General features: G+C 70.7%; 52 protein-coding genes, 1 tRNA gene and 1 pseudogene (1 of these 54 cut by a window edge). 24 read left to right on the forward strand and 30 right to left on the reverse strand.

Annotated elements, in window-relative coordinates:
* Nucleotides 1-496: 496 nt before the first annotated feature.
* Both ACFXMF_RS19240 and dnaE read left to right on the forward strand, forming a co-directional pair.
* A complete protein-coding gene (locus ACFXMF_RS19240) occupies nucleotides 497-793 on the forward strand; it encodes a DUF2277 domain-containing protein (protein ID WP_360312028.1) in 297 nt (98 codons plus the stop codon).
* A 277-nt stretch (nucleotides 794-1,070) separates the two neighbouring features.
* Nucleotides 1,071-4,619, forward strand: coding sequence for a DNA polymerase III subunit alpha (dnaE, locus tag ACFXMF_RS19245; protein ID WP_360312030.1), 3,549 nt, complete (start codon nucleotides 1,071-1,073; stop codon nucleotides 4,617-4,619).
* 132 nt (nucleotides 4,620-4,751) lie between these two features.
* On the opposite strand, the gene ACFXMF_RS19250 is transcribed toward dnaE, so the two are convergent.
* Nucleotides 4,752-5,153, reverse strand: a complete 402-nt coding sequence (locus ACFXMF_RS19250) for a helix-turn-helix domain-containing protein (protein ID WP_360312032.1) — start codon at nucleotides 5,151-5,153, stop codon at nucleotides 4,752-4,754.
* Between the two features lie 194 nt (nucleotides 5,154-5,347).
* On the opposite strand from ACFXMF_RS19250, the gene ACFXMF_RS19255 reads away from it, so the two are divergent.
* Complete coding sequence (locus tag ACFXMF_RS19255; RefSeq protein WP_379989869.1) at nucleotides 5,348-6,208, forward strand: SDR family oxidoreductase; 861 nt, start codon at nucleotides 5,348-5,350, stop codon at nucleotides 6,206-6,208.
* Nucleotides 6,209-6,331: 123 nt separating this feature from the next.
* On the opposite strand, the gene ACFXMF_RS19260 is transcribed toward ACFXMF_RS19255, so the two are convergent.
* Entirely contained in the window at nucleotides 6,332-7,168 is an 837-nt protein-coding gene (locus ACFXMF_RS19260; protein ID WP_380018161.1) for a helix-turn-helix domain-containing protein, read from the reverse strand.
* 231 nt (nucleotides 7,169-7,399) lie between these two features.
* Between ACFXMF_RS19260 and ACFXMF_RS19265 the strand changes: the two genes are divergently transcribed.
* Entirely contained in the window at nucleotides 7,400-7,828 is a 429-nt protein-coding gene (locus ACFXMF_RS19265) for an SRPBCC family protein (protein WP_379990084.1), read from the forward strand.
* 21 nt (nucleotides 7,829-7,849) lie between these two features.
* Here ACFXMF_RS19265 and ACFXMF_RS19270 read toward each other — a convergent pair whose 3' ends face one another.
* Both ACFXMF_RS19270 and ACFXMF_RS19275 read right to left on the reverse strand, forming a co-directional pair.
* Nucleotides 7,850-9,034, reverse strand: a complete 1,185-nt coding sequence (locus ACFXMF_RS19270) for a macrolide family glycosyltransferase (RefSeq protein WP_379990083.1) — start codon at nucleotides 9,032-9,034, stop codon at nucleotides 7,850-7,852.
* A 219-nt stretch (nucleotides 9,035-9,253) separates the two neighbouring features.
* Nucleotides 9,254-9,751: an NUDIX hydrolase gene (locus ACFXMF_RS19275; RefSeq protein ID WP_379990082.1), complete on the reverse strand. Its 498-nt coding sequence runs from the start codon at nucleotides 9,749-9,751 to the stop codon at nucleotides 9,254-9,256.
* A gap of 609 nt (nucleotides 9,752-10,360) precedes the next feature.
* On the opposite strand from ACFXMF_RS19275, the gene ACFXMF_RS19280 reads away from it, so the two are divergent.
* Together ACFXMF_RS19280 and ACFXMF_RS19285 are read left to right on the forward strand one after the other, a co-directional pair.
* Nucleotides 10,361-11,740 (forward strand): UDP-glucose dehydrogenase family protein, encoded by a 1,380-nt coding sequence (locus ACFXMF_RS19280; protein ID WP_379990081.1) that lies wholly within the window; start codon nucleotides 10,361-10,363, stop codon nucleotides 11,738-11,740.
* A gap of 221 nt (nucleotides 11,741-11,961) precedes the next feature.
* On the forward strand, nucleotides 11,962-13,128 hold the full coding sequence (locus ACFXMF_RS19285) for a damage-control phosphatase ARMT1 family protein (RefSeq protein WP_360312046.1): 1,167 nt from the start codon (nucleotides 11,962-11,964) through the stop codon (nucleotides 13,126-13,128).
* A gap of 167 nt (nucleotides 13,129-13,295) precedes the next feature.
* On the opposite strand, the gene ACFXMF_RS19290 is transcribed toward ACFXMF_RS19285, so the two are convergent.
* A complete protein-coding gene (locus tag ACFXMF_RS19290; RefSeq protein WP_379990080.1) occupies nucleotides 13,296-13,910 on the reverse strand; it encodes a class IV adenylate cyclase in 615 nt (204 codons plus the stop codon).
* Nucleotides 13,911-14,193: 283 nt separating this feature from the next.
* Here ACFXMF_RS19290 and ACFXMF_RS19295 point away from each other — a divergent pair, with 283 nt between their 5' ends.
* A complete protein-coding gene (locus ACFXMF_RS19295; RefSeq protein WP_379990086.1) occupies nucleotides 14,194-15,699 on the forward strand; it encodes an ATP-binding protein in 1,506 nt (501 codons plus the stop codon).
* A gap of 531 nt (nucleotides 15,700-16,230) precedes the next feature.
* Here ACFXMF_RS19295 and ACFXMF_RS19300 read toward each other — a convergent pair.
* Entirely contained in the window at nucleotides 16,231-17,082 is an 852-nt protein-coding gene (locus ACFXMF_RS19300; protein WP_360312048.1) for an NAD(P)H-binding protein, read from the reverse strand.
* Between the two features lie 1,428 nt (nucleotides 17,083-18,510).
* On the opposite strand from ACFXMF_RS19300, the gene ACFXMF_RS19305 reads away from it, so the two are divergent.
* From ACFXMF_RS19305 to ACFXMF_RS19315, 3 genes are all read left to right on the forward strand, one after another.
* Nucleotides 18,511-18,648 (forward strand): hypothetical protein, encoded by a 138-nt coding sequence (locus tag ACFXMF_RS19305; RefSeq protein ID WP_379990079.1) that lies wholly within the window; start codon nucleotides 18,511-18,513, stop codon nucleotides 18,646-18,648.
* Entirely contained in the window at nucleotides 18,645-19,856 is a 1,212-nt protein-coding gene (locus ACFXMF_RS19310; protein ID WP_379990078.1) for a hypothetical protein, read from the forward strand. Before ACFXMF_RS19305 ends, ACFXMF_RS19310 begins: the two co-directional genes overlap by 4 nt.
* A 397-nt stretch (nucleotides 19,857-20,253) precedes the next feature.
* Nucleotides 20,254-21,984: an FtsK/SpoIIIE domain-containing protein gene (locus tag ACFXMF_RS19315; protein WP_379990077.1), complete on the forward strand. Its 1,731-nt coding sequence runs from the start codon at nucleotides 20,254-20,256 to the stop codon at nucleotides 21,982-21,984.
* A gap of 117 nt (nucleotides 21,985-22,101) precedes the next feature.
* Here ACFXMF_RS19315 and ACFXMF_RS19320 read toward each other — a convergent pair whose 3' ends face one another.
* Nucleotides 22,102-22,872: a GntR family transcriptional regulator gene (locus ACFXMF_RS19320; RefSeq protein WP_379990076.1), complete on the reverse strand. Its 771-nt coding sequence runs from the start codon at nucleotides 22,870-22,872 to the stop codon at nucleotides 22,102-22,104.
* Nucleotides 22,873-23,000: 128 nt separating this feature from the next.
* Here ACFXMF_RS19320 and ACFXMF_RS19325 point away from each other — a divergent pair, with 128 nt between their 5' ends.
* The 4 genes from ACFXMF_RS19325 to ACFXMF_RS19340 all read left to right on the forward strand — a co-directional run bounded on the left by ACFXMF_RS19325 (nucleotide 23,001) and on the right by ACFXMF_RS19340 (nucleotide 24,362).
* Nucleotides 23,001-23,393: an ATP-binding protein gene (locus ACFXMF_RS19325; protein WP_379990075.1), complete on the forward strand. Its 393-nt coding sequence runs from the start codon at nucleotides 23,001-23,003 to the stop codon at nucleotides 23,391-23,393.
* Nucleotides 23,390-23,707, forward strand: coding sequence for a hypothetical protein (locus ACFXMF_RS19330; RefSeq protein WP_379990074.1), 318 nt, complete (start codon nucleotides 23,390-23,392; stop codon nucleotides 23,705-23,707). The genes ACFXMF_RS19325 and ACFXMF_RS19330 overlap by 4 nt, the downstream gene beginning before the upstream one ends.
* Nucleotides 23,708-23,715: 8 nt before the next feature.
* Nucleotides 23,716-24,033, forward strand: a complete 318-nt coding sequence (locus ACFXMF_RS19335; RefSeq protein ID WP_379990072.1) for a helix-turn-helix domain-containing protein — start codon at nucleotides 23,716-23,718, stop codon at nucleotides 24,031-24,033.
* Between the two features lie 116 nt (nucleotides 24,034-24,149).
* Nucleotides 24,150-24,362 (forward strand): hypothetical protein, encoded by a 213-nt coding sequence (locus ACFXMF_RS19340; RefSeq protein WP_379990070.1) that lies wholly within the window; start codon nucleotides 24,150-24,152, stop codon nucleotides 24,360-24,362.
* 223 nt (nucleotides 24,363-24,585) lie between these two features.
* Here the strand turns inward: ACFXMF_RS19340 and ACFXMF_RS19345 are convergent, their stop codons facing one another.
* From ACFXMF_RS19345 to ACFXMF_RS19385, 9 genes are all read right to left on the reverse strand, one after another.
* Nucleotides 24,586-25,374, reverse strand: a complete 789-nt coding sequence (locus ACFXMF_RS19345) for a hypothetical protein (protein ID WP_379990069.1) — start codon at nucleotides 25,372-25,374, stop codon at nucleotides 24,586-24,588.
* Nucleotides 25,375-25,389: 15 nt separating this feature from the next.
* A complete protein-coding gene (locus ACFXMF_RS19350; RefSeq protein WP_379990068.1) occupies nucleotides 25,390-26,007 on the reverse strand; it encodes a hypothetical protein in 618 nt (205 codons plus the stop codon).
* 17 nt (nucleotides 26,008-26,024) lie between these two features.
* On the reverse strand, nucleotides 26,025-26,426 hold the full coding sequence (locus ACFXMF_RS19355) for a helix-turn-helix domain-containing protein (RefSeq protein ID WP_379990067.1): 402 nt from the start codon (nucleotides 26,424-26,426) through the stop codon (nucleotides 26,025-26,027).
* Between the two features lie 210 nt (nucleotides 26,427-26,636).
* Nucleotides 26,637-26,864, reverse strand: coding sequence for a hypothetical protein (locus ACFXMF_RS19360; RefSeq protein ID WP_379990066.1), 228 nt, complete (start codon nucleotides 26,862-26,864; stop codon nucleotides 26,637-26,639).
* 182 nt (nucleotides 26,865-27,046) lie between these two features.
* Nucleotides 27,047-28,354: a DUF3987 domain-containing protein gene (locus tag ACFXMF_RS19365; protein ID WP_379990065.1), complete on the reverse strand. Its 1,308-nt coding sequence runs from the start codon at nucleotides 28,352-28,354 to the stop codon at nucleotides 27,047-27,049.
* Nucleotides 28,351-29,232, reverse strand: coding sequence for a bifunctional DNA primase/polymerase (locus ACFXMF_RS19370; RefSeq protein WP_380020694.1), 882 nt, complete (start codon nucleotides 29,230-29,232; stop codon nucleotides 28,351-28,353). Before ACFXMF_RS19370 ends, ACFXMF_RS19365 begins: the two co-directional genes overlap by 4 nt.
* Nucleotides 29,229-29,522, reverse strand: coding sequence for a hypothetical protein (locus ACFXMF_RS19375; protein WP_380020696.1), 294 nt, complete (start codon nucleotides 29,520-29,522; stop codon nucleotides 29,229-29,231). The genes ACFXMF_RS19370 and ACFXMF_RS19375 overlap by 4 nt, the downstream gene beginning before the upstream one ends.
* Complete coding sequence (locus ACFXMF_RS19380) at nucleotides 29,519-30,061, reverse strand: hypothetical protein (protein WP_379988774.1); 543 nt, start codon at nucleotides 30,059-30,061, stop codon at nucleotides 29,519-29,521. Before ACFXMF_RS19380 ends, ACFXMF_RS19375 begins: the two co-directional genes overlap by 4 nt.
* Before the next feature lie 128 nt (nucleotides 30,062-30,189).
* Nucleotides 30,190-30,411, reverse strand: coding sequence for a hypothetical protein (locus tag ACFXMF_RS19385; protein ID WP_379988773.1), 222 nt, complete (start codon nucleotides 30,409-30,411; stop codon nucleotides 30,190-30,192).
* A gap of 135 nt (nucleotides 30,412-30,546) precedes the next feature.
* Between ACFXMF_RS19385 and ACFXMF_RS19390 the strand changes: the two genes are divergently transcribed.
* Nucleotides 30,547-31,323: a helix-turn-helix domain-containing protein gene (locus ACFXMF_RS19390; RefSeq protein ID WP_379988771.1), complete on the forward strand. Its 777-nt coding sequence runs from the start codon at nucleotides 30,547-30,549 to the stop codon at nucleotides 31,321-31,323.
* Between the two features lie 679 nt (nucleotides 31,324-32,002).
* Here ACFXMF_RS19390 and ACFXMF_RS19395 read toward each other — a convergent pair.
* Entirely contained in the window at nucleotides 32,003-32,239 is a 237-nt protein-coding gene (locus ACFXMF_RS19395; protein WP_379988769.1) for a hypothetical protein, read from the reverse strand.
* On the opposite strand from ACFXMF_RS19395, the pseudogene ACFXMF_RS19400 reads away from it, so the two are divergent.
* Nucleotides 32,211-32,705 (forward strand): annotated as a pseudogene (locus ACFXMF_RS19400) (tyrosine-type recombinase/integrase); the annotation flags it as partial. The gene ACFXMF_RS19395 and the pseudogene ACFXMF_RS19400 overlap by 29 nt on opposite strands.
* Nucleotides 32,706-32,962: 257 nt before the next feature.
* On the opposite strand, the gene ACFXMF_RS19405 reads toward ACFXMF_RS19400, so the two are convergent.
* The 5 genes from ACFXMF_RS19405 to ACFXMF_RS19425 form a co-directional block, all read right to left on the reverse strand.
* Nucleotides 32,963-33,035, reverse strand: a tRNA-Lys gene (locus tag ACFXMF_RS19405).
* 633 nt (nucleotides 33,036-33,668) lie between these two features.
* The gene (locus ACFXMF_RS19410; protein WP_379988768.1) at nucleotides 33,669-34,871 is read right to left on the reverse strand and encodes an ABC transporter permease; all 1,203 of its coding nucleotides are present in this window, start codon (nucleotides 34,869-34,871) and stop codon (nucleotides 33,669-33,671) included.
* Nucleotides 34,868-35,632 (reverse strand): ABC transporter ATP-binding protein, encoded by a 765-nt coding sequence (locus tag ACFXMF_RS19415; protein ID WP_360312052.1) that lies wholly within the window; start codon nucleotides 35,630-35,632, stop codon nucleotides 34,868-34,870. Before ACFXMF_RS19415 ends, ACFXMF_RS19410 begins: the two co-directional genes overlap by 4 nt.
* Nucleotides 35,629-36,714 (reverse strand): peptidoglycan-binding protein, encoded by a 1,086-nt coding sequence (locus tag ACFXMF_RS19420; protein ID WP_379988767.1) that lies wholly within the window; start codon nucleotides 36,712-36,714, stop codon nucleotides 35,629-35,631. The genes ACFXMF_RS19415 and ACFXMF_RS19420 overlap by 4 nt, the downstream gene beginning before the upstream one ends.
* The gene (locus ACFXMF_RS19425) at nucleotides 36,714-37,277 is read right to left on the reverse strand and encodes a hypothetical protein (protein ID WP_360312056.1); all 564 of its coding nucleotides are present in this window, start codon (nucleotides 37,275-37,277) and stop codon (nucleotides 36,714-36,716) included. The genes ACFXMF_RS19420 and ACFXMF_RS19425 overlap by 1 nt, the downstream gene beginning before the upstream one ends.
* Before the next feature lie 117 nt (nucleotides 37,278-37,394).
* On the opposite strand from ACFXMF_RS19425, the gene ACFXMF_RS19430 reads away from it, so the two are divergent.
* Together ACFXMF_RS19430 and ACFXMF_RS19435 are read left to right on the forward strand one after the other, a co-directional pair.
* Nucleotides 37,395-38,069 carry a response regulator transcription factor gene (locus tag ACFXMF_RS19430; RefSeq protein ID WP_379988766.1) on the forward strand — a complete coding sequence of 225 codons (675 nt, stop codon included), beginning with the start codon at nucleotides 37,395-37,397 and terminating at the stop codon, nucleotides 38,067-38,069.
* Nucleotides 38,066-39,274 (forward strand): sensor histidine kinase, encoded by a 1,209-nt coding sequence (locus ACFXMF_RS19435; protein ID WP_379988764.1) that lies wholly within the window; start codon nucleotides 38,066-38,068, stop codon nucleotides 39,272-39,274. Before ACFXMF_RS19430 ends, ACFXMF_RS19435 begins: the two co-directional genes overlap by 4 nt.
* Nucleotides 39,275-39,474: 200 nt before the next feature.
* On the opposite strand, the gene ACFXMF_RS19440 is transcribed toward ACFXMF_RS19435, so the two are convergent.
* Nucleotides 39,475-39,903, reverse strand: coding sequence for a hypothetical protein (locus ACFXMF_RS19440; protein ID WP_379988763.1), 429 nt, complete (start codon nucleotides 39,901-39,903; stop codon nucleotides 39,475-39,477).
* A gap of 357 nt (nucleotides 39,904-40,260) precedes the next feature.
* On the reverse strand, nucleotides 40,261-40,437 hold the full coding sequence (locus ACFXMF_RS19445) for a hypothetical protein (protein WP_360312064.1): 177 nt from the start codon (nucleotides 40,435-40,437) through the stop codon (nucleotides 40,261-40,263).
* A 322-nt stretch (nucleotides 40,438-40,759) separates the two neighbouring features.
* Between ACFXMF_RS19445 and ACFXMF_RS19450 the strand changes: the two genes are divergently transcribed.
* Nucleotides 40,760-42,349, forward strand: coding sequence for an MFS transporter (locus tag ACFXMF_RS19450; RefSeq protein WP_379988762.1), 1,590 nt, complete (start codon nucleotides 40,760-40,762; stop codon nucleotides 42,347-42,349).
* Nucleotides 42,346-42,972 (forward strand): TetR family transcriptional regulator, encoded by a 627-nt coding sequence (locus ACFXMF_RS19455; RefSeq protein ID WP_360312068.1) that lies wholly within the window; start codon nucleotides 42,346-42,348, stop codon nucleotides 42,970-42,972. The genes ACFXMF_RS19450 and ACFXMF_RS19455 overlap by 4 nt, the downstream gene beginning before the upstream one ends.
* Before the next feature lie 259 nt (nucleotides 42,973-43,231).
* Here the strand turns inward: ACFXMF_RS19455 and ACFXMF_RS19460 are convergent, their stop codons facing one another.
* Nucleotides 43,232-43,675, reverse strand: coding sequence for a helix-turn-helix domain-containing protein (locus tag ACFXMF_RS19460; protein ID WP_360312070.1), 444 nt, complete (start codon nucleotides 43,673-43,675; stop codon nucleotides 43,232-43,234).
* Between the two features lie 238 nt (nucleotides 43,676-43,913).
* Between ACFXMF_RS19460 and ACFXMF_RS19465 the strand changes: the two genes are divergently transcribed.
* Nucleotides 43,914-45,281, forward strand: a complete 1,368-nt coding sequence (locus ACFXMF_RS19465; RefSeq protein ID WP_379988775.1) for an MFS transporter — start codon at nucleotides 43,914-43,916, stop codon at nucleotides 45,279-45,281.
* Nucleotides 45,282-45,351: 70 nt separating this feature from the next.
* On the opposite strand, the gene ACFXMF_RS19470 is transcribed toward ACFXMF_RS19465, so the two are convergent.
* Nucleotides 45,352-46,995: an MFS transporter gene (locus ACFXMF_RS19470; RefSeq protein ID WP_360312072.1), complete on the reverse strand. Its 1,644-nt coding sequence runs from the start codon at nucleotides 46,993-46,995 to the stop codon at nucleotides 45,352-45,354.
* A 193-nt stretch (nucleotides 46,996-47,188) separates the two neighbouring features.
* On the opposite strand from ACFXMF_RS19470, the gene ACFXMF_RS19475 reads away from it, so the two are divergent.
* Nucleotides 47,189-47,680, forward strand: coding sequence for a MarR family transcriptional regulator (locus ACFXMF_RS19475; protein WP_360312074.1), 492 nt, complete (start codon nucleotides 47,189-47,191; stop codon nucleotides 47,678-47,680).
* A gap of 7 nt (nucleotides 47,681-47,687) precedes the next feature.
* Here the strand turns inward: ACFXMF_RS19475 and ACFXMF_RS19480 are convergent, their stop codons facing one another.
* The gene (locus ACFXMF_RS19480; RefSeq protein WP_379988761.1) at nucleotides 47,688-48,989 is read right to left on the reverse strand and encodes an MFS transporter; all 1,302 of its coding nucleotides are present in this window, start codon (nucleotides 48,987-48,989) and stop codon (nucleotides 47,688-47,690) included.
* A 184-nt stretch (nucleotides 48,990-49,173) separates the two neighbouring features.
* Between ACFXMF_RS19480 and ACFXMF_RS19485 the strand changes: the two genes are divergently transcribed.
* On the forward strand, nucleotides 49,174-49,767 hold the full coding sequence (locus tag ACFXMF_RS19485; RefSeq protein ID WP_379988760.1) for a CGNR zinc finger domain-containing protein: 594 nt from the start codon (nucleotides 49,174-49,176) through the stop codon (nucleotides 49,765-49,767).
* Between the two features lie 106 nt (nucleotides 49,768-49,873).
* Here ACFXMF_RS19485 and ACFXMF_RS19490 read toward each other — a convergent pair whose 3' ends face one another.
* Both ACFXMF_RS19490 and ACFXMF_RS19495 read right to left on the reverse strand, forming a co-directional pair.
* A complete protein-coding gene (locus tag ACFXMF_RS19490) occupies nucleotides 49,874-51,403 on the reverse strand; it encodes an MFS transporter (RefSeq protein ID WP_379988759.1) in 1,530 nt (509 codons plus the stop codon).
* Between the two features lie 169 nt (nucleotides 51,404-51,572).
* Nucleotides 51,573-51,950, reverse strand: coding sequence for a nuclear transport factor 2 family protein (locus tag ACFXMF_RS19495; protein ID WP_379988758.1), 378 nt, complete (start codon nucleotides 51,948-51,950; stop codon nucleotides 51,573-51,575).
* 263 nt (nucleotides 51,951-52,213) lie between these two features.
* On the opposite strand from ACFXMF_RS19495, the gene ACFXMF_RS19500 reads away from it, so the two are divergent.
* The gene (locus ACFXMF_RS19500) at nucleotides 52,214-54,976 is read left to right on the forward strand and encodes an AAA family ATPase (RefSeq protein ID WP_379988756.1); all 2,763 of its coding nucleotides are present in this window, start codon (nucleotides 52,214-52,216) and stop codon (nucleotides 54,974-54,976) included.
* A 60-nt stretch (nucleotides 54,977-55,036) separates the two neighbouring features.
* Here the strand turns inward: ACFXMF_RS19500 and ACFXMF_RS19505 are convergent, their stop codons facing one another.
* Nucleotides 55,037-55,600, reverse strand: the 3' portion of a protein-coding gene (locus ACFXMF_RS19505) for a hypothetical protein (RefSeq protein ID WP_360312086.1). It continues 222 nt past the right edge of the window; only the last 564 of its 786 coding nucleotides appear in the window; its start codon lies beyond the right edge, outside the window; the stop codon is at nucleotides 55,037-55,039.

Below are 55,600 nucleotides of genomic sequence, written 5' to 3' on the forward strand. Positions count from 1 at the left end.
ACCCCCGACGGGCCCGACCCAGCAACCCACCGCACCCCGAACCGCCAAAGCAGCCACCTCCAGCCCGTCCGGCGCTTGAGGACAAACAGGCCGCAGACCGGCCAACCCCCGACGGGCCCGACCCAGCAACCCACCACAACCCGAACCGCCAAAGCAGCCACCTCCAGCCCGTCCGGCGCTTGAGGACAAGCAGGCCGCAGGCCGGCCTCCCGACAGGCCCGACCCGGCAACTCACCCCAACCCAACCCGCGAACCCACCCAAACCCAGCCCGTCCGGCGCTTGAGGACAGGCAGGCCGGCCAACCCCCGACGGGCCCGCACGGCAACCCACCGCAACCCAACCCACCAACCCGAATCCAGCCCGTCCGGCGTTTGAGGACAAGCGCCGCAGGCCAGGCCATCCACTCGGCCCGTCCGGCGCGAGGACCGGCAGGGCGGCCAACCCCGCCACCGCCGCCCCCGGCGAATGTCACCGGCCCCGCCTAGCCTGAAAGGTATGTGCCGCAACATCACGACGCTCCGCGGACTCGACCCCGCCGCCACCGACGTGGAGATCGAAGCCGCCGCCCGCCAATACGTCCGCAAAGTAGGTGGCGTGCAGACCACGTCACCCCGCACCGAGGAGGCCGTCGAACGCGCCGTGGCCGCCATCGCCGAGGCCACGAAAACCCTGCTCGCCGAACTCCCCGAGCGTCGCCAACCACCCCCCACCCTCCCCCCGCTGCGCCGCCGCGAAGCCGCCGCCCGAGCCGCCGCCGAGACCCCTGCCGAGGCCCCCGCCCACACGCACTGACGGCCCCGCGACCGGCCCGACGCGACGCCCCGCCCCGCACCCCTCACAACCCGCGCGGCGCTCCGCAAAAGCCGCGCAACAGCCCCACCAAATCCCGCCGAACCCCCACGAAAACCCCGTCGCAGGCCACTGTGGGGCCACTCGGATACAGCTCGGAAACGACTCGGAAAAGCCTTCGCCGGCGGCTGCGGACACCTGCCTCGGACACCCGGTTGCCGGCCTCCGCCGCGTTATGGTGGATGGTCCCCGCCGCCCCCTCCGAGGAGCCTCACACACCGTGTCTGACTCGTTCGTTCACCTGCATGTCCACACCGAATACTCGATGCTGGACGGAGCGGCGAAGAACGACAAGCTGTTCGCCGAGGTGGCCCGTCAGGGCATGCCCGCGGTGGCGATGAGCGACCACGGCAACATGTTCGGCGCCTACGAGTTCCAGGGCACGTCCAAGAAACACGGCGTCAAGCCGATCATCGGCATCGAGGCGTACGTCGCCCCCAGCACCCGGCACGCCCGCCGCCCCGAGTTCTGGGCCCCCGGCGGCAAGCGCGCGCCGAGCGAGGACGGCGAGGGCGGCAAGGACGTCTCCGGTGGCGGCCGGTACACCCACATGACGATGTGGGCGGAGAACGCGCAGGGCCTGCGCAACCTGTTCCGCCTCTCCAGCCTCGCGTCCATCGAGGGCTACTACATGAAGCCCCGGATGGACCGCGAGCTGATCGCCCTGCACCACGAGGGCATCATCGCCACCACCGGCTGCCCCTCCGGCGAGGTGCAGACCCGGCTGCGCCTGGGTCAGTACGACGAGGCGATCAAGGCCGCCTCCGCGTACCAGGACATCTTCGGCAAGGAGAACTACTTCCTGGAACTGATGGACCACGGCCTCGACATCGAGCGCACGGTGCGTCAGGACCTGCTGCGGATCGCCAAGGAGCTGAGCATCCCGCTCCTGGCCACCAACGACTCGCACTACGTCACCGAGGACCAGGCCGACGCGCACGACTCGCTGCTGTGCGTGGGCGTGGGCAAGAACAAGGCCGACCCGAACCGGTTCAAGTTCGCCGGCACCGGCTACTACATCAAGACCTCGGACGAGATGCGCCGGCTGTTCGGCGAACTGCCCGAGTCGTGCGACAACACCCTCGCGATCGCCGAACGCATCCAGCCCTACGACGAGGTGTTCGCCGAGGTCAACCGGATGCCGCAGTTCGACGTCCCGGAAGGCGAGACGCAGGCGACGTACCTGCGCAAGAAGATCGCCACGGGCCTGAAGCACCGCTTCGGCGACGACCCGAGCCAGGAGGTACTGGACCGGATCGAGTTGGAGATGGGCGTGATCACGCCCATGGGCTTCGACTCCTACTTCCTCGTGGTCGCCGACATCTGCCAGTACGCCCGGGACAACGGCATCCCGGTCGGACCCGGTCGAGGCTCGGCGGCCGGTTCGATGGTGGCCTACCTCACCGGCATCACCGGCCTGAATCCGCTCGACTACGACCTGCTGTTCGAGCGCTTCCTCAACCCCGAGCGGATCAACCCGCCGGACGTCGACATCGACTTCGACGACCGCCAGCGCGACCAGATGGTGCGCTACGTCACCGAGAAGTACGGCTCGGCCTACACCGCCCAGGTCAACACCTTCGGCACGATCAAGGCCAAGGCCGCGATCAAGGACTCCAGCCGGATCCTGGGCTTCCCGTTCGCCACCGGCGACCGGATCACCAAGGCGTACCCGCCGGACATCATGGGCAAGTCGATGCCGCTGGCGGGCATGTTCGACAAGGATCACGCGCGCTACACCGAGGCCGGCGAGATCCGCGCGCTGTACGAGTCCGACCCCGAAGTGAAGATGGTGATCGACACCGCGCGCGGTATCGAGGGCCTGACCCGCGGCACCGGCGTGCACGCCGCCGCGGTGATCCTGTCCTCGACCCCGCTGATCGACCTGATCCCGCTGCACCGGCGGGACAAGGACGGCGTGATCATCACCGGCTTCGACTACCCGTCGTGTGAATCGATGGGCCTGGTCAAGATGGACTTCCTGGGTCTGCGAAACCTGGGCATCATCGATCACGCCATCAAGATCATCAAGGCCAACCGCGGCGTCGACGTCGACATCGAGAAGATTCCGCTCGACGACCCGACCACGTTCGAACTGCTCTCCCGCGGCGACACGTTGGGCGTGTTCCAGCTCGATGGCGGCCCGATGCGCGCACTGCTCAAGCTGATGAAGCCGACCGAGTTCGAGGACATCTCCGCCGTCTCCGCGCTGTACCGGCCCGGCCCGATGGGCATGAACTCGCACATCAACTACGCGCTCCGCAAGAACGGCCAGCAGGAGATCACGCCGATCCACCCGGAGTTGGAGAAGCCGCTCACCGAAGTCCTGGGCCCCACCTACGGCCTGATCGTGTATCAGGAGCAGGTGCAGCGTGCCGCGCAGGTGTTGGCCGGCTACAGCCTGGGCCAGGCCGACCTGCTCCGCCGCGCGATGGGCAAGAAGAAGAAGGAAGTCCTGGAGAAGGAGTTCATCCCGTTCCAGGAGGGTTGCCGCGAACGCGGCTACGGCGACGAGGCGATCCAGGCGGTGTGGGACGTGCTGGTCCCCTTCGCCGGCTACGCGTTCAACAAGTCGCACTCCGCCGCATACGGCCTGGTCTCCTACCAGACGGCCTATCTCAAGGCGAACTTCCCCGCCGAGTACATGGCCGCCCTGCTCACCTCGGTGGGCGACGAAAAAGACAAGATGGGCATGTACCTGGCCGACGCCAGGTCGGCCGGCATCCGGGTGCTCTCGCCCGACGTCAACGAATCCGTCGCCGACTTCACCGCCGTCGGCTCCGACGTACGGTTCGGCCTGCGGGCGATCCGCAACGTGGGCGACAACGTCATCAACGACATCGTCGAAGCACGCACCGGCAAGGGCAAGTTCAGCTCCTTCGCCGACTTCCTGACCAAGATCGGTCTGCCCGCCTGCAACAAGCGCGCGGTCGAATCACTGGTCAAGGCCGGGTCGTTCGACGCCCTCGGGCACACCCGCCGCGCCCTGGTCGACGTGCACGAGCAGGCCCTGGACGCGGTGGTGGGCCTGAAGAAGCAGGAGGCGGCGGGTCAGTACGACCTGTTCGGCGGCGGCGACGAAACCGCTGCGGAACCGGCCGTCGGCCTCGACTTCACCCTCACCGACCAGGAGTGGCCGCGCAAGCTCAAGCTGGCCACCGAGCGCGAGATGCTCGGCCTGTACGTCTCCGCGCACCCGCTCGACGGCGCCGAGCACATCCTGTCCCGGCATCGCGACACCTCGATCACCGAGCTGAAGAACTCCGGCCGCACCGAGGGCCAGGTGCAGTTGGCGGGCCTGATCACCGGCATCCAGCGCAAGGTCAACAAGAGCGGTTCGCCGTGGGCGATGATCAATCTCGCCGACCACGACGGCGAGATCGAGGTGTTGTTCTTCCCGCAGTCCTACACGCTGGTCGCACACGCGCTGGAGGAGGACGTCGCGGTCAGCATCAAGGGCCGGCTCAACGAACGCGACGGCGCGCTGAGCGTGTTCGGTTCGGAGTTGGTACCGCTGGACATCGGCTCGGCCGAACACGGCGGCAAGGCTCCGGTGTGCCTGCGGCTGCCCACCACCAAGGTCAACGAGAAGCTGGTGAAGGACATCAAGCGGGTGCTCTCCTCGCACCCCGGGGACAACCCGGTGCACCTGATCCTGGAGAGCGCCCGCATGCGCACCCGCTACAACCTCGACTTCCGGGTCAACCCGGAGGGTGGTCTCGCGGGCGAGATCAAGTCGATGCTGGGCGCGGGGGTCTGGAGCATCTGAGCCGGGAGCGGACCCGCCGGATCGGCGGGAACGGCCGAGGGGCCGGGACCACGAGAGTGCATCTCGTGGTCCCGGCCCCTTCGTCTTGCGCCCGGCGGTCGGCCACGCGGCCGTCGGCCGGGTGCGCGGCGCTCAGGCGTGTGTCCGGTCGTACTCCTCGCGCGCGGCCAGTACCTGTGGCATGTGGCTCTCCAGGTGCTTGATCAGATCGAGCAGCTTGGCCGCCGTCGCGTGGCCCGGTTCGGTGAGCGTGTACTCGACCCGGGGCGGGATCGCGCTGTGCACCTCGCGGAGCACGAAGCCGTCCCGCTCCAGCGCCTGGAGGGTCTGCGCCAGCATCTTCTCGCTGACCCCGTCGACCCGACGGCGCAGCGCGTTGAAACGCATCGGGCCGTCGTACAGCCCGCCCAGGACCAGCACGCCCCAGCGGCCGGTGATGTGCTCCATGGCCGCCCGCGAGACGCACTCCTTGGCGAACACGTCGAACTCGAACTCCGGGGTGGGATCCGGCCCGGTCTCGGTCACGGTTTCCATCGTTGCCCCCTTCGTTCTCCGCGGCTGCGGCTGGCTGCTGCGGCTGCTTCCGCGTCTGTATGGATCGAGGCTACCCCCGGGCCGGCACTTTCGAAAGTACTGCACTTTCTCACAGCTTGCACTTTCGAAAAGTTAGTGCAATCGTTTGGGCAGCGGCCGAACGACGGGTTCGGCACGGAAGAGAGGAACTCGTCATGATCGTCGTCACCGGAGCCACCGGGCAGTTCGGCCGCCTCGTCATCGACGCCCTGCTGGACCGCGGCACGCCGGCCTCGGAGATCGTCGCCGCGGTACGGACGCCGGCCAAGGCCGCCGACCTCGCCGCCCGGGGAGTCCAGGTGCGCGAGGCGGACTACACGCGGCCCGAAACCCTGGTACCGGCCTTCACCGGCGCGGACAAGCTGCTGTTCGTGTCCTCCAACGGCCCCGAGGCGGACCGGATCGCCCAGCACACCGCCGCGGTCGCCGCCGCCGCCGAGGCCCGGGTCGGGCAACTGATCTACACCTCGATCTACGCCGCGAGCGAGAGCCCGCTCGGCCTGTCCCGGGTGCACCGCGACACCGAGGCCCGGATCGCCGCCACCGGCCTGCCCGCCGTACTGCTGCGCAACGGCTGGTACACCGAGAACTACACCGGCTCGCTGGCCGGTGCCGTCGAGCGCGGTGCGGTCGCGGGCTCCGCCGGCGAGGGCCGGATCGCCTCCGCCTCGCGCGCCGACTTCGCCGAGGCCGCGGCCATCGTGCTGCTGAGCGACGACCAGGCCGGGAAGGTGTACGAACTCACCGGCGACAACAACTGGAGCCTGCCCGAGCTGGCCGCCGAGGCGGCGAAGCAGACCGGCAAGGAGGTCGCGTACGCGAACCTGCCGGCCGAGCAGTACACCGGCATCCTCAACGGCGTCGGCCTCCCCTCGTTCCTGGTCGAGCTGCTCGTGGACGCCGACCTCCGGATCGCCGAAGGCGCGCTCGAAGGCATCACCGGCGACCTGTCCACCCTGCTCGGCCGCCCGACCACGCCGCTCGCGGACACCGTCGCGGCAGCGCTGAAGGGCTGAGCCGGACACCGGCGACGAGGAAGCGCCCCCGGTCGCGGCATCGAGCCGCGGCGGGGGCGCTTCGGGTGTGGCGGGGTCGGCCGGTCCCGGTGCCCGCCGACGAAGCGCGTCGGCCGCGCCGCTTCACCGCGGGTGCGGCTCCCCCGGTACCGGCCCGAGCAGTCGTCGCAGCGCCGTGGGGGTGTACCCGAGCTCGGTCCGCACGGTCCGGGAAAGGTGCGCCTGATCGGCGAAGCCGAGGTCGACCGCCAGCGCGGCCAGGTCGCCCTCGCCCGCCGCCAGACGATCCAGCACCCGGCCGAGCCGGACCCGGTTCCGGTATCGGGTGATCGAGACGCCCATCTCCCGGGAGAAGACCCGGCTCAGCCGATACGGCGACGCCCCGATCGACTCGGCCAACGAGAACAACGCGCCGGAGGCGGCGTCTCCACTCGTGATCGCCTCACGCGCCGCCGCGACCAGGCGCCGGTCGTCGGACCCCGACGCGAGCGAACGCGGTCGCGGTCGCACGACCACCCGATCGACCGCATGCCGAACCAGGGTCAACATCTGCTCGGCGAGCGCGTAGTCGACATCTCCGCCCTCGGCGGCCGACAGGCAACGTCGATGCGCCAGATCGAGCGCCGCGTCGACGTAGAGCGCCGAACACCTCGGACGCCGGCCCGGGTCGCCCGCCACATCCACCCACACCTGCGGCGCGACCCGCACCGACGTACACACGTCGCCGCCGGCGGGGTGGGCAAAACACTCCTCCTGGCCCGGGACTCCGACGTAGCCGACGGTCCGATCCAGCTCGGCGTCCACACCGTCGACCCGACGCCGGAACCGACCACTGCGCACGAGCACGATGCGGTGACCGTCGTGTTCCTCGGGTGGTGTCCAGTGTCGATGGTCGCTCAGGCACCGCACCGCGCTCACCACGAACGCCGGCCGGGCGACGAGATCGACGGACGACAACACGCTTCCACGCTACGCGCGCGAACCGACAGCGGCGGCGCAGGCCGCACGCCCCGCGCCCCTCGGCGCCGCATCCGCTTCGCGTCCGCGTCCGCGTCCGCGTCGGCGTCCGCGTCCGCGTCGGCGTCCGCGTCCGCTACGCGCAAGGATGTTCAAGACCCGGGCGGGTCCGGCCGGCAGGCTCGAAATGAGCGCACATCGTGCCGAAGCCCCCGTCCGAACCGGAGAGTTCCCATGACGTACATCCACGAAGAACGCATCGTCGAGGCCGACGCCGAGGACGTCTGGGCGATCGTCGGCGAATTCGAGACGGGGCCGGTCCGGATGGCTCCGGGCTTCGTGGTGGAGAGTCGATTGGAGGAGCCCGGCATTCGATTCGTCACCTTCGCCAACGGCACGACCGCCCGCGAACGCCTGATCGAGGTCGATCCCGAAGAACGCAGCTTCACCTACGCGGTGATCGGCGGCAGCGCCACACCCACCCACGACCGGGCAACCATGCGGGTACGACCGGCCACCACCGGTCACTGCACCTTCTCCTGGACCCGCGACGTGCAGCCCGACACTCTCGCGGAGTCGATGCGGCAGGCGATGGCACACGGCGCCGACCTGATCAAGAGCACGATGGAAGACCGAGCCCGAGCGGCCGGCCCAGCGAAGTAGGCCCGGCCGGCCGCCCCGGGATCAGCCCAGTTCGGCCTCGATCAGGTCGGCCGCGCGGACCGCGCCGCCCTCGGCACGTGCCTGGTCCCGCAGCCGGGCCGAGCGGGCGGCCACCTCCGGGTCCGAGGTCAGGGCGAGGAGGGCCCGGCGCAGGGCCTCCGGCGTGGCGTCCGCCGTGTCCAGGCGCTCGGCCACGCCCAGTTCGACCAGGCGATCCGCGTTGGCGAACTGCTCGGCACCCTGCGGTACGGCGATCATCGGCACACCGGTCGTCAGTCCCTCGCCGCAACCACCCATGCCGGCGTGCGTGACGAACGCGTCGGCCTGCCGCAGGATGGCCAACTGCGGGACCCAGGTGTGCAGTTCCACATTGTCCGGAATCGCCCCGAGGCCCGCCGGGTCGGTATGCCGGCCGATCTGAAGCACCACATGCCACCCCGGCAGGTCGCCGAAGGCCGCGAGGCACCGCCGATAGAACTCCGGCTGCCGGGTGAACGCCGAACCCAGCGAGATCAACAACACCCGCTCGGCGCCCGCCGGGCGGGTCCACTCCCCCTGATCGGCACGCCGACCCGGACACGGACCGACGAAGTCGACCACGTCCGGGTCCACCCGCTCCGCATTCGGCTGCATCGCGCGCGCCACCGTGGCCACGACCCGGCGGGGCCGGCCGCCGAACAGGTCCACGTCCGTGGTGGTCGCGCCGGAGTCCGCGAGCCAGGCGGCGAATCGCGCCCAATACGCGTCCGCGCCCGGCAGTTGCTTCATCCCGGGCAGCACCTCTTCCTCGTAGCCCTGCCAGGCCACATACGTCGGCGAGAGCTGTACGATCGGCCGCCCCTGGCTCTCGGCCAGTGCCCGGGCGGCATACGCGCCGATGTCGTAGAGGTACAGATCCGCGGGGTCGTGGTCGTACGCCGCACGCAACTGCGGCAGCGCCTTGATCGCATCGTCCAGGAACACGCCCATCGCGCCGATCGCATCGGCCGGCCAGTCGTTGTCGGCGACCGGAAGTGTGGAGCGGTACGGCACGAACTCGGCCCCGGTCGGTGCGATCAGGTCGGCGACGGCGGGGTCGTTGGCGTAGCTGACGCGATGGCCTCGATCGGCCAGTTCGCGGATGACTTCGAGGCTGGGCAGGACATGGCTGACGGCGGGGATGCCGATCATCGCGATGTGGGCACGGCGACGCTGAGACATGAGCATTCTCGTTTCGGATCTACGGCGGATGGACACGACAGTCCGACGCCCCGGGTGTCGGCACGCACGTCACGCGCCGCCCGGTGCGGGCGGATCGAGGGCACAGCCCTCGCCGATGTCAGCCGTAGATCTGTACGAAAAGCATGTGATCGACGCTACCCCGAGCTCCGGTCGTGAACCAACCGATTTTTGGGGCCGATCGTGGCACCGGCCGAACCGGGGGCATCATCGTGGGTCCGGGGCGCCGTTTCGGACGTAACCGAGGTCGATCGGCGGTACCGGCGGGCCGGCGTTCGTCACGGCCGCGAGCAACTCCGGCAGTTGCGGCGGCCACAGCGGCTCGGTGTCGCCGGCCAACTCCTCGGGCGTCCACCAGCGCCACCACAGAATCCGGTCCGCCGCGTGTGCCGCGACGAGATCGCCGATCGGGTCTCGGCGCGGGCCCCGGGCCAGGAAGATCCGTTCGCGCTGCCGGACGGGGATCCCGGCGCGGGTGAAGTCGTGCTCCCAGAGGCAGAACACGGCGCCGACCTCGACGTCGGTCCAGCCGGTCTCCTCGCGCAGTTCGCGCTCGGCCGCCCGGATCGGTGCCTCGCCCGGCTCCAGTCCCCCGCCCGGCATCGCCCAGTGCACGCCGACTTCCTCGTTGTCGTACCGGAACATGAAGACCGCTCCGCCCGAGTCCAGCACCGCAACACGAGCCGCCTGCCTCGGTATTCGCATCGGGACACCCTGCCGGCGCCGTTCGGCCGTGTCGACGCCCGGCCCGCCTTGTCCCGCCCCGGATGCGGGGCTCCGGGGCGGGACAGGGCGAGCCGGGGGGTGGCCAGGTCGGAGGGAACTCGGTGGCCGGCTCCCGGCGTTCGCCTCGAACCACCGCCTGGACGCGGTGGCTCGGCACGGCCTGGCCGGCCGAGCGGGACGAACGGGTCGGGGTGCAGTGGGGCAACTTCGGGTCACCGCCGCCGGGCCGGGCCGCGACGACGCGGAACCGGCCGGGCAGCCCACCCGACTGCCCACACACCGAGCCGACTTCCCAGGTCCCGGGGCGCGATCCGGGGTCCGCCACCCGGCTCCGCGCCCGACAGCCAGTCAGTCAGGACTTGAGCTGGGTGAACCGGATCCGATTGCCGAAGGGATCACGCAGCCCGCTCCAACGCCCGCGCATACTCCCGATCCATCACATCCCGAGCCCGAAGCATCCGCCGATTGCTCTCCGCCACCCCATGCCTCACCCGCCCATCCCATCGCGCCACACCGAACCGCGCCGATGCCCCGGGCCGAGAGGTCGGCCGGTCCGTCCCGCAACATCCCCCATCGAAAGGGATCACGATGCGCGTCTCCGTCATCGGCTGCGGTCACCTCGGCGTTCCGCACGCCACGGCAATGGCCGAACTCGGCCACGAGGTGGTCGGCGTCGACATCGACCCCGCTCGCGTCGGGCACCTGAACCTGGGCGAGTCCCCGATCCACGAACCGGGCCTGCCGCAACTCCTGGCCTCGCACACGGCGTCGGGGCGGTTGCGGTTCACCACGGACTTCGCCGAGGCCGCGTGGTTCGCCGACGTGCACTTCCTCGCCGTGGACACGCCGCTCGACGCCGTCGGCCGCACGTACGACACCGGCCGACTCTTCGCCGCTGCGAGCGCTCTCGCGAGCCACCTGTCCCGGCCTTGCACGATCATCGGCAAATCCACGGTCGCCGTCGGCACCACCGCGCGCCTCACCGCGCTCGTCGAACACATCGCCCCCGACGTCGACATCCGGGTGGTCTGGAATCCCGAATTCCTGCGCGAGGGCGAGGCCCTCGAAAACAGCCTGTACCCCGACCGCATCATCGCCGGCGTCACCGATGCCGGGGCGGAAAAGGTCATCCGCGAGGTGTACGCACCACTCCTCGACGCCGGCGTCCCGCTGCTCGTCACCGACCCCGCCACGGCCGAACTCGCCAAAGGCGCCGCGAACGCCTTCCTCGGTCTCAAGATCTCCTTCATCAACGCCATCGCCGACATGTGCGCCGCGGCGGACGCCGACGCCATGACCCTCGCGGCAGCACTCGTCCACGACTCCCGGATCGGTACGGCCGGCCTGCGCCCGGGCCTCGGTTACGGCGGGGGCTGCCTCCCCAAGGACATCCGCGCCTTCACCACGGACGCCGAACGACTCGGCGTGCCCGAGATGGCGACCCTCCTACGCGCCGCAGAGCAGATCAACGACGCCCGCACCGCCCGCGCCCTCGACCTGATCGTGTACGCCCTGCACGGCAAACCCGTGCGCGATGCCGCCATCACCATCTGGGGCGCCGCCTACAAACCCGGCACCGACGACGTCCGCGAATCCCCTGCCCTCGAACTCGCCGTCCGACTCGCGAGCGCAGGCGCCCACGTACGCGTCCACGACCCGCAGGCCAACACCACCGCAGCCGCCCGCCACCCCGAACTCGACTACGCCACCGACCTCGAAGCCTCCTGCCACGGCGCCGACGTCATCGTCCTGGCCACCGCCTGGCCCCAATTCCGCCACGCCGACCCACGCGCCCTACACCCCCTGCCCACCGAACCGATCCTGGTCGACCTCCCCAACGACCTGGACCCCCACCCATGGCGCACCGCCCACTGGACCGTCCACCAACCGGGCCGCCCGGAAGCCGCCTTGCCGACTCCCCCGACGGCCCGTCCGAACGACATTCCCGACACGAGCGCGGCACCGTAACGACCCACCTCCGGCCCCTGCGCGGGCAGCGTGCCCAAGTTCCGTGTCGATGCAACGCCGGACCGCGCAGCCGCCGATCCTGGTACCGGTCGGGTGCTTGTCGGCAGCCCGGCCGGCCCGGCGTCGCCGCCGAGCCACGCCATGCCCGCCGTCGACCGAGCCGGCGCCGGTCCGCTCGCGGGTCCCGGTGACGGCCGACGAGGAGAAGGACGAGCCCGAACGTGTCCACTGCGCCCACGATCCTGAGTGATGTCCCCGGCTCCTTCGCCTGGGGCGTTTTCCACGAGCGGCACCCGAAACTCATTCGCCGGGTACTCGACGCTCTGCCATACGGACCGACCGAGCGGGCTGCGGTCGAGGAACTCCTGTCCGAGAGCACCGGCGGCGTGCTGGAGCCGCTCGGCGAGAGCGCCCACGATCATCGGCAGTGGCTGGAGTGGGGCGAGGGCCTGTTCGGACGGCCGTGGGGCGAGGCGCCGTTCCTGTGGGCCGAGAGCTACTTCTACCGCAGGCTGCTCGAAGCCACCGGCTACTTCCGACCCGGGACCTGGCAGGGCATCGACCCGTTCGCGCCGCTGAAGAACGCCGAGTTGGCCGGCCCGGCCGTCGACGCCGAGTCGGCGGCTCTCGACGACCTGCCATCCTTGTCCGCCGACCAGCGGGCAAAGGTGCTGCTCTCGTCGGCTCTCTGGGGCAACCGGGCGGACCTCGGCTTCCGAATCACCGCCTCGGCGCCGGACACCCGATCCCCCGCCCTGATCGCGGACGACAGTCCGCTCCTGTGGTCCGCGCTCGCTGCCGCGAACAACCCGAGGGTCTGTGTCATCGCGGACAACGCGGGACGGGAACTGCTGCCCGACCTCGTCCTGATCGACCATCTCCTCACGAGCGGACCGGCCGCCGAGGTCGTCCTCTACGTCAAGCCCGCCCCCTACTACGTGTCGGACGCGACCACCGCCGACGTCCTCGCGACCCTCGACCGCCTCCGCTTCGCACCGGGGCAGGAGGCACGACTGATCGGCCGTCGACTCCACCGGGCAATGAAGGACGGCATCCTCATGGTCCGCACCCACCGGTTCTTCTGCGCGCCGCTGCCGTTCCACGACATGCCCGCCGACCTCAGGGCAGAGCTGTCCGGGGCCACGATGACGATCGGCAAGGGCGACCTCAACTACCGCCGCCTCGTCGGAGATCGACTCTGGGATGCGACAACCCCGTTCGCCGAGCGGGTCGACCACTTCCCGTCCCCGGTGGCTGCCCTGCGTACGTTGAAGTCGGACGTCGTCGTCGGCCTCACCGCACCGATGGTCGCCGAGCTGGACGCCACCGGGGAGCCGTGGCGCACCAGCGGCAAATACGGTCTCATCCAGGCCCACGCGGGAACGTAATCCCGCCCGGACCCGATGGAACCGGCACAGGACGCCGGCGGCGGTCGATCCTGTACCCGATCGAGGAAACCGACAGCCTGAACCTCTCGTCTCGTCGGTCCGAGGGCGCCCGGGACTCGGGCTTCCTTCCCTGGCGGCAGCAGGAAGTCCTCAGGCAGGCTCGGGAGTTACGCGGCCCACCTCCGGCATGGCTTCGTCGTCCGCCTCACCTTCGCATTCGGCGTCGGCGTCGGCGTCGGTTCGGCGAAGAGCAGAGTGGGCTCGGTGAGAATGTCCCGTCCGGCCTCGATGCGATAGATCTCGTCCACGCTGCCGAATCTCGCCGTGGTGTAGTCGAGTTCGAGCAGAGCGGCGGCCTGCCGGACCGAGGGTGCGTCGGGGCCCTCGATCTCCAGGAAGGTGGGCAGGCCGGGCCAGGTGTCGAGGTCGAATGTGACCCCTCCGAGGACCCACTCCTCGCGGTAGTTCTCCTGATAGCGGACCTCCCGAAGCCCGAGGCTGCGCAGGATCTCGGCCATGGCGGGCAGATCGGTGACCCCGGTCTCGATCTCGGTCGTGCCGTCGATGGTGGTGGCGTCGGTGACCTGCTTGAGGGTCAGGGTCGAGCGGATCCCCTCGCTGCGCAACCGCAGCCATCGGCCGCCGGTCAGGGTGTCGTGCTCGAAAATCTTGCGGGTGAGCAGCGTGCGGGGGAACGCTCGCACGGCGCCGAGTTCGATCAGCCGCGCCCGGACATCGGCAACGTCGACAGCGAGGAATTTGGCTTCGTACTCGTGCTTCATCGATCTGTCTTCTTCCTGGTCGTCGTCCGGGGGCCTCCGTCGCGGCGAGGCGCGCGGTCTGCCCCGGCCGAGGCCGCCGGTGATGCCCCGGCCACTCCGGTGGGACCTGATGCCGGGATATCCACTCACGCCGCACTCACACAGATGGCCCCGGACCAAAGGTTGGGACGGCCTCTGCTCTCCGGGCTCTGCTGCTGCCGCAGTCATGGCGAAGCCCAGCAATACGGATTATGTCGAAGTAGACTTAGACGTAATAAGTCGCAGTCAATCTGTGGGGGATTCGATGGAGAACGGTCTGCCGGCCAAGCCTGGCGACGTGGTCGACCGGGACCGAGAGTGGAACCTTCTCGCGGAGTTCCTCGCTGATCCGGATCCCGCGATGCGGCTCGGCATCGTGTCCGGCCGACGGCGGCACGGGAAGTCGTACCTTCTGCAGGCCTTGTCCGAGCAGGTCGGCGGCCTGTATGTCACGGCGGTCCGGGAAGAGGGGCGGCTGCCTGCGATCCGGCGGTTCAGCGATGCGGTCGCCGCCCATGCCGGTCTGCGGTCCGGCAGTCTGCGCCTGACGGATTGGCGTGATGTGCTGTCCAATGCCCTGGATGTGACCGCCCGTTCACCGCACCCGCTGTTGGTGATCGACGAACTGCCGTACCTGCTGCAGCACTCACCTGAGATCCCGGGCCTGCTCCAGCAGCTTTACGACGAGCGCCAGCGTGGCGCGCGGCCCGGGGACGGGCCGGGCCCGCGGTTGATCCTGTGCGGTTCCGCGATGAGTGTCATGCATGAGCTGTTGTCGGGGACGAAGCCGCTGCGGGGCCGGGCCGTGGTCGACCTGCGCCTGGGGCCGTTCGACTACCGGGACAGCCGCGCCTTCTGGCAGATCAAGGATCCGCTGACCGCGTTGAAGGTGCACGCGGTTCTCGGCGGTGCACCCGGCTACCGGCCGGTGGCTGCCCGCCCGCATCCGGATGACGGCTTCGACGCCTGGCTCACCCGCACCCTCCTCGACCCGGGCCGCGCGGTGTACTCGCGCACCGAGACCGAGTACCTCCTGCGGGAGGACCCGCGGATCACGCAGCACACGCTGTACTACGACATCCTCACCGCCATCGCCCAGGGCGCCACCACCCCCACCAAGATCGGCGCGGCCCTTGAGCGTCCGCGCAACGCCGTTGCCCACCCTCTCGGGGTGCTGGAGTCGACCGGGTATATCCGGCGTGAGCAGGACATCCTGCGTACCCGGCACCCGGTCATCACGCTCGCGGATCCGGTCATCCGCTTCAACCAGTTGATCACGCTGCCGCAGGCGGCCGCAGTGGAGCAGGGCTTCGCCGAGCAGGTGTGGCAGCAGGCCGCTCCGACCTTCAACTCCAAGATCCTCGGACCGCACTTCGAGGACCTGGCCCGCGACTTCACCCGTCGCTACGCCTACAGCCTGCTGCCCACAAGTCTGCCCGGCCCGGTCGGCACCACCGAGGTCGCCGATCCGGCCGCCCGAACCAAGCACGAGGTCGACGTCATCGCCCTGGCGGCCGGCGAACGACCGCAGTCCGCCCGCGCGAAGATCGCCCTCATCGGGGAGGCCAAGGCGACCGCCGCCCGCCGCGGCACGGGAGACCTGCAACGTCTGGAGCACATTCGCACTCTGCTGGCCGACCAAGGGCACGACACCACCGGCACCACGCTGGCCTTGTACTCCCTACACGGCTTCTACCCCGACCTGATCGAACTGGTGGGCCGACGGAACGACATCCTCCTAGTCGACCTGCCCACCCTCTACGGGGAGTAATTCGGTGTGGCGAAAGTGGCTCCGGACCGGCCCGGAGTCCCTGGGCGATCCGGCGACCGGCTTCCCTGCGGAAGCGCCGTATCCGCCGCGACTCCATTGCCGCGACCACCCGCCGCTGCAGAACCTCCTGCACAGCAGGCTCGGCCACCGCCTGTCCCCCTCGATCGGCACTCGACGAGCAGGAACGAACCATCGCCGCCTCGTCGGGATCAACTCTGGGACGCCACAACCGCGTTCGCCGAGAGTCAGCCACTTCCCGTCCCCGGTGGCTGCCCTGCGTACGTGAAAGTCGGACGTCGTCGTCGGCCTCGACGGACCGGTGGTCGCCGGGCTGGACACCACAGGGGAGCGATGGCGCACCAGCGGCAAGTCCGGCACGCCATGGTCGCGAGATGGCCTCCCGACCTGCACGGTTCAACCGCTCAGGGCTTGCCTGAGCGGGGAGCCCGACCACGGGGCGTCAAGCGTGTGGGACACGGAGTCGAGATCCGATGCTTCGGTCGTCTGTGTCAACGGGTATCGACGTCCCTCTCAGCGGAAGTCCGCCGCGTGGTCCACCGCCCACTCCAGGAAGGATCGGGCCGGGGTGCCCGTGATGCGCTCCACCTCATCGTTGACCGGCTCCGGATTGTCGAGCATCTCCGCCTGGGCCGGCAGCACGGCCTCCACCAGCTCCGCCGGCCAGCCCGCCGCCTTCATCTGCTCGGCGGCCTCGTCCAGTGTGATCTCCTCAAACCGCACCGGCCGCCCGATCGCCTCGCCGATCAGCGCCACCTGCCGTTCCTGAGTGATCGGTTCGAGGCCGGTGATCAGGGGGCGGGCGCCGAGCAGGGCGTCGGTCGTCAGCGCCTGAACGGCGACTGCGGCGATGTCCGCCTCGTGGATCAGCGGGCGGGCCAACCTTGCCAGCGCCGCCCGTACCGCACCGGTGGTGCGGACCTCCTCCGCCCAGCCCAGCGTGTTGCTCGCGAACCCGGTGGGCCGCAGCGCCGTCGACTCCAGGCCCGATGCCTCGATCAGCCGCTCCAACTCCGTGTGGAACATGGTGATCGCCTCGCCCGGCTTCTCCTCCTGGCTCCCGACGCCGGCGGATGACAGGTACACCACCCGTCGGGCGTGCTTCCCGATCGCGTCGATCACCTCCGACGCGCCCTCGGCGCTCAGGAACGGCCACACCAGGAAGACCGAATCGACGCCCTCCAGAGCCGTGTCCAGCGACGCGGGATCACCGAGATCGCCGCGTACCGCCTGCACACCTTCCGGGAAGTCCGCCTCCCCTCTCACCAGCGCCCGCACGGGCACGCCCGCCGCGTGCAGTCGGGTCACCACCGCGCCGCCGACCTTTCCGGTCGCGCCGGTCACCAGGATCCTGGGCTGTGTCATCGGAATCTCCTCGTCTCGCCGTTCGATGACACGACCCTCGTACCTCAACGAAGGTTGAGGTCAAGCAGCACGTCACCACGCCCTTGCCGTCGACCCGGAGGACCAGGGTTCGAGGGTGCAGGCCAGGGACGCGGTCGGACCGTCCGGAGGCCGATGCCTTTGCGCAGGCGATTCCCGTGATCCGGTCATCTGCACGACTGGATCGTGCTCGTCGACGCCGCGGCTTGCACCGGCCGTGCGCAGGCGCGACGCGATCCTCGACAGCAGGCGCCTGGTCAGCGGGAACTCGGGCCCGAGACGCGTGTCAGCACGCGACGCCGGGCCGGCGCCATACTGCCGGGACGTCGTCGAACACTGCCCGCGCTTCGGCCCGGCTTCCGCGTTGAGCACGAGACGGGCTCCCAGCCTGCGGACGGCGGACGGGTCGAGACCGACACCGCGACGACTCCCCCTCTGGAGCGTCGATCAGACCGCGTGGATCAGTGCCGTGGACGCCGTCGAGGTAGTGCTACAGCAGGCTGACCAGGCGCCCAACCGCTCACGCAGACGGCCCCGGACCAGAGGTCCAGGGCCGCAAAAGGACTACGTTCGCCGTGTTTATGCTGGTCAGCAGCCCAAACCCGGCCCTGACGCGAGTGGGCCGTCAGGGGATCGAACCCTGAACCCGCGGATTAAAAGACCCCCGCTTTCCGGACCGGCGAGTGACGGGGGATGACGGGCCATGTCGCCCTCTCCCAGGCCACGCCCGTATGGCGGATGCCCAATGTCGTTTGATGCCACGCGGTTTCGGGGCGTCCGGGCACACCCGGAGCACACCGGCCCCCGTGGTCCGCCGCAACTCCTGCATGCGACGAAGCAGCCCCAGCACGGTGACCCAATCACCGGCCGGGGCCTGGACCGAACCCCTTCGCATCAAGGAGTCCAGCCGTGAGCAGAAAGGTACAACCTCCGCCCATCCCCTTGTCGGACGCCGTGAAGGCGATCCTGACGACCGCTACCCGTCGGGCTCGCCGGGTTCTGAAGCAGGCCGACACCGCCGGTCCCCTCGCGTTGCACGGGCATTCGACCCGGTTCCGCGTGGGTGACGTCGACGTGCGGCTCGACGTGACCGTGCGCGGCGCGGACTGTGACTATCCGGTCCCCGCGTTCGAGACTCCCAGGGTGTGGGGGTCCGCGCCGGTCCCGACCCCCGACACTGCGGCGTGCGGCTCGGTCCGCCCCGGGTGCTGGTGTGGTCAGCCGATCAACCCCACGCGCCTGCCGTGTGTGCTCCCGGCCGGGCACACCGACCGGCACACCGACGCGTTCGGGGCGACGTGGCCGGATGAGGCTTTTCCGGTTGACCCTGCCAACCCCCTCACCATTGGGTCCCGGCAGGACCCTACGGGTGGGGCGGGTCCCGGTGTGGATCTGGCCGTTCATGCCCGGATGGCGCGGCAGGTGCTCGACGACGTCACGGCGACGGAGATCGGTACGGCGGCGTGGAGCACGCTGCTGTACGAACGGGGCGCGCTGGTGGGCGCGCTCACCGTGCTGCTCGACGCGATCGACGAGGCCCAGGCGTGAGCCGCGGTGCGACCGAGTGGGACTCGGTGGCAAACGAGATCCGAGAACTGCGGGTCCTGTCACGCCGGATCACCGCGGCGTTGATCACGATCGCGGTCGTGGCGATGGTGTTCACGGCGGCATCGGTGACCCGGTTCGCGATCGGGCACGACGTGTCGGTGTGGATCGCGTGGACCCTCGACCCGATGGTCGCCGGCGCCTTGTTGACCGTGCTCCTGGTGGACGCGCGGCTCGTCGAGCTGGGGACGGCGCCGGCCGGGTGGGCGACCGCGCTGCGGTGGTTCGCCGGCCTGGGCACGTGGGTGATGAACGTGTGGTCGTCGGTGTGGCCGGACGGCGGCTTTGGTGTGCCGACCGAAGTCGACGCGGCCGGGGTCGTGTTGCACTCGATTCCGCCCGTGCTGTTGATCGTGCTGGCCGAAGCGGCGACCGGGTACCGGCGGGTGATCGCGGATCGGATCCGCCACCTTGAGGGCCGCGCCGCGGTGGCAGGGGGTACCCATGGTGTGGGCACCCCTGGTGGTCTTGCGGACCGGCCGGATCCGCGTGGCTCTGCGGGCAACGCGGGTCGGGGGCTTCACACTCGGACCCCCCGGGGATACACGCCAGCGGGTACCCCCAGGGTGTCCATGGCGGTGGACACCCTCAAGGGGCTTCACAGTCTGAACACCCTTGGAGGCGCAGTTGTGGGCGGCGTGCCCACCACTGCCGACCACCTTCGCGGTGCCGCGCACATGGCCGGCGAGAGGTCAGCAGGTCACGCTGACCCCTGGTCGGGTGCCGGTCCCCATGGGGTCGTCGAGACGACCGACCGGGTGACCATCGACGTGACCACGGGGCCGACCACTTCGGTGGTTGCGCCGGTGGTGGACGAGCCTGTCGTGTCCGGTCCGCCGGGCGGTCGCGCGGACGACCGGCAGCACGACCAGGCCGACGCTTCGGACGACGTCCGCCCCGTGGATGCCATGGCCGTTGACGACGAGTGCGACTCCCCGTCAGCCGCGAAGGGTGTCGGCACTGTGGACACCCCTGCCCTGTCGCCGGTCGAGCTGCGGAGGCGGGCCCGGCGGATGCACCGCGACGCGGTGGCGTCGACCAGGCGCCCGGTCACGATCGAGGCGTTGCAGAGCGAGTTGGGCCTGTCGCGTCGCGCGGCGGCCGAGCTGCGCCGTGAAGTCGTCGCGCTCAACGGCGTGGCCCGCCACTGAGGGACACCGCGTCCTTCTGTCGCCCTTCTCAGGCGATCCCCTGAAAACCCACGCGGGCCCCGGCAATGCTTGGCGGCGGCCGGGGCCCGCTCTCCCCATCGAGGAGAACCCCGATCATGGCTCACCTGATTCAGCATGGGCGAGACGACGAGCCCGCGCACACCAACGTCGTCCCCATCCGGCGCCCGGCGGCCGTGCCGGACACCGACGAGATGATCCGGCAAGCCGGTCTCGCGCCGGGTGGCAACCGTGGCGATACGTCCACGGTTCCCGGTGGCGGGAAGCCCACCGACACAACCGCCGGATCGACCACCGACACGACCAGGACAACGACCACCGGACGACCGTGGCACCGGGTGGTAGCAGGTCGTCGAGTGGTACCCGGGGCGGTCTCCCGGTGGTCGCCCGGCTGGTCGGCCGCACGCTGCTGTACGGCACCGTCGGCACCGGCCGGGGCATCCGGCACACGTGGCGATGGGTACGAGCCGACGAGTACGCCGAGCACCGCGCGAACAAGCCCGAGTTGGTCGAGCAGGTACGGCGCAGGCGTCGCCGGGCCGTGGCGTGGTCGGCCGGTCCGGTCGCGGTCGTCGGCGTGGTCGACTCGGTACCCGCGTTCGCCGCGCCACGCTGCCGGCTGCTCGACCGCATGGGCACCGCCGGCGACCTGCTCGCGGGGGCGAGCGGCGCGGCGCACTGGGGCCCGACTCCGTACCTGCTCGGCACTGCCGTGTTCGGCACCGCGGCGGCGGCCGAGTGGTGGCGTCGGCGACCGAAGGACGGCGGACCCGCCCTGCTGACCGGTCGCATGGGCAGCAAGGCCGTGCGCGAGGCGTTCGCCGCGGCGAAGCTCGGCACGGTGCGGGTGGTCGGGCCGGTCGTTCGGGACGGCGAAGCGTGGGTGTCGATGGTCGAGTTGCCCAGTGGCGTCCCGGCCGGGAAGGCGATCGGCCGCGGCGCGGAGTTGGCGTCCGCGTTCGGCACCGATCCCGCACAGGTGGACATGACCACGGTGGTCGGGCACGGCGGCCGGCTCATGCTCCGGGTGTTCGACGAGCACCCGTTCGCGGGCCCGTCGCCCGCCAACCCGATCGCCCGCCCCGGGGTCGGGGCAACGGACATGTGGGGCAGGGTCGAGTTGTTCCGGGACGTGCGCGGGAATCCGGTCACGGTGTCCGCGTTCGAGTCCTCGTTCTTCTTCGGTGGGCAGCCGGGCGCGGGCAAGTCGATGTCCGCGCTCGCGCTGCTCATGGCGATCGGCATGGACCCGCACGCCGAGTTGTGGCTCACCCCGGTGAAACAGGGCGTGGACTCCCAGGCGTGGCACCCGATCTGTCACCGGCTCTCGACTCCGGACGACGCGGGATCGGTGGTCGATCTGCTGACCGATCTGGTCGCCGAGATGATGCGCCGCTACCGGGTGATCCTCGCGCGCAAGGCAAAGAAGCTCGCCCCGGACATGGGCGAACGGCTGCTGTTCCTGTGGTGCGACGAACTGGCCGGCCTGTGCCTGGACCCGCAACACGGCAAGGACATCAAAGAGCTGCTCCGCAAGCTCGTCGCGGAGGGACGCGCCGCGGGCATCGTGCCGTGCCTGCTCACCCAGAAGCCCGAGGACAAGGTCGTGCCCTCGTACATCCGGGACAACATCAAGTACCGGTGGGCCGGCCGCTGTTCCACCCCCGAGATGTCGGACACCATCCTGGGCCGGGGCATGGCCGCCCAGGGCTTCAACGCGCAGGACTTCGCGGAGGAGCACTTGGGAGCCGGGTGGTTCCTCTCCGAGAAGTCCAAGCCCCAGCGGGTGCGCGGCTTCTTCACCCCGGACGACCGCGCGGACGACGTCGCCCGGCGGGCCCTGGAGTTGCGCTCCGCCGCGGGCACCCTGCCGGTGACCGACCTCGACCCGCGCGCCGTGTTCCTGAGTCAGGTGCTCGCGATCGTCGGGGACCGCGCCCGGATCGCGTCCGCCGAGCTGGCCGACAGGCTCGACCAGGCCGCCGACGCCGAGCACGTCGCGACCCTGCTCCGGCCGCTCGGCGTCACTCCCGGGTCGCTGTGGATCGACGGGGGAACCAAGCGCGGATACGAGCGGGACGACCTCGAAAAGGCCCTGGAAGCCCTGTAATCCGGGGTGTGCGTGGGGTGCAAGATCTTGCCCGGGAGGCGCAAGGATCCCGCACCCCCCGCATGGTGGGGGCAAGGCCGCGACCAGCGATCTTGCACCCCTTGCGGGGGGTTCGGCCTACTCGTCGTCGAGCGGGAACACGGTGCGGTACTCCAGTTCGCGGCGCGACCCGGGCACCACGATGTCCGCGGTCTCGACCGGGCGTCCGTCGGTGTCCCAGTAGGTGCGCTCGATCGTGAGCACCGGCGCGCCGAGCGGTTCGCCCAGCCGCTCGGCTTCGTCGGCGGACGCCGGCCGGGTGGACACGACCTCGGACGACTCGGCGACGCGCACACCGATCGCGGCCATCCGATCCACCACGCCCTTCCCCGCCAACGGACCCTCCTCCGGGAGCAGGATCGGCGTGGCGCCGGTGATGGCGAGCGGCTCCCAGGACGTGGACAGCATGACCGGCTCGTCGTCCGCGAGGAACACGTACACCGTGCGCATCACGCGGTCCCCGGGGTCGATGCCCAGACGCTCGGCCACCTCCGGCGGCGCGGTGGTCGTCGACGACTTCGAACGCCACGTGCCCGAGTGCCCGCGGTCCTCCATGTCCGCGCGGAAGGGCGACCCGCGACCGCGCTCCGGCCGCGGCGTGCGCAGGATCCGCGTCACCTCCGGACGCTCTCGCACGAACGTGCCCGCGCCCGGCCGGGTGATCGCCCACCCCTCCGAGACCAGGACGTGCACGGCCTGTCGGGCGACGGTCTCGCTCACGCCGTAGTGCGCGCACAACTCGAACCGGGACGGCAACGCGCCCCCGCCGGCGGCGAATTCACCCGCGCCGATCCGGTTGCGCAGGTCGTTCGCGATGCGTCGGTACGCCGGTTCCTCGCCGAAGACCATGGGCCCCTGCCTCACTCGCTCGCGCGTGCTCTCACGTACAGGTTGACGTAGCTGGTACTCCAGGTCCATGCTGGCATTCCAGCACGACCCTGAGTGATCTTTGGGTCGCGGACGGTTCGGGGTGTCCCGTGGCAGAAGCCATCGAGTCGACGATCGACCTTCCCTCCCTGCCCGTGATGGTCGCCGTCGCCCGCGCGCACATCGCCTACGTCCTCGACGACACCCCCCGCGTCCACGACGCGCAGCTGATCACGTCCGAGCTGGTCACCAACGCCGTCACACGAGGCACCGCCAGCTTCACCATCACCGGCCGCCTCCACGGCTACCGCGCCCGGATAGAGGTCGAGTTCCGCGTGACCGACGACGCGCCCGGCGTCGACGTCGGGGAGGTCGGGCCCGGCCTGGGCCTGGTCGCGCTGCTCGCCGACGAGATGGGCGACGAACACACCGACGGCATCACCACCATGTGGGCCGAACTCGCCTGGTCCCACCCCACCGACACACGAGAGGCAACGACGTGACATCACCCGACAGCACATGGGTCGACTACGAGGTCATGGGAGGGACCGGTGACCAAGTCATCGTCTCCCGCTACCTGACGGCCGACGGCACCGAGTACGAAGTCGAAGCCCTCAAGATCCCCGAAGGCACGGTCGCCGCCCTGATCGCGGCCATCCTCGAACGCGTCGACCAGAACGAACGCCCCGACATCCTCCGCGAGGAGACCCGCAAAGACGAAGAGATCCAGCTCAAGCGCATGACCGCCATGGGCCGCACCCTCGACCCGAACCACCCCCTCACCGGGCCCATCCTCCGCATGGGCAACGAGGACTGACGACAGACATGGGGAAGCGGACCCTCGACCCCACGCTCGACCAGGCCGCAACCTCCGCCGAACGCGCCGCAGCGGAAAACCGCCTCGACGACGAGCGGCACCGACTCGACATCGCCGTCTACCGGCGCAGCGTCTACGCCGGAGTACGCGAGGGGTTCCGACCGGGCAGCCGCGAACACGCCCTTGCCCAGGGCCTGTACGAGCACGCCGACGAGCAGGTGCGCGCCCGGGTGCCACACGCCCGCGACGCCGGCGCGAGCGTAGCCGAGCTTGCTGGCAGGCTCGGATGCAGCCACTCGACCATCCGCCGCATCCTCAAGCCATAACCGCTCCACCGCACGCACCAGGGCCGTCCCCGAATCTGGCGGGACGGCCCTGTCGTGTGGCCACGCCTCCGGCGGATCGCCCGCCCGTGGGGCCGGCCGGCCACTACCGTGCATGCATGAGGCACCGCGACACGATTCACCGCGACGAACTCGACCCCTGCCCCCTGTGCGGGGCGGCAATGCTGATCACGGTCCGCACCTTCGACATGTCCTTCGGCCAGCGGAAGAAGGTCCAGCGCAAGGCGTGCGCCGCGCGCTGCTACGAGCACGACCAGGCGCGCTACAACGAGGCGATCAAGGACCACCGATCCCGGACGTACGAGCAGTAGACCCTCCATCGCAATGTCCGTTTTAGACGGATTACGCGCAAAGGGTCTTACCTACGGGGCCAGGACTTTCCCTCCCCGGCGGTCAACCTGCCCGCGCGCCCGCGGGTGCGCCCCCACCCGGGTGGGGGCGCGTGGATCCCCAGACCCGTACACGCCCGGACCAACCTCCCCCGCGGTCTGGCCGGGTCGCCCGTCGAGGTGGCCCCCGCCGGTCGGCGTCGGGTCATGCGGAGCGGGGCCGGAAGGTGTGGCGGACGCGCGGTTCAGCCTGGGCGGCCTGGGCCTGCTCGTCGATGGTCGGCATCCACAGTCGTCCGTCGTGCTCGGTCATCCAGGCGAGGAACGCGCGCGTGTCGAGGTTGCGCCATGGTGCGCGGCCCAGGGGTGCATGGGGGCCCACCAGGTCGCGGGGGTTGCGTATGGCGGCGTACTGGCCGTGCGGATCGTCGGCGCATCGGATGCCGATGGCGTCGAGGTCGTGGCGTACCGACCACATCGCGCGGTAGGTGTCGGTCGCCTGGTCGACGCGGGCCGCGGCCTTGCGGATCCTGGCGGGTGCGGAGATCAGTTGCGCGGGGTTGGTCTGGCCGTGGCCGAGCAGCGTGGCCCAGGCGCCGGCGAAGTCGTTGACGGCCTGGTCGTGGGCCGGCGCGAGGGTGTCGAGGATGAGGCGTTCGGCGTCGCCTCGAATGCGCGACGTGACGATGTCGGCGACCTGCTCGCGGGCGCGGCGAATGACGTCGAGGTCGTCGTCGTGCTGTTGCCACGCGGTGCGCGCCCGGTCCACCGCGGTGGTGTCGGGGCGGTCCCGGCCGGCGGACAGGGCGTCGATCGTCTCCAGGGCCAGGGTCTCGGCGAGCCGATCGGGCGGGGGCATGTCGGGTTCGGCGGCGGCGCGCGGGTCGGCGAGTGCGGCGTGTGCGCGGCGCGGATCGGTGATGTGGTCGGGGAGCCGGTACAGGCCGGCGTCGTGGCCGGCGAACAGGTTGGGGCAGGGCAGGTGACCGTTCACGGTGGCGGCCCCTGGTCAGATCGTGTCGGGGATGTTGGGGTCGGCGGCGAGTTCCCTGATCTGCCCGTCGGGCAGGCCGCGCAGATCGGCGGGCGGGTCGATCGGCCGGTTGCCGAAGATCCGTGCGGCGCTGGTGGTCTCGGCCGCCATGGCGCACATCTGCTCGTACGTCGCGGTCGCGGTCTCGCGCGGAGCGAGGAAGTCGGCGAGTACACCGCCCCACTTGCCCGCGCCGTCGAGGCTGCCGGTGTGGTCGTTGGCGTGGTTGCCGATCGCCCGCGCAAGGATCTCGTCGCCGGTGGCTTCGGCCTGTCGCAGCAGCGCGGCGGCCTGGTCCGCGTTCTTGATCCTGGCCACCCGGTCCGCGGCGTCGCGGGCGCTGATCGTGGTGGACGCGCGGTCCGCGCCCAGTGCGATCAGGTCGTCGGTGCCCCAGAGCTTGCGTAGGCCGGCGTTCCACCTGCTCTCGCGCTCCTTGCTCTCGGCCGCCCGCGCGGCCTTGAGGTCGGCGCGGGCGGTGGTGAGTGCACGGGCGAGTGCGACGCGCCTCGCGTGGTCGGACAGTTCGACGCGGGCGGTGATCGCCTCGACGCGCCGGTTGTGTGCGGCGCGGATCTCGTCGGGGGTGGGCATCGTGGGTCTCCCGGTGGCTAGGTCCAGCGGTGTTGCGCCGCTCGTCGGTCGACGGACGCACGGTCCACGCGCCACCGGCCGCGGTTGTCGCGGCGGCCGTCGAGGCGGCCGTCGGACAGGAGTCGGCGGATGTGGCGGGGGTCGACGTCGAGGATGTCGGCGGCTTGCTCCGTCGTGATCCAGCGTGGCTGGAAGTCCGCAGAAGTCCGGGGTTCGAGTCCGCGGGGGTCCGCCGCCCAGGCGTGGCCGGTGGTGTGGATCGCGAGCAGGGCGGCGTAGACGCGGGGGTCTCGGATGCGGGCGGCGATCCTGAGCCGGTCGAGGTCGGCGTGTCCGACCAGGAAGGCGCAGACCTCTGCGGAGACGACGACGCACGGCCCGGTGATGACGTACCCGGGCGGGGGTTGTTCGGCGGTCACGGGGTGCCCTTCCGGATGGGGGTTGGCCCCTTGCGCCTGGTCGAGGCGAAGGGGCCGAGGGAGGGGTAGGGCGCGGTGTTCGCGCGCGGTGTGGCCGGACCGTCCGGTCGCCAGGGCTCCGTGTGGTGGGCTCCGATCCCGGGGCGGTGTGTGGTGCAGCCGCGGCGCGGGTCGCCGTGTGGTCGGGCTGAACACCGGGGCCGCGTGTGGTCATGCCGCAGTCGGCGGGTCCGGGTCGGGCTCGTGGTCGGGGTCGGGGGTTCGGTCCGGCGGGTGGATGGAATCCGCCGCGGCAAGGTGGTCGAGCTTGGCGGCGCGGCGCGCTTCGAGCCCGTACGCGCGGGCCCGGTCGAGGCGTTCGCGTACCCGCTTGGCGGCTTCGCGGCGGCGGCGCGCCTGCTCTATCTGCTCGCGCACGCGGTCGTCGGCGGTGGTCATGGACCACTCCCTTCTTCGTCGCTCTAAGTCACGCTTTCGGGGTAGGAGCCGGGGGCTGCGGAGTAAGCAGAAGATGCGGACTAAGCCCGTTGGTGCAGGTCAGCGTCCTTGAGGCTTGCTCCCTTTCTCCGCGCGTGCGGAGAAAGGGTCCGAGCGTCTGCGCAGGTCAGGGGGTTAGTCCGCTACTTCTGCTTAATCCGCCGATAGAGCTGCACCGGTCTCCCGCCGGTTGGCTTCGACCACTCTTCGTAGTCGCCCAGGGCGGTCAGTTCGGACACAAGCGCGTCGAGCTGGGCCTTGGTCCGGTGCTTGCCGAAGCAGTCGTTTGCGATGCCGGTCCGCCCGACTCCGTCATCGCCCGCGTTGTCGACGAACGACTTCAAACGGTCGAGGTCGGGGTTGCCGGTGCCGGATCCGAACGTGTACCAGGCCGAGTCCTCGACGTAGTCCCAGAACGCTTCGGCGGCTTGGAGGTGGGACACGTCGATCCGGTCCCGACCGTCGAGCAGAGTGGCCAGCACGGACAGCCGCAACACCTGGGGAGCCGCCCGCGCAACGACCTGGGCCACGGGCCCGTCTCCGGCGTGGTCGGCCGCCAGGCGCTTGTACAGGTCTCGCCAGTACCGGGCGGCTTCCGGTGTCCGGGACATCCGCGCGACGGTCCGTGCCTGAAGGATCTGGTCGGCGAGTTCCGCGCCGAGTCCCTTGACCGTGGCGTCGGACAGGTCACCCCCGTCCGGGAGCAGCTTGGATCGCTTGGACAGCACCGGCAGGAACCGGTTCATCGTGCCGCCGGCGCGCTCGGAGTCCGAGAGCTTGGCGCGCAGCTCGGTGGGGGTGATGTGCCCGACGATCACGATGTGCGGGTCAGTGGCCACCCGCGGCTTCACGGTCATCGTGCGCAGCGTCCCGCCGTCCCAGGACTGACGGAGCACCGGCAACAAGGTGTTGCCCTCGCGCTTGCCCTGGGCAAGGACGGACGCGAACTCCGACTCGACGATCAACAGCCGCTTGTCGCTGGCCCCTTCGTCGAACGTGTCGGATTCGGGATCGCCGGTCGGGTCGCGAACCTGGAAGATCAGCCCTTCCGCCGACGACAGGCCACCCATGACCCGGTCGTGGCAGAACTCGGCGTCAGCAGCCTTGAGGACGCGCCGCACCTCCGCCCAGGACGTGCCCTTCACACCGCCGGCGGTGCGCCCGATGATCAGCGGCCACACCCGAGCACCGTGCTCAACCCCACCCGTAAGCACGTGCGGCCGGTCGCCGATCATCGCACCGGCCGCGGCGTACAGGGTCGCGAGCATGGCGGCCGGATCGGCTTCGGTGTGCGGCCCGATCGTGTTCACGATCCGACCCGGCAGACCCGCGAACGCGGTCTCGTCGATGGCCGGCCACGGGCGCCCGGTCGGCGAGGGTTCGGGCTTCTCGTCGTCGACGATGTTGTGCCGCGCGAGGATGGCGGCGGCAACGTCTTCGGGTTCGGTCATGCCGCGCTCATTCCTGTGGTGCGAAAGCCGCTTGTGATCGTGCTGCGCGCCTCGCGCTCGTCGAGGCCGATGGACAAGGCGGCGTCGAGGAGCGCGGAAGCGGCCGAGCGGCTGTCGAGCAAGCCGGCCCGGCAGTGGCCGGACGCGCGGGAAGCGGCCCAGAACAGCCGCTCGTTCCGCTCTCCCGGCCGCGCCTCCAGGACGACCCGCAAAAGCCCGCCGACCACCGCGGTCCGCCGGTCCCCCGTCGCCGTGGGGACGGGCCGCGGTGCAGGTGGCGATGGCGCGGGCAGGAGCACGCGGGGCCACGGCGCGAGCGGGCGACGGAAGGTCTCGCCGTGGCCCGACCAGCGGTAGCGGACGCCGTTGGCATGCACGCTCGGCGCAACCACGATGTAGCCGTTGGCCTTCACGTCGATGCCCATGCCGAGCTTGCCCGGCAAGGGCACCCCGGGGTGGCGGTAGATCATGTGCAAGCCACCGTCCGGCAGGCTGCCCGGGGTGATCTGCATGAGCGTCCCGGGAAGGCACCCGTGCCGCTGTTCCAGGGCCGCGAGGGTGCGGTGCCCGCCGTTGCGCGGGTCGACGTCGACCACCGCCAAGCCGTTCGGCGTGCACGGCAGTCCGATGTTCGCCGCGGGGTAGCGGCCCCACCACCGGCGCAGAACTTCGGGGTTGGCGGTCGCGGCGTGGTAGCCGTGACACAGGGCCCCGTCGTCGGCGAGCAGGCACGGGCACTCGGCGATCGAGTGGGCCAGCCTTTCCGGGGTGCAGTCCGGACAGTTCGCGAACGGGACCTTGCCGGGCAGGATCGGGAAGACCTTCCACTCGTACTCGGCGTAGTCGAGCACCGCTGCGGCAATCTCCCGGCCGCTCATCGTCGGCCCCCGATCCGGACACGGACGAGGTAGAGCAGTCCACAGGGTGCGCGCCGGACACCGACGCCGTGGTGCTGGTGGGTGTCCATACAGCGGGGGCACTTCACCAGGACGACCCACCGGTAACGGTGCCGGCCGCGGACCCGGTGGGCCCGGCCGCGGACGGTCGGAGGGGTGGAGCGCAACAGGTCGGCGATCTCGTCGTCGCCGAGCAGCGCGCCTTGCGCGGGACGGCCGGCGGCCCCGGACGCGTGAACGCCCGGGGCCGCCGTCGTCGTGCTGTCGGTCACGCGTCGCTCCGACCGATGCTTGCCGGGCCGACCGGCACAAGGATGGCGCCGCTCTCCGTGCGGTAGGCGCCCGGCTCGGAGTGGAACCACACCGACAGCGCCAGATATCCACCGACCTCGATCTGACGGGGCGTGAGGCTGCTCCGGGCGAACAGGCACGGGGGCTCTCCGTCGCGCACAATCAGCGCCATGCGGAGTGGTTCGGGCAAGGTGTCCGCCCCCTGGTAGACCTCGACCCCCAGGCCGTTGACGACCTGCCGGAACGAGGGCTTGAACTCCCCGCTGTCGTGGAGGTCGGCGGTCTTGATCTGGTGGAAGTCGTCGGGGGTGTCGGGGCAGGTGTCGCAGACGAACACCAACCCGCGGCCGGGCACGTGGCCGACCGGCTTGGAGATCGAGGGGTACAACACGCCGCACCCGATGCACGCGTTGCCGTCGAGCTGGTCGTCGGTGAGCCCGGCCGGGTCGATGACGCGGGTGGCGGGGTCAACCGGCGGCGCGCTCTCCTCCGTCGGGATTGTCTGGGTTACCGTGGTCACAGCGTCTCCTTGATGCAGGGGCCCCGGGACTTCGTCGCTGTTGTCGGCCGGGGCTTCTGTGCGTTCGGGATTGACGTGTCGCGGTCCCTGGGATGTGGCGTCCTGGGGACCGCTCTGCATGTGCTGGGTTAGGCGGCTTCGATCGTTTGCGTGCTCGCGGTCTCGATCCCGAGGACACGCAGAAGGTCGGCCGTCACCACCCGGTAGCTGTTGCCGAGTCGCAGAAGCCGGCAGGGGTACTCGCCCCGCTTGGCAAGGGAGTATCCGAGCGTCCGACCCATGCCGAAGGCACGGTTCCCGATCTCCAGCGAAGCGCTAGGTGGCAGAGCAAGCAGTTCTTCACGAGTCATGGTGGAAGCAGTCTGATCACACTGTTGTGATTCCACGTGTCAACTCTCCGGACATTGGTGATTGAGGATGACTACCTTCGAAGAGTGACGCGTCGTACTTCCAGATGTCAAGTCATCCGTGTATTGTCATCGTCCATGGCAACTGATGACTGGTCGGGCCGGCTGGCCTACACGATCGCCAGCGAAATGCGTAAGTACAGGCACCAGCGCGGGATGAGCGTGCAGCAGCTCTCCGACGCATGCAGCGCGCTGGGGCTGCCGATCGCACGATCCGTCTTGGCCAACTTCGAAGCACGCCGGCGACCGACGGTCAGCGTTGCGGAAGTCTTGGTGATCGCACGCGCGTTGCGGGTGGCACCTGCTCTGCTGCTGTTTCCGGTAGGGGATCCCACCGTGAACGAAGTGGAGTTCCTGCCAGGCGAAACGGCCGGCCCCTGGGAAGCCCTCAAGTGGTTCACCGGTGAGGGACGCATTCCGATCGACAACCTTGTCCCTCGCGGAACCGTCGAGGATGGAATTGCAGAGTGGTACGAAGATCCAGAAGAGAGCTGGAAGGAAGAGGCGCTAGCGCTCTACCTGTACCGGGCACACGCTGACCTGCTCAAGGAGTGGCTCGACGCACTGACCCGGGCACGGGTGTACGGCGGAGATGAGGTGGGGCAGCAAGCGGCGCACGCCGCTCACCTTCACGCCCGGGCGCTCGAAGACAACATTTCGCACCTGCGCGGAACCCTCCGCATCGTCGGCTCGATTCCTCCCGACCTGCCTCCGGAACTCACCTGGCTCGACACAACCGACGAAGCCCTGAAGCAGATCGCTCGGATGCGCAACACAGAGGTCCGAAGCGATGACGCTGGCACGACCAAGATCAAGTTTGCCCGCGCACCGCGAGATGAGGGGAACGACTCGTGAAGGGATCGACGTACCGCCGGTGCGGCTGTCGCAACCCGAAGACTGGCGGCAAGTGGGGAAAGGCATGCCCGCTGCTCCGCCGCAAGAGTCACGGTTCCTGGGGTCTCCGCCAAGAGTTGCCTGCCGACGCCGACGGCACCCGTCGTAGCTTCCGCCGCTCCGGGTATGACACCGCGGTCAAGGCCCAGGCCGATCTCGATCACGTGCGTGCCCTGTTGGCCGTTCCCGACGCCGACGACGACGCGGGTCGGGACCAGGTGGCCGCGATGCTTGAGCGGATTGCTCACGAGAAGGCGCCGCTGCCCACGATCGAAGATGTGCAGCGGAAGCTCAACCGCGGGTTGTCTCTCTCGTCGCGGGCCACGATGGGGGAGTGGCTCGATGAGTGGGTGGAGATCAAGCGCAGAGCCAAGCGGAGGACCACGGCCAACAGCTACGAGTCACACGTCCGTGTGCACCTGAAGCCGCGGATCGGTGGCATCCGCGTGGATCGGTTCAACGTCAACGCCACGCAAGCGCTGTTCGACGCGATCGACGACGACAACGAGACGATCATGGCGGAGAACGCGGCGCGTCATGACCAGGAAGCCCGTTGCCGATGGGGTCGGCCGGGCCGACCTCCCGCCGAAGCGGCGCGGCGCCTGGAAGAGGAGCGAGCGAAGCTCGCCCTGATGAAGCCCTATCGGCAGGTCACCGGCCCGGCGACGAAGCAGCGCATCCGGGCAACGCTCCGGGCCGCCTTGAACTCCGCGATTGCCCGGGGGCTGACCACGTTCAACGCGGCCTCGTACGCGGAGCTGGAGTCGGGGAAGCGGCCCAAAGCAGTCCTGTGGACACCGGCCCACGAGGCGATGTGGCGCAAGACCGGCGAGACACCGTCGCCGGTGATGGTGTGGCGGCCCGACCAGGTGGCCACGTTCCTCGACGTTGCCGAACAGCATCGTCTGTACGCCCTGTTCCACCTGATGGCCTTCCGGGGGCTGCGCCGCGGCGAAGCGGTCGGACAGGAGTGGGTGAACGTCGACCTCGACGCACGCGAGTTGACCGTGTCGCGCACGATCGTGGTCGACGGGTGGACCCCCTACGAATCCGAGGCGAAAACCGACGGCAGCGCCGCGGTCGTCTCGCTCGACACCCTGACCGTCGTCGTGCTCCGCGCGCACAGGGTTCGCCAACAGGGTGAGCAGGTGCGCCTAGGGGAAGCGTGGACGGACACCGGCAAGGTGTTCACGACGGAAGACGGCGGATGGCTGCACCCGGAGGCGGTGTCTGACGTCTTCCACGACCTCGTGAGGAAGGCCGACCTGCCACCGATCAAGCTGCGAGACCTGCGACACGTCGCGGCCACTCTGGTTCACGCGGGGGGTGGCGACCTCCACACGATCAAGGAAGTCCTCCGGCACACGACCATCACGCTCGCTTCGGACACGTACACCAGCCTCCTGAAGGATGTGGACCAAGAGACGGCGGAGGCGGCAGCGGCGCTCGTTCAGAAGCTGCGCAGGAAGGCCGACGACGAACCCGCCGGGCACACCCTGGGCACACCGGCCATCCAGGACATGACTGCGCCCCGCCGGTCGGGGACCGGGCGGGGCGCAAAGATGCAGGTCAGCAAGCGTATTTTTACTGCCCGAGCGAGTGGGCCGTCAGGGGATCGAACCCTGAACCCGCGGATTAAAAGTCCGCTGCTCTGCCAATTGAGCTAACGGCCCCGTTGGGCGTCCGGCGGTGATCCGCTTTTTGCCCACCGGCAGAGTACCGGTATCGGATCGAACATGCTGCGAGTATCCCCGGACACGCCGTGACCTGCGTAGATGTAGATCCGGACGGTTGAGACCCGCAGGCACCATGAACACCCGAGGTGTACAAATCCGACCTGTCTGGGCGCCCCTTGAGGGGCCGCGCCCGATTCGACCGAGGACCGGAAATCCGCGCGAGGGGTCGAAAATCCGCGCGAGTCGAGCTCATCCGTGGGCGTCCGTGCTCACCTGCGTGCTCACTTGCATCCTCTGACCGGGCACGCCATGGAGGGAGTTTGGTCACTACCCGTGGCCGGTGAAGTCGCTCCGACGCCGACATGGCGAGCACGACGGTTGGTCCGAGTCGTCATCCGAAGCCGGCGTCTTCATGTCGAGCCGACGCCGGCCGGGCGTCCCACTTACGCGATCCTGCTCGTGCCGTCGAGCGCGAATCCAGGGCCCGACTATCCGGCCATCGGTTCTCCCTCGCACGTGCCGTCGATCCCGAATCGACGAAGGTGAGCCCGGTCGCGCCCCTGGGCGGCTCGGGCTCACCTTCGTTCCACGTGGTGGCCGGGGAAGAGCCGCACGCCGTGTCGCTGTCGGTTATACGGCGTGGAGGGCGAGGGTCGGGGACAGGCGGGCGGCTCGGATGGCGGGGTAGAGCCCGGCGATGATGCCGATGAGCAGGGTGGCGGCGAATCCGCCCGCTGCGGCAGTCGGGGCTACGACCCAGGGCATGCCGCGGGAAGTGGCGTAGATCCACGTACCCAGGGAGCCCAGGGCGATGCCGGCGAGGCCGCCGAGGCTGGAGAGCACCAACGACTCGGTGACGAACTGGATGCGGATCTGGCCGCGGGTGGCGCCGAGGGAGCGGCGCAGGCCGATCTCGTGGCGGCGTTCGAGCACGGAGATGATCATGGTGTTGGCGACACCGACTCCGCCGACGAGGAGGGAGACGGCGCCGAGGCCGAGGAGCAGGCCGTTGAAGGCTCCCTCGGAGGCGGCTTTGGCTTCCAGCGCGTCGGACGGATTGGAGACCTCGACTTCGTGCGGGGCCTGGGGGTTGGCGGTGCGGGCCAGCAGGTCGCGTACGTCTGCCACGGCCTCGTCCGCGGAGCGTGCGTAGACGGCGCTGGGGTGACCCTCGAAACCGAGCAAGTCTTTGGCTGCCTGCCAGCCGACCAGGGCCGAGGTGCGGATGTCCTCCGCGAGTGGGAGCGGGAGCAGGATGCCAACGACGGTGAAATACCCGCCGCCGATGAGGACTTGCTGCCCGGGTTGGGTGACGCCGAGTCGGGCGGCGGCCTGGTCGCCGAGGACCACGGCCGGGAACTGGCCGTTGGCCGCGTTGAGCCAGGTGCCGGCTGCCATGGAGCCGCGCAGGACGGCCAAGAGATCTTCGGTGGCGGCTTGAACGGACAGGCCGCCGGTCTGGGTGACCGGGATGTGTTCGGAGCGGTAGATGTGCGCGTCGGTCAGGCCGGTGGCGCCGGTGTTTTGGACGCCGTCGATCTTCCCGATCATCTGTGGTGCCTTCTGGGGGAGTACGGCGCTTTGCCCGGTGAGCATCGACTGCCCGGGGGTGACCACGAGCATGTTGGTGCCGAGCTTGTCGAGGTCGTCCATGAGCTTGGCCTTGGACGAGGAGGAGATGCCGACCACGGCGATCATGGTGGCGATGCCGAGCGCGATCCCGAGCGCCGAGAGGATCACCCGCATCGGTCTGCCGCGCAGCCCGGCGGAGCCGACCTGGGCGATGTCGCGGGCGGTGAGGGCGGCCGGGGTCAGTCGGGTGCCATGGTTCATCGCGTCTCTTTCGGCCGGACCGTGCGGGTGTCGTCGACGACTTCGCCGTCGCGGATGCTCACGCAGCGCGGCAGCGCCGCCGCGAGTTCCCGGTCGTGGGTGATCACCGCGATGGTGGCGCCGTCCGCGTTCAGTTCGTGCAGAAGCGCCAGCACCGCGTCGCCGGACGCGGAGTCCAGTGCACCGGTCGGCTCGTCCGCGAGCAGGATGTCCGGTGCGCCGGCGACCGCGCGGGCGATCGCGACGCGCTGCTTCTGGCCGCCGGACAGCTCGTGCGGCCGGTGATGTACGCGGTCGCCGAGCCCGACGCGGTCAAGCGCCTCGACGGACCGCCGCCGCCGCTCATTGCGCGGCAACCCCGAGTAGCGCAGCCCTTCGGCGACGTTGGCCAGCGCGCTGGCACCGGGCACGAGGTGGAACGCCTGGAAAACGAACCCCACGTGCTGGGCGCGCAACGCGGACAGGCGTCGGTCCGCCATGCGGGTCACCTCGTGCCCGGCCACCGTAACCGTGCCCGCAGTGGGCCTGTCCAGCGTGCCGATGATGTGCAGCAGGGTGGACTTCCCCGACCCGGACGGCCCGACGATCGCCATCAGCTCGCCCGCGCCGACCACCAGGTCCACCCCCCGCAGCGCGGCAACCCCGCCGGGGTACTCCTTGGTCACCCCGCTGAGCGTGACGACCGGCCGGCCCTCCCACGGCTCGCCACCACGCACCGGGCCCGCATGGCCCCGCGTGTCGGCGGTGGTGTGGGCGGTCATGTCGGTACCACCACGTCGAGGCCCTCGGCCAGGCCGTCCCCGGACACCTCGACGCGGCCGTCGGCGAACAGGCCGAGAGTGACCGGCAGGTCGCGCACCCGCCCGTTCTCGACGACCTGGACGCCGAAGCCCCGGCCGGGCAGGGCCACCAGCGCCTCGACGGGCACCGACAGGACACCGGTCCGCGACCGGCCCGCGAACAGCACGGTGACCGGTGCCTGGTCCACGCCCCGCACCTGCGCGGGGTCGTCGAACTCCACGGTCACCTTGATCTTCGGATCGCTGCCGCCCCCGCTGCCCTGGCCGCCTCCCTGGCCGCCTTGGGGCGCCTCGGCCGACGCGCCGACCGAGGAGACGCGGCCCGGGACGCTCACCCCGCCCGGAAGCTGGACGGTGACCTTGTCGCCGGGCTTGCGCTGCCCAGCCTCGGACACCTTCAGATCGACCTCGACAAGCCGCGCCGCCCCGGACGCGGAATACACCGTCTTGCCCGGCGCCAGCCGGTCGCCGACCTGGGCCTCCGACGTGTCCACCCGCAGCGGGCCGGGCGCGAACACCACCTCCCCGGGACCGACGGTCCCGGTCTGCTCCAGACCGACCGCCTTCTGCCAGGCCTTGACCGCCTTGACGGTGCCCGGGGTGAACTCATCGTCCGCAGCCAGTTGCGGGCCGAACCCCAGAGCCTTCAGGTTCTGCTTCAGCTGGCCGACGTCCTCCCCCTCGTCGCCCGCCTTCATCTCCCGATACACCGGCGTGGCGCCGAACATCAGGTGGACCGGTTCGGCGTCCAGCGCGAACAGCTTCCCACCCCGGCCGACCTCCGCGCCGGCCTCCGGAAGCCAGGTCAGCACGCCGTCGCCGCCCGAGCCGACCTTCTGCCCGCGCGCGAAGCCGAGCCTGCCCGGCGCCTGCACCGCGGCGTTCATGTCGCCCCGGGTGACATCGGCCACCGCCTGCGGCAGCGGGCCCGCCTGCTCGTGCCAGCGATCACCCTTGCCGTCCTCGAGCGAGTACGCGGCGACCGCGCCGCCGGACACGGCGACCACGGCCGCCACCACGGCGGACGCCACACGCCGCCGCATCAGAACCCCGCCTTCTGCGCGCACACCTTGTCCGCCGCCGCGTACTTCGCCGGATCCGCTTGCGCCCCGGTGACCTCCGACTTGACCGAGCCGTCGACGAACTGCGGGTCGGGCATGTCGATGCCCTCCTCACGCATGCACTTCGCATACGCCAGGTACTTGTCCTTCGCCTGCCGGTCCAGCCCACCCCCGCCCGTATCGCCGGCGCCGCCGCGACCGGAGCTGTCCCGGATGCCGCAGTCCGCCAGCGCCTGCGCCATCTGCTCCGGTGTCAGATCCCCCCGCGAGATCGCGCCCTTCCGACCGGGCTTGGCGTCCTCGATCTTCATGCCCTTGCCGCGCAGACAGTCCATCTGCTTGGCCTGCTCCGCCCCGGCGTCCTGCCCGGCCGACCCGCCGTTCCCGCCGCCGGATCCGCCGCCGGACTCGCCGTCGCTGCCGCATGCAGTGGCCAACAGGACCAGCGCGGACAGGCCGCCCGCCGCCGCCAGGCGTACCCGGTACCTCTTCGTGACCCTCTCGGTCTTCTCCCCCATGGTCGTGGTGATCTGCGTGGTCCGCATGGCCGTCGCCTCCTGTGGTCGGTGTCGTGGCACCACAGGCTGGGCGACAGCGCGCTCTCGCTTCCCTAACGGCGGCTGTTACACCGGTGCAACGCCCACGTCCGGTAGACAGGACCCATGCGCGTGCTCGTAGTCGAAGACGACGCCTTCCTGGCCAAGATGATCTCCGAGGGGCTGCGCCGGGAGGCCCTGGCCGTCGACGTGAGCGCGGACGGGCTCGACGCGATGGAAAAACTGCGGTTCGGCGCCTACGACGTGATGGTCCTGGACCGCGACCTGCCCGGCCTGAACGGCGACGAGGTATGCCGACGCGTCGTCGCCCAAAGACTCCTCACCCGTGTCCTGATGCTCACCGCCTCCGACACCGTCCACGACAAGGTCGCCGGTCTGGGCCTGGGCGCGGACGACTACATGGGCAAGCCGTTCGCCTACCAGGAACTCCTCGCCCGCGTCCTGGCCCTGGGCCGCCGCACCCATCCCGCACTGCCCCCGGTGCTGGAGTGCGCCGGGATCCGCCTCGACACGGGCAGCCGCAGAGCCGCCCGCGACGGTCGCCCCCTGACGCTGTCCCTCAAAGAGTTCGCCGTCCTGGAGACCGTGATGCGCGCGGCCGGCGGCGTCGTCGGCCACGACGACCTGGTCGAGGCCGTCTGGGGCGCAGACGCCGGCTACCAGAGCAACGTCGTCCGCGTCACCCTCAGCCGCCTGCGCACCAGACTCGGCGACCCCCCGGTGATCGAAACCGTGCCCGGGGCCGGCTACCGCCTCGCCGACGACGAGGACCCCCGGTGACGACCCGGCCCACAGCGCAGCCCTGGCGGTGGTGGCCGCACGCCGACGAGAGGCTGCGCCTGACGCTCCCGTACGCCGGGCTGCTGCTCCTTGCCGGGGGCGGGCTCATCGCGGTGATGTACACACTGCTGCGGCACGGCCTCTACGCGAGCATCACCGACGTCATCATCCGAGGTTCCATGACCGGCGGCGAGGAGCCGGCGCCCAACACCCCCGAACCCGCGTCCCGCGTCCCGCGCGAGGGCGGCGGAACCCTCGACCTGGCCGGCACCATCGAACAGGCCTTCCTCAACCGCCTCCTCACCGCCTCGCTCGTCGCCCTCGCGATCTTCGCCGCCCTTTCCGTGCTGCCGGCCTGGTGGATGGCAGGCCGGGTCCTGCGGCCCGTCGGCGCGATCACCCGCACCGCCCAACGGCTCTCGGCGACCACGCTGCACCAACGCATCGATCTCGACGCCCCGCCCGGGGAGCTGAAGCAACTCGCCGACACCTTCGACGACATGCTCGATCGCATCGAACACCTCGTCGACTCCCAGCGCCGCTTCGCCGCCCACGCCGCCCACGAACTGCGCACCCCGCTCGCACAACAACGCGCCGCCGCCGAGATCGGCCTCGCCGGCCGCCCCGACCACGACCAGGTCGCCTACATCCGCCGCGAACTCGTCGACATCAGCGAACACAGCCAACACCTGATCGCCGGGCTCCTGCTCCTCGCCACCTCAGAACGCGGACTCGACCGACGCACCCCCTGTCGAATCGACGAGATCGCCCGCACCGTTGCCGCCACCCTCGCCCCCGAGGCCGACCGGCTCCGTATCACCCTCACCCTCGACGCGAAACCCCTGCGGGCCGAAGGTGACCCGGTGCTCCTCGAACGCCTCACCCACAACCTCGTCAGCAACGCCATCCACTACAACCACCCCGGCGGACACGTCACCGTCCGCACCGGCCACGGCGCACTCACCATCACCAACACCGGGGCGACCATCGCCCCCGACGCCGTGCCACGCCTCTTCGAACCGTTCCACCGCAGCACACAGCGCCGCCAAGCCCCCGACGAAGGGGTCGGCCTCGGCCTGGCCATCGTCGCGGCCATCGCCCGCGCCCACGGCGCCCAGGTCGCCGCCGACGCAAACCCTCACGGCGGCCTGACCGTGCAAGTGGCCTTCGGCCCCACCGACGCCGCGCACGGCTCACTGCGGTAGGCCCGATTCGCCCCGTCGCCGGCCGGTCATCGAGACCGACGATCGGCCCCGTACCTGTCGAAAATCCGCGCGGATCGAGCTCATCCAGGGCCGCCCGCGCCAACGCGGACGCCAACACGGGCCGGCGCTCCGGGAGGCAAGGTCTCAGGCCGCAGCAGAACGCTGCCCGCGCCCGCCGACACGACCATGGCCTGGCGGGCTCACGCCCACACGATGGCGCGGTCGATGCTTGCGCGCTGGGCTCGGCCGAGGGTCGCGTACAGCGTCAGGAGTTCCTCGGTGGCTTGCGGGGGCAGCCCGTTCTCGGTGCACCAGAGTCGGGCGGTGGCGTAGCCTCGGCGCAACTCTTCGAGGTCTGCGGCGAGTTGGATGCGGACCACGTGGGCGGCAACGGCGGGGTGATCGAAGAGCACCCCGTGTCGCCGGTAGTGGGGGATGCCGGCGTCGTCGAGCAGACCCGGCAGCGTGCGCTCCGTCCATACCGGGTCGACGGCCGGCCAAGGGTCGTCGTCGGTGGGCCGCAGTGATCGTTTCGCGGTGACGACCGGACGCGTGCCCGCGTCCCCTCGCGTCCAGGAATGCCGCCGGACGGTGCCGATCCGGCGCGTGACATTCGCTCTGGCCCGCATTTGCGCATCGCGAGCACGCCGGTCGGCGGTGATTCTCTCCGCTGCCGGCGCACCCGACTCGCTCTCCTTGCCCACACCGATATCGTACGCACGTTCGAATAGCGGTGAAGACCTCGAACGTCACGACTACCCCGCCCGCGTGTGGAGGGTCTGCTCGTACCACGGAATCGCCCGCCGGCCCGCTCTCGCTCGTCCCCCGCGCCGCCTGTGTTCGATCCCGCCCCGCGCCGCGCCACCCCGTGCCGCGGTGCGCCGGTGGGGGCGGGGTTTCGGCGAAGACGCCGGAGACCGCCCTCCTCGCCGCGTCACCACGCCCGAACAACCCCGCCACCCGGGCGCGCACCGTGTTCCACCGCGTCAGGCCGACGGCGTGTGTGCGGGCCCTGTCGGGTCGGGTTCGAGGGTGGCCCCGGCGTGGTGGGGCGATTGCGGGACCAGGGCTTCGAGTTCGGTGACTGCGCGGTCGGGGGTCGTTTCGGCGGCGACCGCGGCGGCCAGGACGTTGCCGGGCGGGCGGATCGTCGCCGGGTCCACGGCCGGGCAATCGGCTCCGCACCGACGGCGGCGACCTGGTCGTGCAGCGACTTGTCGGCCGACACCCGCACGTCGTGGCCGCGTTCGCGCAGCGCGCGGGCGACCGAGAGGGCGGGCGGCACGGCGCCGCCGGACCAGGTGGCGGACGGGAATTTGCTACTCATCGTTCCTCTTTCGCGGGTCGATCGAGGTCGACAGGTCGCGCATGGCCCGTTCTGCGTCCGCACGCGACAGGCCCAGGTCGCGCCACCACAACTTAAAAGTGAAACTCAGGTTCTATTGATACCAAGGTTCTGTTGTGACCTAATGTCGAGTGTCACCCATGGAATCGGAGATGGACATGACCCCGCCACCGCCCGTGCCCCTCTCCCCCCGCCGCTGGTGGGCCCTCGCGGCCTTGGTGTCGAGCGCGCTGATCATTGGTCTCGACGGCACGATCATCAACGTGGCGCTGCCCACCCTCGCCGGCGAACTGGGCGCGGACAGTGCGCAGTTGCAGTGGATCGGCGGCGGCTACCTGCTCGCCTTGTCGGCCGCGATGTTGCCGATCGGGCTGTTGGGCGACCGGTACGGGTTGAAGCGCGTGCTGCTTGCCGGGATGACGGTTTTCGGGCTTGCCTCGGCTGCCGGGGCCTGGGCAGGTTCGGCGGGGCAGGTGATCGCCGTGCGGGCCGTGCTCGGGCTCGGGGCGGCGATGATCATGCCGCTGTCGTTGGCGATCCTGCCCAGGATCTTCGGGCCGGCGGAGGTGCCGAAGGCGGTGGCGACCTGGACCGCGGCCACCGCGCTGGGCATGCCGATCGGGCCGGTCGTCGGCGGCTGGCTGTTGAATCACTTCCGGTGGGGGTCGATCTTCCTGTTCAACATCCCGGTCGTCGCCCTCGCCCTGGTACTGAGCGCGGTGTTCCTGCCCGCCGACCCGAAGCGGGTACGGGTGGCGGCAGGCGGGCGGGCGCCGGTCGATGTACTCGGCATGGTGACGAGTGCGTCGGGCATCACCGCGCTGGTCTACGGGACGATCCTGGTGCCGCGGGACGGCTGGGGCAGTCCGCCGGTGCTCGGCACGTTGCTCGGCGGGGCGCTGCTGCTGGGCGGATTCGTGCTGCGGCAGCGGCGCTTCGCACGTCCGCTGGTCGATCTCGGGCTGTTCACGAATGCCCGGTTCCGGTGGGGCACGCTGATCGCGGTGTTAGTGAACTTCGCGGTGATGGGCATCCTGTTCGTGGTGCCGCAGTACCTGGAGGGTGTGCTCGGCAACGACGCGCTCGGCACCGGGCTGCGAATGTTGCCACTGATCGGCGGGTTGCTGGTGTCCGCCACGCTGAGCGAGACGCTGGTGCCCAGGTTCGGCGGCCGTCCGGTGATCTCGGTCGGCCTGGCACTGCTCGGCGCGGGTGTGCTGCTCGGCGCCGGCACCGACGGCGGCGACGGGTACGGGTTCACCGCCGGCTGGCTGGGCCTCGCCGGGCTCGGTTTCGGGATGGCCGTGGTGCCCGCGACCAGCATGGTGATGGGGTCGCTGCCCGCCGACGACACCGGCTCGGGCGCAAGCCTCCTGGAGACCGTGCAACAGGTCGGCGGGGTGCTGGGGGTGGCCGTGTTGGGCAGCGTGCTGAGCGCCGGTTACCTGGACCGACTCGCGGTGGGCGGATTGCCGGAGCCGGCGGGCGACGCGGCCCGGGACTCGTTGTCCGGCGCGAACGCGGTGGCGGTACAGACGCACGATCCCGCGCTCCTGGCGTCCGCGCACGACGCGTTCGTCCACGGCATGGACCTGGTTCTGGTGGTCTGCGGCGCGATCGCACTGGTCGTCGCCGCCCTCGCGGCCGTCCGCCTGCCCGGCGAGAGCACGGACACGCCCGCCCCCACGCCGCCGGCCCTCGCTTCCCGCCACGGAGAATTGCTCGCATGAGCCCCAGGGAGACCCCGACCGAGCCCGCGCACCGCCCCGCCGCCCCCGGTCTGCGCGAACGCAAGAAGCTCAAGACCCGCCAAAGCATTCGCCACCAGGCGTACCGGCTGTTCGCCGAACACGGCTACGACGCGACCACCGTCGACGAGATCGCCGCCGCCGCCGACGTCTCCCGCAGCACGTTCTTCCGCTACTTCCCGACCAAGGAGGACGTGGTCCTCACCGACGAGTACGACTCGGTGTTCGGCGACGCGCTGGCCGCCAGGCCGGCGGACGAACCGATCGTGGCCGCCATCCGGCACGCGATGACCGAGTCGCTGGCCCACATCTTCACCGCCGACCGGGACGAACTCCTGTACCGGAACCGGATGATCTTCACCATCCCGGCCCTCCGCGCCCGAGCGATGGACGAACTGCTGCGCACCCAGGACGGGATCACCGCGCTGCTGGCCGAGCGCACCGGCCGCGACCCGGGCGACCTGGAACTCAGGTGCGCCTCCGCCGCGATCATCGGCGTCTCGACCGCGGTGATGCGGTACTGGGTGGACCACGAGGGCATCGAGGACCTGGTCGAGCTGTACGACCGCCAGTTGCGGATCCTCACCGACGGCCTCCGCTTCTGACCGCCCACGATCGACGGCGCACGGTCGCGATGCGCCCACGTCGGCGGCGGCTGGTCGGCCGGGGTGATCGAACTCGCCGCCCCGGTCGTCGTCTCGTCCGTCGGTCGCAGGACCGGACTGACCGTCGGGATCCGGTGGATCGGGGTGCGCCGCCCGATCCGGCCCGTGGTCATCGGCGCGAAGAACGGGCCGCCCCCGTTCGCCACTTGCCGACCCGCCCTGGTGGCCCCCTCCCGATCGCCCGCGCGGCCGGCCCGACTCAGCGACCGGCGGGTGCCGGCTCCGCGTCGACGCTCGCGTCGTACCGGGCCCGGGCCTCCGCGATGCGTTCCTGGTGCTCCTCGGTCCAGGTGACCAGGGACCGGATCGTGGTGTGCAGCGTCGTGCCCATCGGGGTGAGCGCGTAGTCCACCCTCGGCGGCACCACCGGGTAGACGGTGCGTCGGACCAGGCCGTCGCGTTCGAGCTGGCGCAGCGTCACGGTGAGCATGCGCTGGCTGATCCCGTCGATCTCCCGACGCAGCTCGGTGAAGCGCAGCGTGCGGCTCTCCAGGATCGCGATCACCAGGAGCGACCACTTGTCCGCGACCCGGTCGAGGATCTGCCGCACCTCGCACCCTTCGCGGACGTCCCACTGGAGCGCGTCGTAGTCGTCCTGGTTACTCACGCAGGGGGTCGGTTCCTTTGAAGTGCCTTCTTCCATGGACGTCGATGCTGCCGAAGGATGGGGGTGGTTACAAGAGGGAACCGGGTTCGGTCGGATAACCGACCCCGCGCCTCGACGCCACCATCCACCCGCATCCAGCGTCCCGAGGGGCTGCCGCATGTCCGCATCCACGTCCTCGTCCACCACCACCGCCTCGCCCGCCTCCGCTTCCGGAGCGGGCGCGGCGCAAGCGCCCAGAACGCCGCACACGCCGCCGGAGAACGACGCCGGAGGGATGGGCGCCCGCGCGTGGGGCATGTTGATCGTGCTGTGCGGCGCGATCTTCCTGGAGGGCATCGACGTCGCGATGCTCAATGTCGCGCTGCCGACGATCCGCGAGGACCTGGGCATGTCCACCGGCGCGGTGAGCTGGGTGATGAGCGCGTACGTACTCGCCTACGCCGGTCTCATGCTCCTGGGCGGGCGTACCGCCGATCTGCTCGGCCGGCGGCGGATGTTCCTGTTCTGGCTGACCGTCTTCCTGGTGTTCTCCGGCCTGGGCGGATTCGCCGACGAGGGCTGGATGTTGATCGTCGCGCGTTTCGTGACCGGCGCCTCGGCCGCCTTCATGACGCCCGCCGGGCTGGCCATCATCACCACGAGCTTCCCCGAGGGACCCCGACGCAACCGGGCGCTGCTGTTCTACGCGGGCACCGCCGCGGGCGGCTTCTCGCTGGGGCTGGTGATCGGTGGCCTGCTGACCGCGATCGACTGGCGGCTGGTGTTCTTCGTACCGGTGGCCCTGGCCGCGGTGATCCTGGTGCCGGCCCTGGCGCTGATCCCCGAGGACGAGCGTCCCGATCGCGCCGGTCAGGGCTTCGACGTGGCGGGCGCGATCAGCGTGACCGGCTCGATGTTGCTGCTGGTGTACGGCGTGGTTCGGCTGGAGCACCCGGCGCGGGGCTGGGGCTGGACGATCGCGGTCTTCGCGGGCGGGATCGCGTTGCTGCTCGCCTTCGTCGCCGCCGAACGTCGCGCCGGCACCCCGCTGGTGCGGCTGGGCATCCTGCGCTCGGGGGCGCTGGTGCGGGCGAACCTGGGGGCGATGTTGTTCGCGGGCTCGTTCTTCGGCTTCCAGTTCATCGCGGTGTTCTACCTCCAGGAGGTACGCGGCTGGTCGACCCTGGAGACCAGTCTCGCGCTGCTGGCGGTCGGCGCGGACGCGGTGCTCGCGCCGACGGTGACGCCGCGCCTGGTCGAGCGGTTCGGCAACCTGCGGGTGATCCTGGGCGGGATGTTGCTGGCCGCGGTGGCGTACGCGCTGTTCCTGTCCATCGACGCGGACACCTCCTACGCGGCGATGTTCCCGACGATGTTGTTGCTCGGGCTCGCCTTCGCGCTGGCCTACGGGCCGCTCACGATCGCTGCCACGGACGGCATCGACGAGGACGAGCAGGGTCTGGCCGGCGGACTGCTGTACACCGCCTTCCAGTTCGGCGCGGCGCTGGGACTGTCGAGTGTGACCGCGGTGCTGGCCGGGGCGGGCGGTTCGGAACTGGACGGCTTCCGGGTGGCGTTGACCGTGCCGCTGGCGGGCGCGCTGCTGGGCGCGGCGGTGACCGTCGTGGGGTTGCGCGGGCGGGTGCGGGTGCCGGTCGAGTAGTTCGCGGTGCCGCTGCACGAAGGGCCTGGCGCCGCTCGCCGATCGACCCGGATCGGCGAGCGGCGCCGGCTCAGGCTCGGGTGGAGTCGGCCACGGGGGCCGACGCCGACGCCGACGCCGGGACCCGCGAGGCCGTCGCGCCGATGGGCGTCCTCGGCCGGCGGACGCCGATCGTCAGCACGGCGACCGCGGCGGCGACGAACATGCCGAGCCCCGCGATGGTCATGCACAGGTGCAGCGCGTCGGCGAAGCTGTCGCCGACGGCGGACAGGGCCTTGCCGGTGGCCTCGGGCGCCAGCCCCAGATGGCCGGCCGCCGACAGGCCCTCGTCCGAGACGGCCGAGGTGACGTGCTCGCGGTCGGCGGGGGCCAGACCGGAGGCGGTCAGGTGCTCCGGCAGGGCGGCGGTGATGCGGTTGGTCAGCACCACGCCCAGGACGGCCGGACCGAGCGCGCCGCCGAGTTGGCGCAGGGTGTTGTTGCCCGCACTGGCCATGCCGGCCAGGTGGTGCGGGACGCTGCTCACCGCGACCGAGGTGATCGGCGTCATCACGAACGCGAAGCCCACACCGATCACCACGAGCGGGCCGATCAGCGCGGCGAATCCGGTGTCCGGCTCCAGGGTGTTCAGGGTCAACATGCCGATCCCGGTGCACACCAGGCCGAAGGTGAGCAGCGCGCCCGAGGGGATCCGGCCCATCAGCCGGCCGACGATCGGGCCGAGCACGACGGTGAGCCCGTTGATGAGCAGGAACCGGTAGGCGACATCGAGCGCGCTCAGGTGCTGGACGTTGCCGAAGAACAGGCTGAGCGAGAAGACGATGCCGACCAGGCCGAACATGGTGATCATGGTGACCACGCCGGCGCCGGTGAACGAGGGCGAGGAGAACAGCTTGAGCGACAACATCGGGGTCGCCGAGCGGTGTTCGATCACGATGAACGCGGCCAGGCCGAGGATCGCCAGCGCGAAGGCGACCAGGACCGGGCCGTCGGTCCAGCCGACGGTGCCGCCCTCGATCACGCCGTAGATCAGGCTGGTGATCGCGATGATCGCGGCGATCTGGCCGGGGACGTCGATCGCCCGGCCGTGCGGCGAGCGGGAGTCCTCCAGGAGTACCGCCGCGACCACCGCGCCGACCAGGCAGACCACCACGATGGGCGCGAAGATCCAGCGCCAGGAGGCGTGTTCGAGGATCGTCCCGCTCAGCAGCGGGCCCAGCGACATGCCCAGGCCCAGGGAGGCGGCCCAGGCGGAGATGGCCTTGGCGCGGGCCCGGAAGTCCGGGTAGGCGTGGCTGATCAGGGCCAGGCTGGAGGTGAGCAGGGCGGCGCCGCCCGCGCCGGAGAGCGCCTGGCCCACCCAGACCTGGGCAACGCTGTGCGCGGTGAGGTTGGTGGTGGCGCCGGCCGCGAGCAGGACCAGGCCGGCCAGGAATGCCTTCTTGCGCCCGTACAGGTCGCCGATCAGGCCGAAGGTCAGGATCAGCGCCGCCATCGGCAGGATGAAGAAGTCGCTGATCCACTGGAGATCGCTCGTGGACGCCTGCAACCCGCGCTGGATGGTCGGCAGGGACACCGCCACGCCGCCGATCGGCACGTACGAGGCGAAGACCCCCAGACACGCGAGCACGACGGTGAGCGCGGGGCGGGTCGCGGTGGAGGTCGGCGGCGCATGCGCGGCCGGCGAAGCAGCGGACTGGGGGTTCGTGGGCATGGTGCGACAGCCTTCCAAGTTATCCGTAGGCTGTTAAGTTATCAGAAGACTTAGAACATGTATGAGGACTGCCATCTTGTTCGGCGTCTGCCAAGGTGTCGAGTGCCGAGCCGCCCGTCGGCGTGCCCTACGGTGACGGGGTGAGGCGCCCGTGCGGCGCAGGCCCCGGCCAGTCGGAGAAGGGAAGCGCGCGATGCCCGCCCACCACGAAATCGTCGAACCCGCGTGGAGCGAGCAGCTACCGCATCTGCTCTGGCGTGCGCAGCAGTCCATGCACCGGCTGCTCAACGAGGGACTGGAAGGCATCGGCGTCTCGATCAACCAACTGGGCCTGGCCGGCCGACTCGACGAGAACGGCGCGATGTCCGCGGCCGACCTCGCCCGCGCCCACCACATCACCCCGCAGAGCGTGAACACCGCGGTGGCCGCGCTGGAGCGGGCCGGCTGGATCGTCCGCCGCCCGCACCCGGTACACCGACGGGTGGTCCTGCTCGAACTGACCGCACTGGGCAACGCGGGCGTCGCCGAGGGACGACGGGTGATCAAGGAGGCCGACAGCCTGATCAGCCGAGCGATCGGCACCGAGCAGGCCGAGGTGTTCGCGGCGAACCTGCGGATGATCACCGCGGTGGTCGACGGCCCGGACACGCCGGCGGGGCGCATGTGGCCGGAGCCGCCCGGGTAGGCCCGGTTCAGCCGACATCCGCCGCCCCCGGCACCCGCAACGCGGGCGCCAGGCGCTCCTCGGTGACGACCCGCAGATACACCGGAATCGTGGCCGCCACGGCAACCGCGAACACCACGAACGCGGCGCGCACCCCGAAGCACTGCGCAAGCCCGCCGATCAGGCCCGCACCGAGCGGCATCGCCCCCCAGCCGAGCAGCCGGGCGGCCCCGCTGTAGCGGCCCATCATGTGTTCGGGCACCAGGTTCTGACCGATCAGCCGGGCGTCGACCGACCACAACGTGCCACCCAGACCGCCGACGAAGGCCGCCCCCGCGACCGCCCACAGGTCGGTGGTCACCGCGGGCACCGCCATCATCGCGAAGGTGCCGACCAGATCGGCGAGCATCACCCGCCGGTGGCCGATCAGGCGATTGAGCCACCCGACCAACAACGCGCCGAGCAGGCCCCCGACACCCAGCGCGCTCAACACCACCCCGTACTCGCGGGCCGACAGCCGCATCACGTCGTGCGCGACCAACGGCATCAGCGCCAACCAGCCGCCCCAGCTCGCGCACAGCACGGTGAGGATGAGCGACATCGTGCGGAGCAGCCGATCCCGCCACAGGAAGCGCAGCCCGGCGCCGATCTGCCGGGCAACCGAGTCGGGGTCGGTCGGGGTGCCGGCGCCCGGGTCGTCCCGGCCCGCCGCCCGGAAGCGGCCGGTGAGCAAAAGCAACAGCAGGCTCGCGGCGAGATACGCGACCCAGGTCGCCCCGAGCGCCAGACCGGTACCGGCGGCCAGCAACAGCCCGCCCACGAACGGGCCGGCGAACTCGTTCGCGGCCGTCTCGGCCCCGGTGATCAGCGCATTGGCACGCTCCCGACCGGCGCGCGGAACGATCGCCGGGATCAACGCCGAGGTGGCCGTCAGCGCGATCACCTCGGCCACGCCCAGGACCAGCCCGCCGAGCGCGAGCGCGACGAGGGTGACCCGGCCACCGAGCACGATCGCGATCAACACCCCGATGGCGAGCAGCCGCAGCCCGTCGGCCAGCCACAACAACCGGCGCCGGTCGGCACGATCCACCAGCACCCCCACGGGCAGCGCGACCAGGAGCCACGGCAGCGTCAGGGCGAGCGAGACCAGCGAGATCAACCCGGGGGAATCGGTGCTGCGGGCGGCCAGCACCGGCAGCGCGATCTTGGTGATCCCGTCGGCCAGGTTGGTGACGAGAGTGAAGGCCAAGAGCACGGAGGTGTTCCGGGCAGCGGCGGGCTTCACCCTCCGCCCGCTCGGGACGTCGACACCGACGCTCTGCAAGACCATCGCCCCTCCAAACCACCAAAGCCTTTTACCGGTTGGCTCGCCGACCCGATCGTGGCATCGCCCCGCACACAACGTCAACCGGTAAAGTCGTTAGCCGGTTACCGAGGCGATAGACTGGATCGGGCCGGACCGGACGAAGACCGAGACGACACCCGACCGACAACACGCACCACGGAGGCCCCCGATGCTCGAAGCACCCGCCTCCGCCGTGCTGATCGAGGCGTTCGTGAACACCATCGACGTCGAACTCGGTACGGACGACCTGACCACGCCATCCGAACTCGGCGCGTGGCTGGCCGCCCGGAGCCTGCTCACCCCCGACACCCGAGTCGACCCCACGGACCTCGACGCGGCCCGGCGACTACGCGCCGGCCTGCGCGAGAAACTGGGCGTACCCGTCGGCACCACCCCCGCCCCGGAGCCGCTCCGGCAGGCCGACGACGTGCTGCGCACCCTGCCCGTGGTCTTCGTCCTCGGCCCCGACGGCCGGCCCGGCGGCTTCACGCCGAGCCCCGAACTCCCTCCGGTACAGCGAGCATTGGCCCAACTGGTGATCGCCTGGGGCGAGTTGGTCGGCTCCGGCGAATCGACCCGGCTCAAGCGCTGCGCGGAACACGGCTGCGCCTGGGTCTTCTGGGACGTCTCCAAAAACCGCAGCCGCCGCTGGTGCTCGATGCGCGTATGCGGCAACCGCACCAAGGCCCGCCGCTACGCCGCCAAACACGGTGCGCCGCCCCGGCCCGAAACGACCACCGCAGACGACCCGACGGGCCGATGACCCACCGGCCCCGATCAACCCGCCCACCCACGGCGCAACACCAACAAACGGGCCCCGACCACCCGGCCGGGGCCCATCGCCACACACACGCTCGTGCTGCTCCGACTCACACCGGAACGTCCACCTTCACCGCCGAGCCATCCGACTCCTCCGACTCCTCCGAGGCCGCCAAGGCCCCCGGGTCCCCCACGACCTCCGCCCCGTCCCCCCGCCGCCGCCCCGGCAACATCTGCACCAGCGCCGCCACCGCCACGCAGAAGACCGTCAGCAACCACAGACCATTCACGAACGCATCCCCGAAGGTGTCCGCCGTCGGCGCGTCACCCAGCGTGTCGTAGAAGACGATGCCCACCAGGGCCACCCCGAGCGCGCCGCCCACCTGCTGAGCCGTGGAGAGCAGGCCCGCCGCCGCACCGGCGTGCCCGGCCTTGATCCCGGCCAGTACCGTCGCCGCCATCGGCCCCATCACCAGGCCCATCCCGAACCCGGTCAACGCGAGCCCCGGAATCAGCGCCAACGTCGCGTGGGTCCCGGACAGCGTCTCCACCAGCACCACGTGCCCCAGGCCCTGGACGAGCGCGCCCACCGTCAGCACCTGTCGACCCAGCTTCTCCGCGACGCGGCCCGAGATCGCCGAGGACAGGAAGTAGCCGACCCCCAGCGCGATGAACAGCAGCCCCGAGTCGAGCGCCGACATCCCGTGTCCGAGCTGGAGATAGAGCGCCAGGATCAGGAAGAAGGCCGCATTCACCAGGCCGTACACCAGCGCCATCGTGATGCCGACCGAGAACGGCCGCTCGCGGAAGAGCACCGGGTCCACCAGCGGCGCGCCGCCGCCGTCGGCCAGCCCGCGCTGGTACAGCGTGAACGCGCCGAGCAGCAGCGGAGCGATGCCCAGGGACAGCCACGTCCACAGCGGCCAGCCCTGCTCGCGGCCCTGGACCAGCGGCAACACCACGGCGACCAGGCCGAGCGTGATCAACGCGGTGCCGACCGGGTCGAGCCGGGTACCGCCCACGCCCCGGCGTTCCGGCACCAACCTCGGGGTCAGGGCCAGCGCGATCAGGCCCACCGGGACGTTGATCCAGTAGATGCTGCGCCAGCCGAGTCCGAACAGGTCGACCTGGATCAGCGCACCGCCGATGAGCTGACCGAACACTCCCGCGAAGCCCATCGCGAGCCCGTACGCGGTGAACGCCTTGATCCGCTGCTCGCCGACGTACAGCACGTTGATGATCCCGAGCACCTGCGGCATCAACAGCGCCGCCGCCGCACCCTGGAGCACCCGGGCGGCGATCAGCATCTCCGCGTTCCCGGCCAACCCACAGGCCGCCGAGGCGGCGGTGAACAAGCCCAGGCCGATCGCGAACATCCGGCGTCTGCCGTAGATGTCACCGAGCCGACCGGCCGTGATCAGCCCGGCGGCGACCGCGAGGCCGAAGCCCGCGACCACCCATTGGGTCGCGGCCGGCGTCGCGTGCAGATCCGCCTGGGTGGCCGGGATCGCGACGTTGACGATGAAGAAGTCCAGCGTGGTGATGAAGATTCCGGTGAGCAGGACCAGCAGCGCACCCCACGACTGCCGGGGCGTCGATGCCGGTGCTGCGGAAGCCGTGGCCGTCGTGGTGGCGGACATGGGTGATTCCTTTCCGTTCCGGGCGAAGGCGCCGAGCAGCGCGAGAGGAAAGCGCGGAATTCGCGCGGAATATGCGAGGAGGACGCGAAACGCGTCACCGCGAGGACACCGGGGGGCCGGGCGCTACCGTGCCCCGGCCCCGGATCCGTCCAGCGGGGACCTCAGCGGATCACAGACCGGCCGGGACCTTGTCCAGGAAGCCGCTCACCAGGGCGATCCGGCCGTCCGCGGCGACCTGGATCACGTCGAACCCGACCACCGCGGCCTCCGCACCCGCCGGGCCGAGGTTCCACGTGAAACGGGCCAGGTCGTGGTGACCGTCCACCGCACCGCCGAGCGTGAACACCAGGCCCCCGAACTGCCCCTGCACCGCGCCGAGCGTGGCGTCGATCGCGTCGTGGCCCTCGGCCACCACCAGCGGATCGACGTAGCGGGCGTCCTCGGTGTAGACCTCCTCGACCAGCTTGCGGCGGGCGGCCGGGTCCGCCTCGTTCCAGGTGGCGATGTAGCGCTCGGCCAGGGCGGTGAAGTCGATGTTCGTGGTCATGGCGACCGTCCTTGTGCTTCCTCCGGGCTCCCGGCCGTTCCGGCGAGCTCCGTTGCCATGAACCTACGGAGCCGCGTACCGACCGGAATCAGTCCCGCATAGGTACTTTGGCGCAGGAGGGATCAGTACGGGGGTCGGTATCGGGGTCGATATCGAAGCCGGTACCGACATCGCACCCGAGCACCGAAGAAGTCGGTATCGGCACCGCGACCAAGGCACCGAGATCGGCACGAAAGCTCGAAGGACACGGGGGACGCCAAGGCATGTTGTACGGACGAGATTCCGAGCTGCGGACCATCGAGCGCCTGCTCGCCGACGCCCGGGGAGGCCGCAGCGGCGTGCTCGTCGTGCGCGGCGAACCCGGCATCGGCAAGACCGCGCTCCTGGATCACGTGCTCGCCGACACGAGCCTGCGCACGATCCGGGGCACCGGGGTCGAGTACGAGGCGGAACTCCCCTACGCCGGGCTGAGCCTGCTGCTCCGCCCGGCCCTGGACCACCTGGACCGGCTGCCCGACCCGCAACGACAGGCCCTGGCGGCCGCCTTCGGCCTCGCTGCGGGCGAGCGTTCCGAGCCGATGTTCGTCGGCCTGGCGGTGTTGTCGTTGTTGTCCGAGTACGCCGGCGACGACCCGCTCCTGTGCGTCGTGGACGACGCGCAGTGGCTGGACCGGGCCTCCCGTGACGCCCTCGTGTTCGCCGCCCGTCGGCTGTACGCCGAGGGCATCGCGCTGATCTTCGCCGCCCGCGAGGACGCACACGCCTTCCCGGTCCAGGGCCTGCCCGAACTGGCCTTGGCCGCGCTGGAGCCCGAGCACGCGGGCGCGCTCTTGGACGAGCACGCCCGGGACATCTCCGCGACCACCCGCTCCCGCGTACTCGCGGAGTCCCGGGGCAACCCGCTCGCGCTGATCGAACTGCCGGTCTCGCTGACCGGCGAACGGGCCGGCGACACCCTGCGCCCGGGCGCCCTACCACTCACCAGCCGACTTCGGATCGCCTTCCACGGCCGGGTCACCCGGCTCGACGAGGGGACCGGGATGTTGTTGCTGCTGGCCGCGATCGACGACTCCGGCGACCTGGGCATCCTGCTCCGAGCCGGTGCCGGATTCGGCGCGGGACCCCCCGAACTGGCCGCCGCGGAGGAGGCGTCGCTGATCGTCGTCGACGACGACCGGCTGCGCTTTCGGCACCCGCTGATCCGGGCCGCGGTCCAGCAGCGCGCGCCGATCGACCGCCGGCTGACCGCACACCGCGCACTGGCCGACGCGTTCGACGCGCCCGACCACGCGGATCGCCGCGCCTGGCACCTGGCCGCCGCCGCGACCGGCGTCGACGAGCCGGCCGCGAGCGCCCTGGAGCGCACCGGCGAACGGGCCCGCGAGCGCAGCGGCCACCTCGCCGCCGCGCTGGCCTACGAGAAGGCCGCGCGGCTGAGCGAGGACGTGCCGGCGCGCACCCGCCGCCTGGTACTCGCCGCCGAAGCCGCCTCCGAGGCGGGCGAGTTGGACCAGGCCCGCGCGTTCGCCGAACGCGCCGGGTCGGCCGCGACCGACGACGCGATCCGGGCGCGGCTGCTGCACGTGCGCGCGCTGTCCGACTTCTGGCAGGGCGCGTTCACCAACGCACACGAGCTGTTGCTTCGGGGCGCCGCGCTCACCGCCGGGAGTCGACCCGAGCGCGCGGCGCGCCTGCTGCTTCAGTCCATCCACACCGCGTGGTACCTGGGCGAAGCCGAACTCGGCGCCACGCTCCTGGAGTTGGCTGCCCTGGAGCTGGCCCCGACGGCCTCGGTGACCCCGGTGGTCGAATTCATGATCGCCGCCTTCCCCCCGAAGCAGGACGGCCCGCGCCCGGACACCGATCCGTTGCACACCGAACGCCCGAGCCTGGGCGACCTGATCCGGGTCGCCCCGCGCACCGACACCGAAGAGCAACGCGACCTACTGCTCGCCTGCGGCGTCGGCCTGGCCCTGGGTCAGGACGCGGACGCGCACCACATCGCGTCGCTGTTCGCCCGGGAGAGCCGACTGCGCGGCGGCATCGGCCGGTTGCCCACCATCCTGTTCTTCGTGGCCGAGGCCGAGATCTTCGAGAGCCGACACACCGACGCGCTGGCCACCGCGTCCGAGGGCCTGCGGATCGCGCAGGACAGCGGACAACAGCAGTGGATCAGCCAGTTCGAGAGCGTGTTGGCCTACCTGGCGGGCGTCTCGGGCAACGCGGAGGCCGCCCACCGGCACGCCGACGCGGCCCTGGCCGGCGGCGTGGGCAGCGCGATGCCGGCGGGCGCGCCGTGGTCCGCATGGGCGCTGGGGTTGCTGGATCTGGGCCTGGGCCGCCCCGAGTCGGCGCTGAACCGGCTGGAGCGGCTCGCCCGGGAACCGCTGCGGCATCACATCAGCGCGACCCGATCGATTCCCGACCTGGTCGAGGCGGCCGTGCGGTCCGGCGCCCCCGAGCGGGCCCGCGAGCCGTTGGCCCGCTTCGAGCAGTGGGCCGGTCGCGCCGACCAACGCTGGGCCGACGCACTGGTGTTGCGCTGCCACGCGCTGTTGGCGAGCGACGAGACGGCCGAGGAGTCGTGGGCGGCCGCGCTGGCCCGACACGAGAGCGAGCGCCGACCGCTGGAGCGGGCCCGGACCGGGCTGCTGTACGGCGAGTGGCTGCGTCGAATGCGCCGCAAGACCGACGCGCGCGACCGGCTGCGTACCGCACTGGAGGAGTTCGAACGCCTCGACGCCCGGTCCTGGGCGGATCGGGCACGCACCGAACTGGGCGCGATCGGCGGCAGCGCGACCCCCCGGGGCGCACGGCCCGCCGGTGTGCTCGCACTGCTCACCCCGCAGGAGTTGCAGATCACCCGGCTCGCCGCGCAGGGGTTGTCCAACCGGGACATCGCGGCCCAACTCTTCCTCAGCCCGCGCACCGTCGGTCATCACCTCTACAAGGCGTATCCCAAACTCGGCATCGTCTCGCGCACCGAACTGAGCACGATCCCCGAACTGGCCGCACTCAGCGGCTGACCCGAGGCCCCCGACCCACCGGCCCGGACCACCGATCGCCACCCCCGCAAACCGCGGCGATCAGCCCCCGGCCCCGATCCGCGCAGGCCGATTCCACTCCGCCGCAACCCCGCGCAGCACCGGATGCTCGGCGTTGCCACCGGCGCGGATGTGCTCGTACAACGCACGCAGCCCCTCCGCGCCGGCCGCCGCCCACAACCGTTCCGCGACCCGGGTCAGGGAGAAGTGATACCACCCGAAGTTGATCGCGCCCCGCTCGAACGAGCGCTCCATGTCCACGAGTTCGCGAATCGGCGTGACCTCGACCGGCAACTCGTCCACGGTCGCGGTGAAAGCCCGCAGGGCGGGCAACAGTTCCGGCTCCACCTCGTGCGCGTAGCCGACCATCGCGAGATTCGCGTGCAGCTCGGCGATCCACATGCCCGGGTAGGCGGGCCAGACCTGGTCCTGGAAGAGATGGGTGAGTTCGTGCACGGCCACCAGGTCGAAGTACGGGCGCAGCGCCGGCGGTTCCCCGTACTCGGCGCGCAGCGCCGCGATACTGCCCGCCCCCAGGTGCGGCCGGATCGCCGCGAACAGCTCGGCGCCGAACCAACCGTCGTCGGCGGCCACCCGCAGGTGGTC

It is taken from the genome of Embleya sp. NPDC059213 (assembly GCF_042754445.1).
Taxonomy (GTDB): Bacteria; Actinomycetota; Actinomycetes; order Streptomycetales; family Streptomycetaceae; genus Embleya.

Excerpts from the sequence above, each read along its gene's own strand:
- ACFXMF_RS19360 (WP_379990066.1), bottom strand. The coding sequence starts at position 26,864 with ATGACCACCGCCGACGACCGCGTGCGCGAGCAGATAGAGCAGGCGCGC.
- ACFXMF_RS19390 (WP_379988771.1), top strand. The coding sequence starts at position 30,547 with ATGGCAACTGATGACTGGTCGGGCCGGCTGGCCTACACGATCGCCAGC.
- ACFXMF_RS19335 (WP_379990072.1), top strand. The coding sequence starts at position 23,716 with ATGGGGAAGCGGACCCTCGACCCCACGCTCGACCAGGCCGCAACCTCC.
- ACFXMF_RS19460 (WP_360312070.1), bottom strand. The coding sequence starts at position 43,675 with ATGGAAGAAGGCACTTCAAAGGAACCGACCCCCTGCGTGAGTAACCAG.
- ACFXMF_RS19420 (WP_379988767.1), bottom strand. The coding sequence starts at position 36,714 with ATGCGGCGGCGTGTGGCGTCCGCCGTGGTGGCGGCCGTGGTCGCCGTG.
- ACFXMF_RS19340 (WP_379990070.1), top strand. The coding sequence starts at position 24,150 with ATGAGGCACCGCGACACGATTCACCGCGACGAACTCGACCCCTGCCCC.
- ACFXMF_RS19500 (WP_379988756.1), top strand. The coding sequence starts at position 52,214 with ATGTTGTACGGACGAGATTCCGAGCTGCGGACCATCGAGCGCCTGCTC.
- ACFXMF_RS19305 (WP_379990079.1), top strand. The coding sequence starts at position 18,511 with ATGGCGCGGCAGGTGCTCGACGACGTCACGGCGACGGAGATCGGTACG.
- ACFXMF_RS19490 (WP_379988759.1), bottom strand. The coding sequence starts at position 51,403 with ATGTCCGCCACCACGACGGCCACGGCTTCCGCAGCACCGGCATCGACG.
- ACFXMF_RS19410 (WP_379988768.1), bottom strand. The coding sequence starts at position 34,871 with ATGAACCATGGCACCCGACTGACCCCGGCCGCCCTCACCGCCCGCGAC.
- ACFXMF_RS19430 (WP_379988766.1), top strand. The coding sequence starts at position 37,395 with ATGCGCGTGCTCGTAGTCGAAGACGACGCCTTCCTGGCCAAGATGATC.
- ACFXMF_RS19465 (WP_379988775.1), top strand. The coding sequence starts at position 43,914 with ATGGGCGCCCGCGCGTGGGGCATGTTGATCGTGCTGTGCGGCGCGATC.
- ACFXMF_RS19370 (WP_380020694.1), bottom strand. The coding sequence starts at position 29,232 with ATGAGCGGCCGGGAGATTGCCGCAGCGGTGCTCGACTACGCCGAGTAC.
- ACFXMF_RS19295 (WP_379990086.1), top strand. The coding sequence starts at position 14,194 with ATGGAGAACGGTCTGCCGGCCAAGCCTGGCGACGTGGTCGACCGGGAC.
- ACFXMF_RS19280 (WP_379990081.1), top strand. The coding sequence starts at position 10,361 with ATGCGCGTCTCCGTCATCGGCTGCGGTCACCTCGGCGTTCCGCACGCC.
- ACFXMF_RS19475 (WP_360312074.1), top strand. The coding sequence starts at position 47,189 with ATGCCCGCCCACCACGAAATCGTCGAACCCGCGTGGAGCGAGCAGCTA.
- ACFXMF_RS19265 (WP_379990084.1), top strand. The coding sequence starts at position 7,400 with ATGACGTACATCCACGAAGAACGCATCGTCGAGGCCGACGCCGAGGAC.
- ACFXMF_RS19250 (WP_360312032.1), bottom strand. The coding sequence starts at position 5,153 with ATGGAAACCGTGACCGAGACCGGGCCGGATCCCACCCCGGAGTTCGAG.
- ACFXMF_RS19450 (WP_379988762.1), top strand. The coding sequence starts at position 40,760 with ATGGAATCGGAGATGGACATGACCCCGCCACCGCCCGTGCCCCTCTCC.
- ACFXMF_RS19495 (WP_379988758.1), bottom strand. The coding sequence starts at position 51,950 with ATGACCACGAACATCGACTTCACCGCCCTGGCCGAGCGCTACATCGCC.
- ACFXMF_RS19470 (WP_360312072.1), bottom strand. The coding sequence starts at position 46,995 with ATGCCCACGAACCCCCAGTCCGCTGCTTCGCCGGCCGCGCATGCGCCG.
- ACFXMF_RS19240 (WP_360312028.1), top strand. The coding sequence starts at position 497 with ATGTGCCGCAACATCACGACGCTCCGCGGACTCGACCCCGCCGCCACC.
- ACFXMF_RS19290 (WP_379990080.1), bottom strand. The coding sequence starts at position 13,910 with ATGAAGCACGAGTACGAAGCCAAATTCCTCGCTGTCGACGTTGCCGAT.
- ACFXMF_RS19415 (WP_360312052.1), bottom strand. The coding sequence starts at position 35,632 with ATGACCGCCCACACCACCGCCGACACGCGGGGCCATGCGGGCCCGGTG.
- ACFXMF_RS19270 (WP_379990083.1), bottom strand. The coding sequence starts at position 9,034 with ATGCTCATGTCTCAGCGTCGCCGTGCCCACATCGCGATGATCGGCATC.
- ACFXMF_RS19385 (WP_379988773.1), bottom strand. The coding sequence starts at position 30,411 with ATGACTCGTGAAGAACTGCTTGCTCTGCCACCTAGCGCTTCGCTGGAG.
- ACFXMF_RS19255 (WP_379989869.1), top strand. The coding sequence starts at position 5,348 with ATGATCGTCGTCACCGGAGCCACCGGGCAGTTCGGCCGCCTCGTCATC.
- ACFXMF_RS19365 (WP_379990065.1), bottom strand. The coding sequence starts at position 28,354 with ATGACCGAACCCGAAGACGTTGCCGCCGCCATCCTCGCGCGGCACAAC.
- ACFXMF_RS19425 (WP_360312056.1), bottom strand. The coding sequence starts at position 37,277 with ATGCGGACCACGCAGATCACCACGACCATGGGGGAGAAGACCGAGAGG.
- ACFXMF_RS19350 (WP_379990068.1), bottom strand. The coding sequence starts at position 26,007 with ATGCCCACCCCCGACGAGATCCGCGCCGCACACAACCGGCGCGTCGAG.
- ACFXMF_RS19480 (WP_379988761.1), bottom strand. The coding sequence starts at position 48,989 with ATGGTCTTGCAGAGCGTCGGTGTCGACGTCCCGAGCGGGCGGAGGGTG.
- ACFXMF_RS19275 (WP_379990082.1), bottom strand. The coding sequence starts at position 9,751 with ATGCGAATACCGAGGCAGGCGGCTCGTGTTGCGGTGCTGGACTCGGGC.
- ACFXMF_RS19440 (WP_379988763.1), bottom strand. The coding sequence starts at position 39,903 with ATGCGGGCCAGAGCGAATGTCACGCGCCGGATCGGCACCGTCCGGCGG.
- ACFXMF_RS19300 (WP_360312048.1), bottom strand. The coding sequence starts at position 17,082 with ATGACACAGCCCAGGATCCTGGTGACCGGCGCGACCGGAAAGGTCGGC.
- ACFXMF_RS19485 (WP_379988760.1), top strand. The coding sequence starts at position 49,174 with ATGCTCGAAGCACCCGCCTCCGCCGTGCTGATCGAGGCGTTCGTGAAC.
- ACFXMF_RS19320 (WP_379990076.1), bottom strand. The coding sequence starts at position 22,872 with ATGGTCTTCGGCGAGGAACCGGCGTACCGACGCATCGCGAACGACCTG.
- ACFXMF_RS19455 (WP_360312068.1), top strand. The coding sequence starts at position 42,346 with ATGAGCCCCAGGGAGACCCCGACCGAGCCCGCGCACCGCCCCGCCGCC.